This window comes from Lysobacter rhizosphaerae (genome assembly GCF_054779795.1).
This window is the reverse complement of sequence record NZ_BAAGXO010000012.1, coordinates 1-54,297: the sequence shown is the minus strand read 5'-3', so window position 1 is coordinate 54,297 and position 54,297 is coordinate 1. Positions and strand designations below refer to the sequence as shown.

The following is a 54,297-nucleotide window of genomic DNA, read 5'->3' as shown; positions in this document are numbered from 1 at the left end:
CTCTTTCAGCGTGGCTGCAGTGACTTGCCTAACGTTCGGTTTCCGACACCGGACACGGCTGACCAGCTCCCCGCATTGCGCCGGGAAATTGCCCGTCAGATCGATGTCCTCAAGTTGATCGTTCAGAGCAACCGCTAATCAATGCCCGCGACGCCTCTGGGCGTCTCGGGCGCTGCTTCCAGGGAGCGAACCAATACTGGAAACGCAGTAGGCGGACAAGGCGTGAGTGTCCGCCGCAGAGAACAACCGCGCCAGCCGCAGCTTGGACGGTCCATCGGGGGACGTCAGCTCCGAGTGATGCGGCACCAAATCCATATCGACCGTCGTGAGGACGGACAAGAGAATAAATATGACCGAGAGCATCGGCACTGCCCGCCTAGACATCGTTGTAGACACGTCGAGCCTTGACGCGGGCGTAAACAAAGCAAAGAAGTCCACGCAGGATATGGCGAAGGCGTCTCAGGACGCATCGCAGAAGATGGACGCTGGCACCAAGCGGCAAGTAGCCGCGTTGGAGCGCCAGATCGCCACGCTCGGCAAGTCACGCTCGGAAGTCATCCGCTGGCGCATCGAGCAGCAGACCTCCGGTCGTGTTGCCTCTGAACTGACGGCCAAACTGGACGCGCAGTCCAAGAAGCTCTCAGCCGTAAGCGCCACGATGAGCAAGGTCGGCGGGGCTGCCAAGGCTGCGGTGCTGGGCTGGGCCTCGCTTCTGGCCGCATCGGTCAGCGTGGGCGCGGCGTTTGCTGGCATCAAGAACAGCATCGACTTCGCCGACAAGCTTAACGACATCAACCAGCGGCTTGGCATCTCTGCCGAGGCTCTGAGTGGCTGGGCCTATGCGGCGCAGCAGACGGGCACGGACATTGATGGGCTCGGCATCGGCCTCAAGAAGCTCGCCAAGAACATGGCAGAGGCGCTTGATCCGAAGTCATCGCAGGCAAACTTGTTCACGGCTCTTGGCGTCAGCATCAAGGATGCCAAGGGCGATCTCCGCAGCCTGGAGGACGTGCTTCCGGAGATCGCATCCGGCTTTAAGAACATCCAGAACGAAACCCTGAAGGCGGCTGTAGCGCAGGAAGTCTTTGGCAAGTCCGGCACGGACCTGATCGAGTTCCTGAACCAAGGCGCAGACGGTCTTGGCGCGATGCGCGACCGTGCGCGGGATCTCGGGATTGAACTGTCGCAGGGCACGCTGTCCGGGGCCGACCAGTTTAACGACAAGGTTGGCGACCTGAAGGTCGTCACGCAGGCGCTGTTCACGCAGCTTGCAAACGAGCTTTTGCCGACCCTTACCAAGTTGGTTGACAAGCTGACTGAGGTTGCGGACGAGGGCAACAAGTCGGGCGGCATCATCAAGTGGATTGGTAACCAAGCCGAGGCGGCGGCCAACGATTTCGACTTTATGTCCAAGTCGCTTGATGCGCTTGGCGACGTGTTCGGCGGCCTGAAGGACAGCGCGGTCGGCTACTACCACGCGCTACTCGCGATCAAAAACCTGGATCTCGGAGAGGGGAAGCAGGCGTTTGCCGAGATGCAGGTGGGCAGCGCCCGGAGTCGCGACGGACTGACGCGCGACGTTCGCAACGTGGGGAACGCCACTCCTGCCGTAACGATTCCGGGGATGGACTTCGGCTTCAAGTTCCCCGGCCAGAAGCCATCATTCAGTGCGGTCCCCGTGGGCGGGGTGGGCGCAATCGAGCCCAGCAGGGAAGCGGCGGTTAACCGCGCGCTTGGTGGCAGCGGTGCAAAGAAGACGCATTCCGGTCGAGTCGAGGACCCGGTAGCCAAGGCGTTGGATGACGCACGCAAGCTCGCTCAAGCCGAGGAGCAAGTACAGGCACGCCTAGATGCCATCGATGAGACACGATTCAGGGCGATAGAAGGTTGGGCAGACCTGACGGCGCAGCTCAATGGGCCGCTTGCCGAAGCCGAGCTTGACCATGGTAAGCGGATGGCCGACATACAGCGTCTAGGAGCGCTCTCGGGCGCGACTGCCGAACAGATCGCCGCCGCCAAGGCCAAGGAAGCCGCGGCCTACCAGCAGACGACAGATGCGATCCGTGAGCAGATGGATGCGCTGGAGAACCCGAAGCTAGTCGAGACCTTAGATGGCTTGCGGCAGGTTGGCTATGACTTCCTGGTGGACCTGCCCAAGCAGGGTAGGGATGCCTGGAAGAACATGCTGGATGACCTGGAGCGAATGGCCACTCAGTGGGCGGCGAAGGGCGTAATCGAGCAACTGTTCGGCAAGCCCGGAACAACGGGGGCAGACAGTAGTGGGGGTGACTGGATTGGGAAGGCGCTTGGCCTGTTCGCGGGCGGCTGGGCCCATGGCGGCGCGTTCGCTGGCGGCTCACCCGTTAGCTACTTCGCCAAGGGTGATGTGTTCGACCGTCCGATGGCGTTTGGCATGGCTGGCGGCCGACTCGGAGTCATGGGCGAGGCTGGCCCCGAGGCCATCATGCCGCTGACTCGCGGCAGAGACGGCAAGCTAGGTGTCCGGGTCGAAGGTGGACGACAACATGTTGGCCCTCCGCAGATCATGCAGAACGTGACCATTCAAGGCCGTGTCGATCAGCGCACGCTCTACCAAATCGAACGCGAGTCGGCCAAGGGTGCGGCGCGTGCCATGCGACGGGGTTAGCCCCGGGGCGAAACTCTGCAAGGGTTGGCAAACAAAAACGGCCCGCTGGAGGCGGGCCGTTTTCAATTACTTTGGTTCGTTTATTTGGGCTGGAGATTGGTACCGCAATCGCCATTGGCGCTGCACTGACTTCCCGTCACAGGAATTGGGGTTCCTCCTACCGCAGGGATATACCCGACCTCGGAGGTGCCGTCGGAATACGTCAAGCGTAATCTGCTGCCTCCTCCCAACGTAGTGGATCCATGCAGGGTTCGATAGGCCCCGGCCGCTTCGAACAGGGCGGCTTGGCGAAGCTCAACTTCCTCATACACTGAGCTGTTTCGAATGTTGTTCAGCTGGCTGTACGGCAATTCTCGTCCATCGACGGACACAGGGCCCGCCGCAATCGCCGTAGTGCTCAACAGCACTCCCAGTAGCAGCCACTTGCGGCTGAGTTTTACGTCACTCATTTCTTCGCTCCTTGAACCAGTGAATTGACCAGCTGCTCCAGTTTTTCAGCATCGGCAGGAGGCAGCATCTCCTGCACATAAAACGACTTGACGTCACGGAGTTCGCAGTTGATGCCCCCTCCTACACACATGCGCAGCACTGCGGCGCTATCGGGTCCGCAGGGGCGTCCCAAGCGGCAGGCAGCCACATTCCACGCTGCCTCGGCTAACAGGCTTCCGGCCGGAATTGGCGAAAGGTTCTCTTGGTACTCGACTCCAGCGGGCCCCATAAGCGAAGCCATGGCAGCAAAGGCGTCGGGATCCCTAGACGCCATCACCTCATCGACCGTCAACTTGACCTCATCGGTGGAGGCGTTACCCACCATTGCGCCCTGCGCAAACTTCTCGACCTCTGCAGCAAGATCGCCCTGCCGCATCGCCAACGCCCTGTACTCGGCGACGGCTTCGGGCCCAATGTTCGCTCCCGCGAACCCATGGCACCGGTTCATGACTATGCGCGCGGCGCTGAGGCGCTTGGCAGCTGTCTTGGGTTGGAGCTTCGCAAGCGTCTGAGCATCCGACTCGAATCCGGCCGGGTTCTTGGCATAAAGCCAGCAGTCTTCATAGATCTTCGCGATTTCCCGCGAGGCCTGTCCTTCCCCGGATCTGGACCGGGCCTCTAGGCTGCTGGCAACTGCAAATAGGTCTGGCTGTTGGGCGGCCTTGGTCGCTGTCTGAGGTCGTTCGCCAAAGGAACTCTGCGCGCCTCCGCCACTTTTCGCGGTCTCGGCGGCTGTGGCCTCGACGTCTAAAGGCGGTGCGTCGGCTCGACGTTCTACCGCAAAATACGCAATGCTGGCGGCAGCGATTGCCGCGACCAGTAGTCCGAACGTGACGCGGGCGTTGACCATCCCAGCCTCCCTGCTTCCCTGCATGTCTGCGCAAACTTATGTCATCCCCTTGAGGTAGCGCAAGCGTCTCTCGGGCTCTGGGCAATCGGAAAGGCCTCTGTCTAGCGGTAGGACTTTTCCTACCTACTTCCAGGCAATGGCCACATCACTTCAGCTTCCCGGTAGCTTGGCTGCTCAAAACGGCCCAGCGGGGCAGGTCGGGCGGCACGCAGTTTTCCGACGCTGAAAAAAGACCGATTGCTAACAAGCCCGATCAATGGGGGCGCCTTAGTGCGGCCCTATGCTGGATGCAATGCGGGAACAGAAACGGCCGCCTCGGAAGCGGCCGTTTGTCTTGGTGGCGTGGGCTAGTCTACTTCTGCCTCTTCGACCTGTTCCACATGGCGTTCCGTACCTGTCTGCCGCTGCTCTTGAAGATCGGTGCGCTCTTTGCGCTCTGTGTCCACCTTAACCTGTTGGCGAGGGGTGCGTTCCGCATCTTCGGCGTGCTGCGATGGAGTCTGCCGGTAGCACATGGTGTCGTCCCTCTTCGAGATCCGGCCTGTTGCCGGAACCAAAACCATACGCTTACCGCAAGAAGGTCAACGTGAGAAATTCGTGGAATTGCCACAACGCCACGGCCAAAGCGGGGTCGTCCCGCCAATTGTGGATCCCCGTGTTTTCGGTCACAGCCGGTCGGAGAGCCGAAGGCGGTAGAGATTTGAGTCCCCCTGGGGAGGGGGCAAAAGTCTGGGGCTTTCGCCCTATGGCCGCTCGTCCCGCAGCGCTGTGCAAAACCGCAACAATTATTGATTTGTGGAATTGTTTAGGGAGGAACAATTCGGGTTAGCAGCGTCTAAAACAGAGCCGGATAGAAAAACAATCAATGGCAATCAAACAGCTACTTGGACAGGGGCGCTCGCGCCAGCGCCGGGGGCCTATCGCTTCAATGCGCGCAGATGGAGCAGCCGTTGGGGGCACCCTCAGTGACCGCTACCGACCCAAGGGCGGACGCTTGGGACGTCCCGCTTGGTCCGGCTATACGCCAGCTTGTTAGCCGGATGCCGCGTCGCTAATCTGCTGCCTGATCAAGGGGTTGCGCGGGGTGGTTCATTGCGCTGCCACAGATGTATAACCGGACCTCGCGGTCCGTCTAATCAGTAGTTAGGCCGCTATGACGCACTCCAAGGCACTAGCTCTCGCAGCATTACTCTCCTGTGCCGGATGGCCCGCCACGGCGGCGGATACCTTGGAGGCCACTTGGCTGCGTCTTATCAAGGCGGGCTTCGACAAATCCTGCGCAGTTGAGGTACTTAGCGTTGGCTCTGTAGTTGCTGGCAACAACGGCTTAAGGAGCGAGCAGTGGTTTGTCCAAACCTGCCGTGGCAAGTTCGAGTACCGGGTTGCTTACTACCCGCCGTCTGCGTTCCCAGATCGCACCAACCCGTATGAGGTCACGCAGGTCGCTCCGGTAAGTGGTGCGCGGCCTAACAATTCATTCAAGCCGAAGCCGCTTCGCGGCTCGGATAGACGATCCGGCGTTAGCGGGTAAGGCCCTTCGGACCAGTAGGAACAATCGGCCGATGACGCCAAGCGATCGGCGTCGCCCACGCCGTCAGCCACTGCCGCGCCTGCTGCTCGCTGCCCGCTGTCGCGCCCTGCTTGGGCCGACCGGGTGCGCGTGCAACGGTGCGCCAGCGCCCGTCAGGAAGCCGCACAGCGCGTCCTAGTGGCTGTGTGAATCCATCTATCGTCAGCTCGTAACCGAAGGATTCAGCGGGACGCCAAATCAGGCCAGCGTGTGGCTGATGGTTGCCGGGTGGGCGCATGGTGTGATTGTGCGTCCATGCGTCTCTGCGGATGCGACCGCTCAGCGGTAGGATGGATATCCGCTCCCGATGGGCTTGCCGCTATGTGTTACTCGGCTCAAGTTGAAGCGGACTATCACGAATACGTGCGCCTTTTTGGCGCAAACATCAGCATCCGTGATTTTGTCCGGATCTACTGGGAACGGCGCGAGGGCGCCAAGGTGAAGATTCCCAAGGCCATGGACGCGGCATTTGCGAGGCCCCAGAGCGAGGAAGAGGGGCAGATACTGGAAATGGTCCGTGCATTCGATGCAGAGCAGGCGGGCAAGCTTGAGCAGGAACTGTTCAAACAGAAAAAGCGCCTCGCAGATGCCGAGCGAACCCTGCAAACCAAGACCACGAAGGCTGCCACTGAAAGTAAGCGGATTGCTACGGATAAGATCTCGTGGTCACTGGGCAAGTTGGCCGACCTGAAGCGGACAGAGTTGATCGGCGAGGACTCGCGAATTTTCCCCGGTTGGTATGCGCCCGTCATGGTGATGGAAGACGGGAAACGGGTGATCAAGCCCATGCGCTACCAGTGCCGTCCTGCGGGTAAGCCCGCCATCAATGACATCAAGTTCCCTGGTACCTACAACGCGCGCCGGGACAGTCTGGATAGCTACTGGAAGGGGTTATTCGGCTATAGCCATGGGTTAGTAATCGCGGACGCGTTCTACGAGAACGTCAGCAGGCACGCCATGGAAGGAAGGGAACTGGCACCTGGAGAGAAGGACGAGAACGTGATTCTGGAGTTCCGGCCGCAGACACACCAGCCGATGCTCATCGCCTGTTTGTGGTCTCACTGGCAGGGTGCAGGCGAGCCCGACCTACTGTCATTCGCTGCAATCACTGATGATCCGCCAGCTGAGGTCAGGGCCGCTGGCCATGACCGCTGCATCATTCCGATCAAGCCTGAAAACGTTGACGCCTGGCTAAGGCCAGATCCGGTAAACCTCAAGGCGCTGTACGCAATCCTGGATGATCGCGAACGGCCGTACTACGAGCATCGATTGGCGGCTTGAGAGACTGAATTAAGCCGAGCCGCGAAGCGGCTTCGGCTTGAATGAATTGTTAGGCCGCACCACGGTTGGTGAAGCAGCCGCCAATTGAACGTCCCGAGCTCTAACAGACCAACCCCGGCCCGACATGCATTTGAGCAGAGCCTCTCTTGCCACGGAAGTCTCTGGGCGAGAACGGGTGCCATTGGCCAGAAGCGCGATGCAGGCGTTTAGATCCATCTCTGCGGAAGAGGCATTAACTTGACACTCTTCTTGGGTTGGAAACGAAGCCGCTTTTGTCCAGCAAAGGTAGGTGAGCTTGTCACCTGGAGAGACGAGCAACTGACGCGCCGCCGAACGGTAGCGCCCAGCTACAGTACAGCCGGAAAGCAGAACGAGTACGGCACAGAGTGTGAGCAGTCGCATGCGGCCTAACGCCTGAATTAAGCCGAGCCGCGAAGCGGCTTCGGCTTGAATGAATTGTTAGGTGCGCTTTTGGCGCGACGATATTAGGCTGACGGCCCCGCGCGCAATGAAGAAGAGAGCTAGTACATGGAAGGCCACAGGCATCCAGTCTTGGGCCAGCACGTAAATGAGCGCGTCCAAAGCATAGGCCAAAATGCCCAGATAGAACGCCCACATCTTTCCCTTTGTGGCTTGCAGTCCGACAAAGACAAAAAATCCAATGGCTATGGCATCAATGACTACGCTGATGACCTTCTGATTAGCGAGCACAGCATCCGAAACTACAGTGAAACCCAAGCCCATGACAAAGCTCGTTTCACTGCCAGATTGAGCCAACAACGTGTTAATAAGCGATAGCCCAGCAATCCACCAGAACCAACGCGCGGCTGACTGCACAGCAGGGGAAGGCGGGGTTTCGTGGGGAAGAAACAACTTAGGCTCGGAAATCTCTACAGCAGCAGGCTCATTCATTGGGTCTCGCTTCTTGATTGCTATGGTTGGTGGGATGCCAGGTTCTCAGGCACCTAACGCCTGAATTGAGCCGAGCCGCGAAGCGGCTTCGGCTTGAATGAATTGTTAGGGGGCGACCGTGAGCGCCTATCACTCACTTGGCCCTATCTGCTGCCTCTTTCCACTCAAGGTTGCCGACAATAGTGGATGTGCGTACGTCCAAGTTTGCGCAACCGTCAATTGATCGGATCGCTGCCTTAGTGGCAGGAGCCAATGCCTTTACAAGCCATGGGCTTAGCGTGATGCGTTTAATCGATGCAAGCGGAACCGGGATGTCCAGTGTTAGCTTGGATTTGCTCTTTGACTCGTAAAGTGCTCTAAGTTCGGTTTCCGCAGTGAATACTGCTCGCTTCAAAAATGGAAGATCAGCGACCCTAAATGACTGGCGTTTTGCATCTCTAACCTTGAGATACGTTACGTCTCGACAAGTTATGCCCTTTGTCTGATTTAACGCCGCTAAAAGCTCGTTGCGCGAGAAGCGAATGCAAACCCCTGATGGGCTTCCAGAGAATATGCGCCAGTGGTGGTACGTTTCATTGGATTGCGAGAAGCAAAGAGCCAATACGGTCTTAAGCTGTTTCTTGTTCTTGTACTGCAATAGATAGTGGGAGTCGTTGCTGTCATCCCAAGTCTCAGGGTCCAGCAGTGTGATCTTCCGCTCCCTCAGTATGTGAAACAAGGCTGGGAGATCGGTGTACCGACGCAGATACGAGTCTGATATGTCCATGCGCCTAACGCCTGAATTAAGCCGTCGCAGAAGTGGGCTGTTTGTCTCGTTGGGTAGCTTTAGGTCTGAGGTTGTTTCCGCGCCCTAATAGTCAACCAAATGCCAAGGATTAGTGCGCAAGTCCAACCCACAATTGGCCCAGGACTGAGAACTCGCCCTCCGCCGATGTAGCCCGCATAGATGAGGAACAGAGCAAAGCCCCATATGACAACAGCTCGACCCGCCGACGCATCGGCCTTGGCAAGCCCTAGTGAAAGAACGATTGCTGGAATCGCAAAGGTTCCCAATGCCGCTCCAGTTGCGGTTGCCACGTCACTCATGCGACCTCCTCATACGGCCTGAGCAGGCCGGGTTCGATCCAATCGCCTAGGCCGAACCGCGAAGTGGCCTCGATGAATTGTTAGATTGCGGCTAGCGAAACTACTGGCCGTTTAAAGCTCGATGCTTGGCCGCTTCGAATTCGGCATCCGTCAGTAGCCCGCGCTTCCTCAGATCATCGAGCTTCAGCAACTCGGTGTAGAGGTCAGGCTTTGGCGCCGTCGCTGGGGTAGACGCTGACCCTGAGCTTGAGTTGTTCACAATGGTTACGTCCGCGCGGGGAATTAGAGCGCTCCCCGACGTCCCAGGGCCCCCTTGTTCGACCAATCTGAACTGGTACTCAGCGGCTGGCCAATGACCTGGCCCACCCGCAGGCGTCATTTCCATCGATATTGGAACAGCCACCTTTCCTTTATTTGCCGCAAAGTCGTTCGCGGCTTTTATGGCTTTTGTCTTGGTGGTCTGCGGGTTGCCGAAGATGCCCGCGTAGTTCTTGACTACGACCATGTATGTATCGGTCGAGAGTTGTACAAACTCGGGCTCGCCGCCTCGGGCCACTAATGGCGCAGCCAGCAGCAACACGGCACACAGAAATACGCGGAACATGGACTCCCCCCCGGTGAGGCCATCATCCTAGCAGCACCCGGCTCGCATCCTCGCCAGTTCGGCCTAGCGCCTAGGTCAGCCGTCCATAGTTAACTCAGAGCCACCCTTGAGGCTGCGGGTCAAGAGATGGACAGGACCTTGAGTCGTGCTTCTCTGTGGATGTATCGAAATTCGTACTCAGCCTCGACCAGATCCAAGCGAGTTAGCCTCATCGAAATATGCTGATCGGAATGCGGTTCGGCATCTTCGAGATAGGCGTATGCGAGGCCACCCTTAGGCCAGTGCGCCAGCATGTTCCCGCGAACTTCCACACTGTTTCCAAGTGGGCCGTCCGGGAATATTTGTTGAATGCTCAGCCCTTCAATCCCGTGTGCATCTAGTACATCCGCGCCCCGATTGACGATCTCGAAGAGCGCTCTGCCCAAAGGGAAATGGATTGCCGATAGTACGAATACCGGTTGGTACGTTGCGTCGGCCTGCGCATTCAAGCGCCGTGTCTGGGCTTCGAGCGCGTCTGCCTGGCGGCGCATTTCCGCTTGCTGTTCGGCCTGAGTGAGATTGTTCTGTTGTAGCTCGTTGCGCTGAAGTTCTAGTTCAGCCCGTTGCGCGAGAGCCGCGTAGAGGAGCCAAAGAAAGGCAAGCGGAGAGAAGAGGCCTGCGGCCAAGTCGCCGACTGTGTTTGGCTGGAGCCGATCCACCTCAGGCCAGCGATAACAGATCCAAATAATTGCGATGGCGAGGTATACGACCGTGAGCCCGCCGAAGAGCCGAACATTCGGCCCAGAATTGCTTGTCATCAGTCCTGTCGTCCCTGTGTCCCCATGTGCTTTTAGCTTAAGCGCTTGGGACAAATTTGGGACAGCGCCGCCCAAGCTGCAGATAATTGGTCCTTGTACCTGATGGGACAGGCGTCGTGAGCGAGACTTGGCTAACCCCCGGTGAGGTTGAGCAACTGACAGCGGTTAAGCGCTGGACGGCGCAGTGCCGAGCCTTGGCGCGCATGGGCATTCCATTCCTGCCTAACGCTGTAGGCCGCCCGTTGGTTGAAAGGGCTGTGCTGCTGGGCAAGGTAGTCACAAAACCGGCCCGAGTTGAGCCGAATTGGGGCGCTCTGCGCGTTCGCAGGCAGGCGGAGGACTCCGAGTGAGCCAGCCGCTCTTTCTAACCCCTGGCTCTCGCGGGCAGGTTTCCGAGATGACCGGGGCGCACACGCGAGAACGGCAGATTCGCGTCCTGCAGCAGAACGGGGTGCGGCACATCATCAATGCGGCGGGCTGGCCTGTTGTTCCAATCTCCGCGATCGATGGCTCGTCGGCGGCGTCTAAGGCCGAGCCGTTGCCGTGGCGTTCGAAAGCGCTGGACGCTCCACAATCGCGGCCGAAGCTGCAGCGGGATTGGGAGTCCTTACCAACACCCAGCGCCAACCTGAAAGGCGAGAGGCTGCGGCCTTACAAGCCACGGAAAGCGAGCACGACAGACGCGAAAAAGCCCGCGTCGTGAGCGGGCTTTGGTCGGTGTAATTTGTGTGTAACCGTGTCGGAAAATGCGGCAGAAAAGATGAAACTGGCTGCCATCACTTGCCACGCAAGAATCAAAAAACTGCTTGATTCTGCTGAAATAAATGGTGGCCGGGGAGGGAATCGAACCCCCGACACGGGGATTTTCAATCCCCTGCTCTACCAACTGAGCTACCCGGCCGAGTCACAAGCCGTGTAACGGCCGTGAAAGAAACGCGATGATACGGGGAGGACGGGCGACTGGCAAGCCGGATCGCCGCTGAACGTGGGGTGCGGGGGCGCATCCGCCGATTGCGGGCGGGCGCATCATCAGGGACACGGGCCAAAGTGCCGGCAGGGAGAACGCCATGAAACGTTTGCTTATTTCGCTCGCTGCGGTCGTGCTCGCGGTGCCGGCCTGCGCCTCGGGCGGCACGCCGGACCGCGACAGGCTCGCTCTTTACCAGGCCCATGCGATGCCGCCGGTCGAGAGTTTCCGCTACCTGAACCGCATCGATGGATGGACGCCGCTCGGCGATACCGCCGTGGCGATCTGGACGCATCCCAACGAGGCGTATCTGCTCGAAGTCGATACGCCATGCCCGGATCTCGAATTCGCCCAGGCGATCGGTCTCACCAGCAACTCGGGGACGGTCTACTCGCTCTTCGACAAGGTGATTCCGCGCGCCGGCGGCAGCACGCGCACGATGCCGTGTCCGATCCGCCAGATCCGGCCGCTCGACGTGAAGGCGCTCAAGTCGGCCGAGAAGGACATCCGCAGGCAGCGCGGGGACGCCAGCAGCTGAGGGAACGTCATTCCTCCGGCGGCACGTAACCCGCGGGCTTTTCCGCGTCGCCGCCGAAGAGGAATTTCTGCATCTCGACTTCGAGGAAGGCGCGGTGCTGCGGGTTCATCGGCGAGAGGCGGTTCTCGTTGATCAGCATGGTCTGGTGTGCGAGCCATTTCGCCCACGCCGCCTTGCCGATGTGTGCGAAAACGCGTTTGCCCAGCTCGCCGGGCCACGGCACGAAATCGAGGCCGTCGGTGTCGCGGTGTTCGTATTCGCAATGGACGATGCGGGGCATGTCAGGCTTCCAGTAGCTTGCGGATCGGCGCGGGTATGCCGAGCGAGGAAAGTTCAGCGCGCGCGACCCAGCGCAGATCGTCATTGTCGCCGACGCGTTCGCGCAGGGCGACGTCGCGCAGGCGCAGCGGTTGCAGGCGCAGTTTGTAGTGGCTGAAGGCGTGGTCGATGGAGGGCAGGCGCTCGGCCTGGCTGAAGTCGCCGGGCGATGCCTGCTCGAACCACTGGCGCGATGCCGTCGCGTCCTCCGCCTGCGGCAGCGTCCATAGCGACGCCCAGATGCCGGCCGGTGGGCGGCGCTGCATGAGCACTTCGCCGCTGGCGTTCTCCAGCCACAGCACGCACGCATGTTTCTGCGGCACGGCCTTGCCCGGCTTGGGCGTGGGCAGTTCGCCGATGCGGCCTTCGCGGCGCGCGCTGCAATCGTCCTGCAGCGGACACAGCACGCAGGCCGGATCGCTGCGCGTGCACAACGTGGCACCGAGATCCATCTGCGCCTGCGTGTAGTCGGCCATGCGTCCGTCCGGCAGATGCGACTCCGCCAGTGCCCACAATTGCTTCTCGATTGCCGGGAGGCCGGGATAGCCGTCGATGCCGTGGTAGCGCGTGAGCACGCGCTTCACGTTGCCGTCGAGGATCGCGTGGCGATCCCCCCAGGCCTGCGACAGGATCGCGGCCGCCGTGCTGCGGCCGATGCCGGGCAGGGCGGTCAATGCGTCGATGTCGCGCGGCAGTTCGCCGGCGTGCAGTTCCACGCAGCGTTGCGCCGCGGCCTGCAGGTTTCGGGCGCGGGCGTAGTAGCCGAGCCCGGACCACAGGGCCATCACGTCGTCGCGCGATGCGGCCGCCAGTGCCGGGAGCGTCGGCAGCGCTGCGACGAAACGCTCGAAGTAGGGAATGACGGTCTTCACCTGCGTCTGCTGCAGCATGATTTCCGACAGCCAGACGCGATAGGGCGTGCGCGGATGCTGCCATGGCAGATCATGGCGGCCGTTGATCCCGAACCAGTGCAGCACGCGGGGCGCGAAGGTGTCCGGATCGCCGTCGCGTGCCACGGCCATTGCCGTAGTGGGTTTGCGGGACTTCATGGAAGGCTTTCCCCGGCAGGCGCCGCGGTGTCATCGAATTCGACCTGCACGCCTTCGAGTTTCGCTCCCGAAATTTCCAGTTCGGGTGTTGTCAGTGTGCCGGACAGCGGCGGCAAAGGGGTTCCGTCCTTCTGCTCCATCCACTCGAGCACCTGCGGCAGGCGGAAGCGGCCGTCGAAGCGCGTGGCGTCGCGTCGCACCTGCAACACGGCGATATCCACGAATCCGGGCGACCCGTCGTAGCGCAGGTTCAAGGGCAATCGCGATTTCGATTGCCCGAGCGGCGGCGGCAACGCAGGCCATGCCTGCGGCCATTGCGCGAGCGCGCCGTCGAGTTGCAGGGTGAGCTTGCGGCCCAGGGCGATTGTTCCGCGTGCATCGAGGTCGGGAATAGGATCGTTGGCTTCATCGTTGCCGCCGTGGCGCCGCAGGGCCACGCCCGCGGGCGCGAGCGTCCAGGTGGCCTCGTCGAAATGCAGCGGACCGTGCAGCCCCAGCGCGAAAGGAACCCGCGTCGTCGCCGTTGCAAATGTCGCCGCCATTCCCAACCGCGCCGGCGTGATCCGCAGATCGTCCGCACCCAGGCGCAGCGGGCCGGAAAGCATGAGCGTTGCCGGCAGGTTCCAGTCCTTGCCGCGTTCGATCGTGACCTGCCCGTGGGTGGCGAAGCCGGTCGCACCGGCCCTGATCAATGCCTCGGGACGAATGATCGCCGCCGCCAGATCGGCGCGAATCGATAGCGGCGCGTCCAGGTAGCGTCCGCGCAGCCGTGCACGCAGCGGTTGCCGCGGATCGAGCAGCGGCACGTCGGCCTGGATGCCATCGATGCGCCAGTCGTCGTTGTCGATCTCACCGTCCCGGATGCGCAGTCCGTGGGTCAGGGTGGGCAGCCGCTTTTCCACGGTCGGCGGACGCGTGGCGAGCCAGTGCTGCAGCGCGGGCAGGTCGAGCCGGGGAGCATCGAGTTCGACGCGGCGCGCCACCAGTTCGCTGCCGCCCGCACGCAGCGTCGACCACGGCACTGCGACGTGGATGCGCTTGGCGCGAAGCAGGGTGCGTTCGGCGCCCGGTTCGCGCACGGCGACGTCGCGCAGCACCAGCATCGGCGTTCCGCGCAAACGGTATTCGCTGGCGCCACTGGCGGTGATTTCGAGTCCCAGTGCCGCGCCTGTGCGGTTGGTGACGATCGCCGCAATGCTCCGCGGCCGCGACAGCCAGAGCAGCGCGATGAGCGTCGCAATCGCCAGCAGGGCGATCACGAGCAGGATGCGGCCGCGGCGCGTCATCAGTTGGAGGTGGATGTTCCGAGGGCTTCCGGCAGGAGCGCATCGACGAAGGCGTCGGCATCGAACACGCGCAGGTCTTCCGGTCGTTCGCCGATGCCGGCGAAGCGGATCGGGATGCCGAATTCGCGTGCCAGCGCGAACACGACGCCGCCCTTGGCGGTGCCGTCGAGCTTGGTGACGACCAGACCCGTCACGCCGACCGCGGCGTGGAACTGGCGCAGTTGCGACAGCGCGTTCTGGCCCGTGGTGCCGTCGATCACCATCAGCACTTCATGCGGTGCATTGACGTCGAGCTTCTGGATCACGCGCTTGATCTTGCCCAGTTCGGCCATCAACCCCTGCTGTGTGTGCAGGCGGCCGGCGGTATCGGCGATCAGGACCTCAGTGCCGCGGGCCTGCGCCGCCTGCAATGCATCGAAGGCGACCGATGCCGCATCCGCATTCTGGCCCTGGGCGATGACGGGCACGCCATTGCGGTCGCCCCACGCCTGCAGTTGCGCGACGGCGGCGGCGCGGAAGGTGTCGCCCGCGGCCAGCATCAGCGGGCGGCCTTCATCCTTGAAGCGGCGCGCCAGCTTGCCGATGGTGGTGGTCTTGCCGACGCCGTTGACGCCGACCGTGAGCAGCACGAACGGCTTGATGCTGCGGTCGATCTGCAGCGGCTGCGCCACCGGGCGCAGCATCGCCACCAGGTCGCCGCGCAATGCCGCGAGCAGGGCATTGGCGTCGGTGAATTCGCGCGCCTTCATGCGCTTGCGCAGGTCTCCGACCAGATAGGTCGTGGCCGTGACGCCAACGTCAGCGGTCAGCAGCGCGGTCTCAATCTCGTCGAGAAGATCGTCGTCCAGGCGCGGATTGCGCGAGAACAGCCCGCTGAGGGAGCGTGCGAAGGCGCTGCCGCGCAGGCGGTCGCGCCAGCCCTTGCGGCCGGGGGCGGCCGGCTCGTCGGCGGCTTCGGCGGTCGGGACCGGGACCTGCTCCGGTGCGGGGGCCGGAGCTGGAGCCGGTTCGACTTCCATTGCAGCCGCTATGAATTCCGCCGGGACCGGTTCGGTTGCGAGCGGTCCAGTCGCCGCGGGTGCGTCCGCCGTGACCGCGTCGCTGTCCGGAGGCGGGATCGCAGCCTCGGTCGCACGCGAGTCGTTGGGCGCCGGTGGCACCTCGGGTTTCTTGCGGCGGAAAAAATTGAGCATCGCGAATGGGGGCGGGGAGTGCGCGAGAATGCACACATGATAGCCCCCCCGCTTCGCGTCGCCGGATGAACCGCCCGCATTCCACAGGCCGTGCCGCGCCCGGCAAGGTCCGGATCATCGGCGGTCGCTGGCGCGGCACGCGCCTGGACGTGGCCGATCTGCCCGGCCTGCGTCCAACCAGCGACCGCGTGCGCGAGACCCTGTTCAACTGGCTGCAGCCGGTGCTGCCGGGTGCGCGCGTGCTCGATCTGTTCGCGGGAAGCGGCGCGCTGGGGCTGGAGGCGCTGTCGCGCGGCGCCGCGGCGGCGGTGCTGGTCGAACGCGATGCGAAGCTGGCTGCCGCCCTGCGTGCCACCGTCGCGCGCTTGCAGGGCGGCGAGGCGGCGAGCGTCGTACAGGCCGATGCCATGGCCTGGCTGCATGGACAGCCCGATGGCGGTTTCGACCTCGCCTTCGTCGATCCGCCGTTCGACTCGAATTTCTGGGGCGGGGTGCTGCCCGCGCTGACGCCCAAGCTGTCCGCCACGGGCTGGCTCTACGTCGAATCCGCGCCTGAGGCCGCCGCCGCGCCGCCGCCGGAATGGGCCCTGCATCGCGAGGGGCGCACCCGCGAAGTCCGCTATGCCCTGTATCGGCGGCGGCCCGCGGACGCCACTGTTACACTGGCGCCCGACCCGGCTGGCGCACCGACGCCCACCACGAGCGAACCACCAGCGAATGACCGTGGCCCGTAACCGAATCGCCGTCTATCCCGGCACCTTCGACCCGATCACCAACGGCCACATCGACCTCGTCGATCGGGCCGCGCCGCTGTTCGAGCGGATGATCATTGGTGTTGCCGCCAGTCCCGGCAAAGGCCCGGCACTGCCCTTGGACCTGCGCGTGCGGCTGGCGCAGGAAGCCGTGGCCCATCACCCCAACGTCGAGGTCCGCGGTTTCGCCGGCCTGCTCGCGCACTTCGTGGACGAAGTGGGCGCTGGCGTGCTGATGCGCGGGCTGCGCGCGGTGTCCGACTTCGAGTACGAATTCCAGCTGGCGAGCATGAACCGCCACCTGATCCCCGACGTGGAGACGCTGTTCCTCACGCCGGCGGAGCAATACGGCTTCATTTCCTCATCGCTGGTCCGCGAGATCGCCCGCCTCGGCGGCGACGTCTCCGGCTTCGTGCCGCCAGCGGTGGCCTCCGCGTTGCAGGCGCAATGGCAACGCAACCTCGATGCATGATCCATCCGCAATAAACACACACATAACCACGCACTACTGGGGGAACGCCCGATGAAGATCTCTAACCGCCTGCTGCTCGCCGCCTGCCTTGTCCTGCCCTTCCTGGGCGCGTGCAAGAAGCAGGAAGCCGTGCAGGAAACCGCCAAGGCGGCCGTCGCCATGCCGGCCTCTGCGACCGACGACAACGCCTGGAATGCGTACCTGACCGACGTGGTCACCCGCAACCTCGAAGGCGCGACCAGCACCTACGTGTACACGCTGCCGGCCGAGACCTCCGCCGACTTCCAGGGCTCCTACGATCGCCAGCTGGAAAAGGCGGAAGAGGACATGTCGCGCGGTGGCGTCGAAGGCACACTGCTGGCTTTCGGTGGCCCGAGCTCGGCCAAGAGCGCCGACCTCGCCACCGCTGCCTTCGCCAAGGCGATGCCGAACAGCATGAAGGGCGTCAAGGTGCTCTTCATCGGTGCGCAGGCTGACAGCGATCGCGTCAAGGCGGCGGTCGACCCGTCGGGCGCAACCTTCAAGTTCGTCGAAGCCAAGTGACGATCTGGCCCGCGCCCGCTACGGCGGGCGCGGCCCTGCCAGATCGTCATCCCGGCGCAGGCCGGGATCCATTTTGCTGTTGTTTCTGCTGTTTACAGAGCAAAATCAAAATAGGTTCCAGCTTCCGCTGGAACGACGGAGTTTTTCCGTCGATGAGGAGTAGGACGGTAATCGTCCAGATTTGAAACCATGGCGCTGAAGATCAACGAGCTCTGCGTCAACTGCGATGTCTGCGAACCGGCATGTCCGAACCAGGCCATCTCGCAGGGCGAAACCATCTACGTGATCGATCCGTCGCGTTGCACCGAATGCGTGGGCCACTTCGACGAACCGCAATGCGTGGTCGTCTGTCCGGTCGAGTGCATCGACCCGGATCCCGCCTTCCCCGAATCCAACGAGCAGCTGCTGGCCAAGCTCGCGCGCCTGCAGGCGCCGGGCTGATGCGGCCGCCTCGCCCTCGTTCGTCCAAACCCCGCCTGTGAGAAAGATGCCGATGCCATTGCGCGCGCTACTGCTGTGCCTGGTGTTGTTGTTCGCGTCCTTGGATGCCTGCGCGGCGGGACCCGCGCCTGCGACTAAGCAGCCGCACCCACCGGGCGCCGCCATTGCCAGTGGCCATGTGCTGGCGACGCACGCCGGGCTGGAGATGATCCGCGCCGGTGGCAATGCGTTCGACGCGGCCGTGGCGGTGTCGGCGACGCTGGCCGTGGTCGAGCCGATCAGTTCCGGCATCGGCGGCGGCGGCTTCTTCCTGCTCCACGATGGCAAGACCGGCAAGGACGTCTTCGTCGACGCCCGCGAAACCGCCCCGGCCTCCGCCACGCCCGCGGCGTTCCTCGACGAGAAGGGCGAACTCGATCGCGATCGTGCGACCAACGGCCCGTGGTCGGCGGGCATTCCCGGCCTTCCGGCGGCGCTGGTTCACCTGGCGCAGAAGTACGGACGCCTGCCGCTCAGGGCCACGCTCGCGCCGGCGATCCGGCTCGCGCGCGAGGGCTTCGAGATCTATCCGCGTCTGGAAAAGGGCTACGCCAGCCGCCGCGCGGTGATGGAACGTTATCGCGGCACGCGCGCGGTGTTCCTCGCCGACGGCACGCCGCCGACGACGGGCGAGATCCTCAAACAGCCCGAACTCGCACGCACGATCGAGTTGATCGCCGAGAAGGGCTTCGACGGCTTCTACCGCGGGGACACGGCGAACAAGCTGCTCGCAGCCGTGAAGGAAGAAGGCGGAAAGTGGCGCGCCGATGAACTCACCGGCTATCGCGTCAAGGAACGCGAGCCACTGCATTTCCGCTACCGCGACTGGGACGTCACCACCGCGCCGCCGCCGTCGTCGGGTGGCGTGGCGCTGGCGGAAATGCTGCACATGCTCGAAGGCTGGGACCTGGCGAAGCTGGATTCCGCGCATCGCCACCACGTCGTCGTCGAGGCCATGCGCCGCGCGTACCGTGATCGCACGATCTACCTTGGCGACCCCGACTTCGTGAAGATGCCGGTGCGGCGCCTGACGAGCCCGGACTACGCGGCCGGCCTGCGTGCCGGCATCCATCCCGACAAGGCCACGCCGAGCGCGCTGCTGCCGGGCGAGCCCGCACCGCTCGAAGACGACGAGACCACGCACTTCTCGATCATCGATGCCGATGGCAACCGCGTCTCCGCAACGCAGACGGTGAACCTGTTGTACGGCTCGGGCATGGTCGCGCCCGGTACCGGCGTGTTGCTCAACAATGAGATGGACGACTTCGCGCTGCGCCCGGGCACGCCCAATGCGTTCGGCGTGATGGGATTCGCCGCCAACGCGCCGGAAGCGGGCAAGCGCATGCTCAGCTCGATGACGCCCAGCTTCATCGAGTCCAAGGACCGGCTCGCGGTGATCGGCGCGCCCGGTGGCAGCCGCATCATCACCGAGGTGCTCGTTGGCATCCTCGGCTACGACGCCGGCCTGGACGCGCAGCAAGTCGCCGCCTTGCCGCGCTTCCACCACCAGTGGATGCCGGATGCGATCTCGTCCGAACCGGGTGCGATCGATGCGGCGACCGTGTCGGCGTTGCAGGCAATGGGCCACACGGTGAACGTGGCCGAAACACCGTGGGGCAACCTGCAGACCGTGTCGTGGGACAAGCGCACCAATACGCTGGAAGGCGGTTCCGATCCGCGCAATCCCGTCGGCAGCGCCGAGGTGCTGCCAAGCGGAAGCCGTTGATCCTGCTGGGCGGAACGCTGCGTCCACTTCGCCATAGCGGTATTCGGCGCGATAATCACGCCATGCCTCCATTGGAAAAGCGGCAATGAAGCTCTGGTCCCTGCTCGGCAACAGCCAGAAACTCGACGGCGGCGCGATGTTCGGCAATGCGCCCCGCGCGATGTGGGAGAAGTGGTCGCCGCCCGACGCGCATAACCGCATCGACCTGGCCTGCCGCGCACTGCTGGCCAGCCCGCTCGCCGGAAAGACCGTGTTGTTCGAGGCCGGCATCGGTGCATTCTTCGAGCCGAAGCTGCGCGAGCGCTATGGCGTCGTTGAAGAGCGCCATGTGTTGCTGGACTCGCTGGCCGCCGCGGGCTTCAAGCCGGAAGACATCGACGTGGTCGTGCTCTCGCACCTGCATTTCGACCATGCCGGCGGCGTGCTGGCGGCATGGGAAGAGGGCGTGGCGCCGCGGCTCGTGTTCCCCAATGCGAGCTATGTCGTCGGACGCGAGCATTGGGAGCGCGCACGCAAGCCGCACCCGCGCGACCGCGCGAGCTTCATCGCCGAGTTGCCGGGGCTGCTGGAAGCGACGGGCCGGCTTGAGCTGGTTGATGGCGCGCATTCGAAGACGCTCGGCAACGCCGTGCGCTTCCACTACAGCGATGGCCACACGCCGGGGCTGATGCTGTCGGAAATCGTCGGCCCGGACATGGTCAACGGCGACGCGCATGGTGGCGTGGTGTTCTGCGCCGACCTGATCCCCGGCCGCCCGTGGGTGCATGTGCCGATCACCATGGGCTACGACCGCAATGCCGAGCTGCTGATCGACGAGAAGAAGCAGTTTCTCGAGGACAAGCTGGTGCGCAACGTGCACCTGTTCTTCACCCATGATCCCGGCTGCGCGCTCGCCCAGGTCGTTCGTGACGAGAAGGGCAAGTTCGGTACCGCGCACGAAGTGGCCACGTTGCACGCCAGGGCCCTGGCAGCGTGACGTTTCCGTTCCGCCTCGCCGCGTCGGCGCTGTTGCTGCTGCAGGCAGCGCCCGCCTGGGCGCAGGGCGAACCCGAGAGCTTTCCCGATCCGGGGCAGTCGCTGGTGGACCCCGATTTCAGGGTGGGCACGCGTGAATTCGGTCTCGACCGCCGGGTCGAGATGTACCAGTGGCAGCGCGGCGAGCACGGATACGAACACGCCTGGCACGATGCGCCGATCGAATCCTCCGGCTTCGATGCGGCGCATGCGAATCCGCCCAGGCTGCCGCTCGAGAACCGCCGCTGGTGGGCGGAAAAGCCAACGCTGGATGGCAAGCCGCTGGATCCGGCGGTACTGCGCAGCCTCGGCGAATGGCGGGTGATGCGGCCCAACTTCTCGCGCCTGCCGGCCAACCTGGCCGCGTCCTTCCAGCCGGAGGGCGAAGGCCTGGGGAGCGCGGAAAATCCCCTGGAACCCCAGGTGGGCGACCTGCGGGTGAGTTGGCGCGAACTGGTGTTGCCGCCGCTTGCCGGGAAGGTCGTGTTGCGCGCGGACGTCTGGCGCCTGGTGGCGGATTCCGACGATGGTGAGCACTCGATTCAGCCGCTTGCTCCCGTCGCCTCCGGGCCCGGGCACGCGCAGCGCGTCTGGCCATTCCTTGCCGGCGGACTGGTAGCGATCGCCGGCGCGATCATCATTGCGCTGCGACGCAGGCGGCAGCGCAAGGCCTGAGCGGGACGAATCTCCCTGGCGTCGGCGTTACCCGTGCCGCGTCCCGAAGATCTTGTCGCCCGCGTCGCCCAGGCCCGGCAGGATGTAACCGACCTCGTTGAGGCGCTCGTCGATCGAGGCCGTGTAGACCTCGACATCCGGGTGGCGGGCCTCGAGCGCGCGCAGGCCTTCCGGGGCCGCGACCAGGAACAGGCCCTTGATGCGCCGGCAGCCTGCCGCCTTGAGCATGTCGATGGTCGCGATCAGCGTGCCGCCCGTGGCGAGCATGGGATCCAGGATCAGCGCGGTGCGCTCCTCCATGCGGCTGGTGAGCTTCTCGTAGTAGCCGATCGGTTGCAGCGTGCGCTCGTCGCGTTGCAGGCCGACCACGCCCACCTTGGCCGCGGGAATCAGCTCGAGCACGCCGGGCAGCATGCCCAGGCCGGCGCGCAGGATCGGTACCAGCGTGATCTTCGCGCCCTTGATCCGATGCGTGGCGACGGGGCCGGCCCAGCCGTCGATCACGACTTCCTCGGTTTCAAGGTCGGACGTGGCCTCGTAGGTGAGCAGCGTCGCGACTTCCGAGGCGAGTTCGCGGAATGCCTTGGTGCTGATGCCGGCCTCGCGCATCAGGCCCAGCTTGTGCCGCACCAGCGGATGGCGGACTTCGACGATCTTCATGCGGCGAGCATAAGTGCAAGTTCGACAGAGCGGAACCGCTGCCCGCGCCAGCGGAAGAGGTGCGTTGAATCGCCAGAAAAACAGAAGGCCGGATCTACCGGCCTTCTGGAGCACCATCGGGGGGAATGGGCTCTCAGGCCGCGGCGGCCTGCCGGGCGCGCGGACCTTCCTTCAACGCCCGCGCGACCATGCCGACCATCAGGTCGATCTCTTCGCTGGTGATGTTGAAAGTCGGGGTGAAGCGCAGCGAGTTGACGCCGCCGTGGATCACGCCGAGGCCATGCTCGCGCAACCATTCCTCGGTCGAGTTCGCGCCGTAGCACTTGAACTCGTTCGACAGCTCGCAGGAGAACAGCAGGCCGGTGCCCTGGACCTTGGTGATCATGCCGCCGAGTTCCGACTTCAGCTTCTCGAGCTTGTCGGTCGCTTCCTTGCCCTTGGCGCGGATGTTCTCGCGCAACGCCGGCGTCACCTGCTTGAGTACCGCCACCGCGACGTCGAGCGCGCGCGGATTGGTGGTCATGGTGTTGCCGTACAGGCCCTTCTTGTAGATCTCGCCGGCGCGCTTGCTCACCGCGAGCACCGACAGCGGGTACTGTCCGGCATTGAGCGCCTTGGAATAGGTCTCCATGTCCGGAGCTTCGATGTTCTCGAAGCCGGGGTAGTCGACGATCGACAGCACGCCGTTGGCGCGCAGGCCGGCCTGGATCGAGTCGACCAGCAGCAGCGAGCCATGCGCCCGGGTCAGCTCGCGCGCCGCGTTGTAGAACGCGACCGGCACGCCGCGGCCCGGATCGCCTTCGCCCATCACCGGCTCGAGGAACATCGCCTCGATGAACCAGCCGTTGGCGTCGGCATCGGCAAAGGCCTTCTTCAGCGCGTCGATGTCGTAGGGCTCGACCGCCAGCACGCTGTCCTCGCCCCGGTAGCTGGCCAGGTACTGCGCATAGGTCTTGCGCGAGGAATCCGAATACAGGGCAGGGCGCTCGGTGCGGCCATGGAAGCTGCCCTTCACCACCAGGCGCTTGATCGTGCGGCCGGCATGGCGCGCGCCCGGATCGGTCATGGTCTTGGCATTGGCGTCGACGATGCGCGAGGCCAGCGACACGGATTCCGAACCCGAGTTGAGGCACAGGAACTTGTCGTACGGGCAGGCGCCGCGGCTCACGCCGATGGCGGCGCGGATCGCCTTCTCGAAGCGCAGCTGCGTCAGCGATGGCGTCATGATGTTGGCCATCGCCTGCGGCTTGGCCATCGCGTCGATCACGGCCTTCGGGGTGTGGCCGAAACCGAGCATGCCGTAGCCGCCCGAGTCGTGCAGCACGGCGCCCTTGAGCGTGACGATCCACGGGCCGCGGGCGGCGAGGGCGATGTAGGGGTTCACGCCATCGTCGGCATAGAAGTTGACGTAACCGGCCTGGACGGCGCGCAGCTGCGCTTCCTCGTCCAGGTCGAGCAGGTCGGCGAATTCACCCTTGATGCTTTCGTACTCGGCCACGGCCGCATCGATGGCCTGGACCAGGTCGGGATGCGAAGCGGCGAATTTCACGATGACGGTGTCATCGAGGCCGACGGTGCGGCGCTTGCCACCATGGGCGCGCAGGGGTACGAGCTTTTCGGTCACGGCCATGGGGATTCTCCTGATAATTTGCCTATTATCGGGATAATTTCGTCGATCGGTAGTAATGAATTGGACGAAATAGTTGGTTATTTCGTCGATATGACGAATACAATTGTGCAATATGAAGATAACCGCCACCGACCAGCAGCTGCTCACCGTGCTGCGCGAGAACGCCCGCGCCTCGACCGCCGAGATCGCGCGCCGGTTGAAACTGTCGCGTACCACCGTGCAGAGCCGGATCGAGCGGCTGGAGCGGCAGGGCGTGATCGGCGGCTACACCGTGCGGGTCAACGACGCGGCCGAGCGTGGCCATATCCGCGCCCACATCATGATCACCGTGCTGCCCAAGCAGATGGCGGCCGTGGTCGAGTCGCTCCGTGCTATGCCCGAGGTGCGCGCATTACATTCGGTCAGCGGCTCCTTCGACCTGGTGGCGATGGGCGTGGTCCCGACCGTGTCGGAAATGGACGAGCTGACCGACCGCATCGGAGCGGTGGACGGGGTGGAGCGCACCACCTCGTCGATCATCCTGTCGGCGAAGTTCGAGCGGTAGGTCGGCCGGGCCAGGGGCGGAATGCCCGGAAGCCCTACAATTGCCGGCTCCCCGCCGCTTGCCCGCCCCTTGAAGAAGTCAGATTTCCATTACGACCTGCCCCCGGAGCTGATCGCCCAGGCCCCCCTGGCCGAGCGTTCGGCCAGCCGGCTGCTGGTGGTGCCACCGGGCGGGGCGGCCCCGGACTGGCGTTTCGAGGACCGCGGGTTCCGCGACCTGCCGTCCCTGCTGCAACCGGGCGACCTGCTCGTGTTCAACGACACCCGCGTGATCCCGGCGCGGCTGTTCGGACAGAAGGCCACCGGCGGCCGGGTCGAGATCCTGATCGAACGCCTGCTGGGCGGATCCGACGCGCGCGTGCAACTGGGGGTCAGCAAGTCGCCGAAGGACGGCGCGCGCATCGCGCTCGATGCCGGCGGTGAACTGGAAGTGCTGGGCCGCGACGGCGAGTTCTACCTCGTGCGCTTCCATGTGCCCGAATCGCTGGAGCAATGGCTGCTGCATGCGGGACGGCTGCCGCTGCCGCCCTACATCCAGCGCGAACCCGGCGTGGACGACGACGAGCGCTACCAGACCGTGTTCGCCCGCGAAGTCGGCGCCGTGGCGGCACCGACGGCAGGCCTGCACTTCGACGACGCGCTGCTCGACGCCCTGCGCGCGCGCGGCGTGCAGTTCGGCCACGTCACCCTGCATGTCGGCGCCGGCACGTTCCAGCCGGTGCGCGTCGAGAACCTCGACCAGCACGTGATGCACAGCGAATGGCTCAACGTCGGCGCGGAACTGATCGAACAGATCCGGCGTACGCGCGAAGCCGGCGGTCGCGTGGTCGCGGTCGGCACGACGGTGGTGCGCGCGCTGGAAAGCGCAACACGCCTGGATGAAGCGGGGGAGGGTGAACTGCAGCCGTTTGCCGGAGAGACGCGCCTCTTCATCCTGCCGGGCTACCGTATCCGCTCGGTGGACGCGCTGATCACCAATTTCCACCTGCCGGAAAGCACGCTGCTGATGCTGGTCTCGGCCTTCGCCGGCAAGGCGCGGATCTTCGCCGCCTACGAGCACGCGATCCGCCAGCGCTACCGGTTCTTCTCCTACGGGGACGCGATGTTGTTGTATCCGCGGCCCGAGTAGTTTCGGACGTCGTTGTTGTATCCGCGGCGGAGTAGTTTCGGACGTCATCCCGGCGAAAGCCGGGATCCATTTTGTTGTTGCTTTTGCTCTTTCGAAAGCAGGAAGCGAAGGCGAAAGCGAAAGCAAAATGGATCCCGGCTTGCGCCGGGATGACGAGCAACGGCAACGGCAACGGCAAAGGCCAAAGGCCAAAGGCCAAAAGCCAAAAGCCAAAAGCCAAACGCCAAAGGCCAAAGGCCAAAGGCCAAAGGCCAAAGGCCAAAGGCCAAAGGCCAAAGGCCAAAGGCCAAAGGCCAAAGGCAAGAAAGAGAGCTGAGCAATACATATGAGCCGGATGTCCTTCCAACTGCTGAAAACCGATGGCGCCGCGCGCCGCGGCCGCCTCACCTTTCCGCGCGGCACGGTGGAAACGCCGGCGTTCATGCCGGTGGGCACCTACGGGTCGGTGAAGGGCGTGCTGCCGGAGCAGGTCGGCGAACTCGGTGCCGAGATCATCCTGGGCAACACCTTCCACCTGTTCCTGCGCCCCGGCCTGGACGTGATTGCCGACCATGGCGGCCTGCACGGTTTCGCCCGCTGGAACGGACCGATCCTCACCGATTCCGGCGGCTTCCAGGTGTTCTCGCTGGCGCACCGCCGCAAGATCACCGAGCAGGGCGTGAAGTTCGCCGCGCCGACCGATGGTTCGCAGGTGTTCCTCGGGCCGGAGGAGAGCATGCACATCCAGAAAGTGCTCGGCTCGGACATCGTGATGATCTTCGACGAGTGCCCGCCGGTGCACGTCGACGGCGTGGCGGTCGGGGCCGAGCTGGTGAAGCGGTCGATGGAGCTCTCGCTGCGCTGGGCCGAGCGCAGCAAGCGCGCGCACGAGGGCAACGACGCGGCACTGTTCGGCATCGTCCAGGGCGGCGTCCACCACGACCTGCGCACCCGATCGGCGACGGCGCTCAAGGACATCGGCTTTGACGGCTACGCGATCGGCGGCCTGGCGGTGGGCGAGACGGAGGCCGAGCGCAACCACATGCTCGAACACACCGCGCCGCAATTGCCGGAAGACCACCCGCGCTACCTGATGGGGGTAGGGCGGCCGGAGGACCTGGTGGAAGCGGTTGCGCGCGGCGTCGACATGTTCGATTGCGTGATGCCGACCCGCAACGCCCGCAATGGCCACTTCTTCACCGCCACGGGGGCCGTGCGCATCCGCAATGCGATGTATGAGCGCGACACCCGGCCGATCGAGGAGGGGTGCGACTGCTACACCTGCCGCAGCGGCTTCAGCCGCAGCTACCTGCGCCACCTGGACCGCTGCAACGAGATGCTCGGCCCGGTGCTGGGGACTTTGCACAATCTGCGCCATTACCAGCGCCTGATGGCCGGGATGCGCGAAGCCATCGCCGCGGGAACCTTCACCGCGTTCCGGGAGTCCTTCTATGCCACCCGAGCCATGCCCGTCCCCCGACTCGGGGTCTGACGGCGTGCCATAATCCCCCGTTATTTCGCTTCCGGAAGCACCCCAATGAACCTGCTCGACCTCCTGATCGCTCCCGCCTATGCCCAGGCCGCGGCCCAGCCGCAGGGCTTGGGTGGCTTCGGCCTGCTGATGCCGATCGCGCTGATCGCGATCATGTACTTCCTGATGATCCGCCCGCAGATGAAGCGGCAGAAGGAACACCGCGCCATGCTCGACAAGCTGTCGAAGGGCGACGAAGTGCTGACCAATGGCGGCATCGCCGGCGTGGTCACCGACATCGGTGAGAACTTCATCACGGTCGAGGTAGCCGACAACGTGCGCCTGCGCATCCAGAAGGGCGCCGTTGCCAATGTCCTGCCCAAGGGCACCTTGAAGTCGGCATAAGCCGCCTTCATCACGTTTTGCACGACGGCGGCCGGGGAGCTGCCACGGGACCTTTTAGATGCTGACTTACGCACGCTGGAAATACGTTGCCTTCCTGGTCGTCCTGCTGCTCAGCGCCGTGTATGCGGTGCCGAACATGTTTCCGCAGGACCCGTCGGTACAGGTCACCGCCAATCACGGTGCCCCCGTCGACGAGTCGCTGCGCAAGCGCGTGGCCGACAGCCTGCAGAAGGCCGGCATCGCGACCAAACAGGTCGAGATCGACAAGAAAAAGAACAACCTGCTGGTCCGCCTGACCAATCCGGACCTGCAGGTTAAGGCGGCCGACGCGCTGCGCCCTGAGCTGGGCAGCGACTACATCGTGGCGCTCAACATCGCCTCGACCGTGCCGGACTGGCTGGAAAAGCTCGGTGCGCGGCCGATGTCGCTGGGCCTCGACCTGCAGGGCGGCGTGCACTTCCTGATGCAGGTGGACCAGAAGGCCGCGCTCGAGAAGCGGCTGGACGCGACGGCCGAAGACCTGCGCGTGCTGCTGCGCGAGAATCGCATCGCCTACGTCTCGGTGGACCGCCGTCCCGACAACAGCATCGTGGCCACGCTGCGTGATGCCGGCGCCGCCAGTGCCGCCACGGGCGCGATTGCCAAGAGCCAGCCCACGCTGGTGCAGCAGGCACAGGGCAACCAGATTGCCCTGCAGGTGCAGCCAACCGAGCTGCAACGCTACGCCGCGGATGCGATCGAGCAGAACGTCGCCACCCTGCGCAACCGCGTCAACGCGCTGGGCGTGGCCGAACCGGTGATCCAGCGCCAGGGCAACGACCGCATCGTCGTCGAGCTGCCGGGCGTGCAGGACACCGCCCAGGCCAAGCGCATGATCGGCGCGACGGCCACGCTGGAATACCGCGCGGTCGTCGAAGGCAATGCCATCGACGCGGTCCAGAGCGGCAACGTGCCGCCCGAGGCGCGCGTCTACTACCGCCGCGAACGCGGCCCGGACGGCAAGCCGATACCGATCCTGCTCAACAAGCGCGTGATCGCCTCGGGTGACCAGCTGGTGGGCGCGACCACCGGCTTCGACCAGCGCAGTGGCTCGCCGACCGTGTCGGTGCGCCTCAACAGCGCCGGTGGCCAGCGCATGTTCGACTTCACCAGCGAGAACGTCGGCAAGCCGATGGCCGTGGTCTACATCGAGCGCCTGCCGGAAGTGAAGATCGTCGACGGCAAGGAAGTGCGCAGCACCCGCATCAGCGAAGAAGTGGTGTCGGTCGCGACCATCCAGGGCGTGTTCAGCAACGAATTCCAGACCACTGGCCTGAGCAGCCAGGAAGCGGCGGACCTGTCCAAGCTGCTGAAGTCCGGTTCGCTGGCGGCACCGATGGACTTCGTCGAGGAGCGCATCGTCGGCCCGAGCCTGGGCAAGGAGAACGTCGAGCGCGGCCTGCGCGCGGTGACCTATTCGTTCGTCTTCGCGCTGGTTTTCTTCCTGTTCTATTACCGCATGTTCGGCGTGGTCACCTGCATTGCGCTGCTGCTCAACCTGTTGATGGTGTTCGCGCTGATGTCGTTCTTCGGCGCCACCATGTCGCTGCCGGGCCTGGCGGGTATCGCGCTGACGGTAGGTATGTCGGTCGACGCCAACGTGCTGATCAACGAACGCATACGCGAGGAGTTGCGGCTTGGCCTGCCTCCACAGACGGCGATCGCGACCGGTTACGACCGCGCCTCCGGCACCATCCTCGATGCCAACGTCACCGCGTTCCTGGTCGGCCTGGCCATGGCGGCGTTCGGTACCGGCCCGCTGCGCGGTTTCGGCATCACCACGATGCTGGGTATTGCCACTTCGGCCTATACGGCCGTGTCCGTCTCGCGCGCCATCGCCACGCTGATCTACGGTGGCCGCCGCAGGCTGAAGACGATCTGGATCTGAGGGAGCCGCTTCCATGAAACCTTTCAACTTGTTCCCTTACGACAGCCACATCAACTTCATGCGCGTGCGCATGGTGTCGCTGGCCATCGCGGCCATGCTGATGTTCGTGGCGATCGGGGCCATGGCCGTCAATGGCTTCAACTTCGCCCTCGACTTCACCGGCGGCGTGGGCGTCGAGCTGCGCTTCGCCAAGCCGATCGAGGTCGAGGCGGTCCGTTCGCGCCTGGCCACAGCCGGTTACGAAAACGCCCAGGTGCAGAGCTTCGGCACCGGCACCGACCTGCTGGTCCGCTTGCAGGCGAAGGAAGGCGCCGCCAGCAGCAAGGTGGCGACGAGCGTCGCGCAGGACGTGAAGCAGGCCGCTTCCACGGCCGACAACCCGGCCGAAGTGCGCAGCAGCGCCGAGATCAGCGCGCAGGTCGGCAAGGAGCTGCGCGACAAGGGCATCCTCGCCCTGGTGTTCGTGGTCCTGGGCTTCCTGATCTACATCTCGTTCCGCTTCGAGTGGAAGTTCGCGGTCGCGGCCATCATCGCGACCTTGCATGACGTGGTGATCGTGGTCGGCTGGTTCGCCTTGACCGGGCACGAATTCGACCTGACCGTGCTGGCCGGTGCGCTATCGGTGATGGGCTACTCGGTCAACGACACCATCGTGGTGTTCGACCGCGTGCGCGAGAACTTCCGCTCGATGCGCGCCACGCCGTCGGAAGTGCTGAATGCGTCGGTCAACCAGACGCTGTCGCGTACCGTGATCACCTCGTTCGTGGCCTTCCTGACCGTGCTGGCCCTGTACATCTACGGTGGCAACTCGCTGCGCGGCATGGCGGAGTCGCAGATGATCGGCATCATCATCGGCACGCTGTCCTCGATCTTCGTCGCCTGCCCGCTGCTGATGTGGCTGGGTGCGAGCAAGCAGGACCTGATGCCGAAGGCGCGCGACGAAGCCGCCCTGGCGCGCCGTCCGTAAGGCCGGCAACACGGCAACAAAAAAAGGCCGCGCATTGCGCGGCCTTTTTTTTTGCGGTCCGTTGCCCGAACCGTTCAATCCAGGGCGTTCGCGTATCCCGTCGCCACGATCTTGTTCTGCAGGGCATCGCAGATCTTCAGGTTGCCGGCGACCAGCGGACGACCCATCAGGCCGCGCGTGTCCATCGGGCCCGTCGAACGGCCGCGGTAGTCGACGACCTTTCCGCCGGCCTCGCGCACCATCAATGCGCCGGCGGCGATGTCCCAGGGCTTCACGCCGGATTCGAAGTACGCATCCGCGCGGCCGCAGGCCACGTAGGCTAGGTCCAGCGCCGCGGAACCCGTACGGCGGATGTCCTCGGCATCCTGCAGCAGGGCTTCGATGCACTTGAGGTGGGCGCCGACGCTCTTGCGCTCGCGCGGCGGGAAGCCGGTGATCAGGAAGGCGCCGTTGAGGTCCTTGCGCTCGGCGACACGGATCTTCTTGTCGTTGAGGGTCGCGCCGCTGCCGCGGCTGGCGGTGAACAGATCGTTGCGCAGCGGATCGAAGATCACGCCATGGATCGGCTCGCCGTTCTCGACCAGGGCGATGGATACGCAGAAATGCGGGAAGCCGTGCAGGTAGTTGCTGGTGCCGTCGAGCGGGTCGATGACCCAGGTGAAGCGGCCGGAACCCTGCGCGCCGCCTTCCTCGCCGAGGATGGCGTAATCGGGCGTGGCCCGGCGCAGTTCCTTGATGATGACCGTTTCGGCCTGCCCGTCCACTTCGCTGGCGTAGTCCAGCCGGTCCTTCTCCACGACGTTGAGCGCGTCGAGCTTGTGCATGTTGCGCAACAGCACATTGCCGGCGGCGCGGGCGGCCTTGACCATGAGGGTGACGGCGGGCTTCTGCATGGCGATACGGGCCTCTGATCGGGGCTGGGGACGGGCTGGCGGGTGCGAAAGAGCGGGCCGGTTCGATGACCGGGGCGCGGAGTTTACCATTGCCACGCATGAGCACCGCCCCCGCTACCGAAACCACCGCCTTCGCCGAGCGCATCCGCGTCGTGCTCGTGGGCACCCAACACCCCGGCAATATCGGTTCTGCCGCCCGGGCCATGAAGACCATGGGCCTGTCGCGGCTGGTGCTGGTGGCGCCCGAACGCGCCCCGGACGCCGATTCCTACGCGCTCGCGGCCGGTGCCGACGACGTCCTGGCCGCGGCCGCCATCCACGGGACGCTGGCCGAGGCCATCGCCGACTGCCGCCTCGTGCTGGGCTGCACCGCGCGCAGCCGCCGCATTGCCCTGGAGGAGCTGGAGCCGCGCGCGGCCGGCGCCAGGGCGATCGGGGAAGCGGCGGCAGGGGGTGAGATCGCTCTCGTGTTCGGCCGCGAACGCACGGGCCTGAGCAACGACGAATACGAGCTGTGCCATGCGGCCGTGCACATCCCGGCCAATCCGGAATACAGCTCGCTCAACCTCGCCATGGCGGTGCAGGTACTGAGCTACGAGGTCCGCCTGGCCGCACTGGCGACGGTGCCGGTGGCGCCAGGCTCCGAAGAGCAGGAGCAGCCGGCTTCGCACGCGGAAATGGAAGGCTTCTTCGCCCAGCTCGCCGAAACCCTGGACGCCATCGACTTCCACAAGGGGCGGGCACCGGAATCGGCGATGCGCAAGCTGCGACGGCTGTTCCTGCGCGCGCAGCCGGATACGCGCGAAGTGCGGATCCTCCGCGGCGTGCTGGCGGACGCACAGCGGATGGCCAGGCTGGCCGGCGCGCGCGACTCCTAGCCCAGGGCGAAGCAGGCTGCCGGAGCCGCGGACAGATTCCCCACGCCCGGTTTTTTGCTTTAGTCTGCGGCGTCGTCTCGCTTGCCGGTCCACTGCTTGAGCGCTTGCCTGTCCGCCCACCTGCGACGTATCGCCGCCCTGGCCCTGGCTTTCGCCCTGCTGCTGCCGTTGCCGGCGTTGGCCGGCGATCCCGGCGTGCTGGTGCTCGGCCGGATCAGCGACGACCCCAAGGCCCACTACGAACAACTGAAGTCGCTGCTCGACTACGTGGTGCCGCGCATGAACGATGTCGGCATCCGCGAGGGTCGCATCCTGATGGCCAAGGATGCGCAGCAGATGGCCAGCTACCTGCGCCGCGGCCGGGTCGACTGGGTCACCGAAACCGCCGGCACCGGCATGATGCTGCGACAGCGCGCGGGTGCGAAGGCGCTGCTGCTGACCGAGCGCGATGGCACCAGTCATTACCACACCGTGTTCTTCGCCCGGGCGGACAGCGACGTGAAGTCGCTGGACGACCTGCACGGCCACAGCGTCGCCTTCCAGCGGCCGAGTTCGACCAGCGCCTATTTCCTGCCGGCGACCGAGTTGCTGCACCGCGGCGACTCGCTGGAGCTGTTGCTGTCGCCTACCGACAAGCTCAATTCGAGCGTCGTCGGCTATGTCTTCGCCCGGTCCGAACTCAACATCGCCACCTGGGTGCACAAGCGCCTCGTGGACGTGGGCGTGATGAGCAACGTCGACTGGGAAAATCCGCGCCGCGTGCCCGCCGCATTCCGCCAGGACCTGCGCGTGATCGCCGAGACCGGCGACGTGCCGCGCGCACTCGAACTGGTGCGGAGCGACATGGATCCCAAGGTCGAGGCGCGCCTGCGCAAGGTGCTGCGCGATGCCGCTACGGACCCGGAAGCCCGCGATGCCCTGCAGGGGTTCTTCCAGACGACCCGTTTCCTGCCGGTGGATGCCGAGTCGCAGCGCGCGCTCGACAACCTCGCCGATGGCGTCTCCCGCGTGCGCAGCGAAGTGGAATAAGGCGCAATCGATGATGCAGGCGATCGACGGGGCGTTTCGCGGATGAATCTTCGCTACGGGCTGCAAGCCCGATTCCTCGCACTCATGGCGTTGGCCCTGCTGGTGGTGCTGTCGCTGATGGCCTTGCTGTGGGGCCGGCAGACGCGCATGCAGGGCGAAGTCGAAGCCGTCACCCGCGACGGCATGGAGCGCATTGCCAGCGCCAGCCTGCGCCGCCAGGGCGAGGGCATGGTCACGCAGCTGTCAGAGTCGCTGGCCAATCCGCTCTATTACTTCGACCTCGATGCGATCGGCGTGCTCAGCCGCGCCACGCTCAACCAGCCGGGCATCCGCTACGTGCTGGTGTACGACGATGACGGCAACATCCTCCATGACGGCAGCGAGGAAATTCCGAGCTACGGCAAGCGCATGGACGATGCGATGGCGCCGCAGGCGGTCGCCGCGCCGCAACTGCTGACGCAGTTTGGCGAGGACCTGATGGATGTCGCCTCACCGATCATGATCGGGAACCAGCGCATCGGCGGCGTGCGCGTCGGCTTCGACCTGCGTGGCCTGCGCAACGACCAGGATGCCGCCGTTGGCGAACTGCGGGCGCGGCTGAACGAACTCGGGCACCGCCAGTTGCTATGGGTGGTGGTGCTGAGCGCGGGCCTGCTGGGGCTGGGCGTGCTCATGCTGTGGCTGATCCAGAGGTTCCTGGTGCGTCCGATCCGCCAGCTGGCCGATGCCGCGCATTCGATCGAGCTGGGCCACTTCGAAGCCGCCCGCACGCCGGTCAGCAACCGCAACGATGAAGTGGGCGACCTGCTGCGTGCCTTCAGCCGCATGAATACCTCGGTCGCGCGCCATGATCGCGAAATCCGGCGCATGGCCTACACCGATGCGCTGACCAGCCTGGCCAACCGGCTCGCCTTCCGCGAGACCCTGGACGAGCGCCTGCTGCGGATGCAGGGCGCCGGCCGCCAGCTGGCGCTGCTGTTTGCCGACATCGACGACTTCAAGCGCGTCAACGACACCCTCGGCCACGATGCCGGCGACGAGGTGTTGCTGCAGTTCGCACAGCGGATCCGCGACAGCGTCACGCGCTATGGCGGCGAAGGGGCGGCGCTCGCGCGCTTCGGCGGCGATGAATTCGTGATCCTGGTCGAGCCCGACGCGCACAGCGGGCAGGACGCGCGCGACGTGGCCAGCCGCCTGGCGGAGGCGCTGGTGAGCGAACTGGGGCAGCCGATCACCGTGCACGATCGCCAGGTGTTCCTGGGCACGTCGATCGGCATCACCTTGTTCCCGCAGGACGCGTCGGGCGCCAACGCGCTGATGAAGAACGGCGACATCGCGATGTACCAGGCGAAGGTGGCCGGCAAGAACTGCTACCGCTTCTACAGCCGTGCGATGGACCAGGCGGTGGAGCGCCGCGTGCACCTGGAACACGAACTGCGCGGGGCGTGGGACCGTGGCGAACTGAGCCTGGTCTACCAGCCGGTCTATCGTGTTGCCGACAATGAACTGGTGGGCGCCGAAGCGCTGCTGCGATGGCAGCATCCCGAGCACGGCATGATTGCGCCGTCGGTGTTCATCGAAGTGGCGGAGCAGAGCGGGCTGATCGAGACGCTGGGTCCGCAGGTGCTGCGCGCCGCGTGCCAGGATGCCGTGCACTGGGGCACGCTGCGCGGCGATCGCGAACCGTTGTTCGTTTCGGTCAACCTGTCCCCGCGCCAGCTGCGCAGCGGCGACCTGCCGCAGCTCGTGGCCAAGGTGCTGCGCGAAACCGGACTCGATCCCGCGCATCTGCACCTCGAACTCACCGAAACCGCCGTACTCGGCGATGAATCGCTCGCGAGCGCGATGCTGTCGCAGCTGCGCGACACCGGCGTGCAGGTGTGGCTGGACGACTTCGGTACCGGCTTCTCGGGGCTGAGCCACCTGCGCCGGGTGCCCATCGATGGGGTCAAGATCGACCGTAGTTTCATCGCGGACATCCTCCGCGATCCCGACGACCTCGCCTTGACCACGGCGATCATCGCGATGGCGCACTCGTTAGGCATCATCGTCGTCGCCGAGGGCGTGGAACGCGAAGGGCAATACGAACTGCTGCGCGACCGCGACTGCGACCTGGCGCAGGGGTACCTGCTGGGCCATCCGATGAGGATGGCGGAGTTCCAGAAGCTCCTCTAGCGAGGCCTGCGCCCCGGCCGCACGCGGCGGGGCTCAGAACGCCATGTCGAACCAGTGCTTGGCCGCCGATGCCAGGCTTCCCGACAGCACGCCGAACACGGCGATTGCCGACACGCTCGCGGTCCAGGCGACGGCCAGCAGGCGGCCGTCGCGTTCCAGCAGTCCCAGCGCGAACAGCAGCAACAGCAACGCGAACACCACGTTGGTGAACGGAATGGGCAACGAGAGCAGCAGGCCCAGGACGATCAGGTTGAGCCCGGTGAAGGCGCTCGCCACGGGATGGTCCAGCAGCAGGTGCGCGCGCGGCTTCACCACGCGCTCCAGCCGCGCCAGCCATGGATCGAGCTTGTCGCGGAACCTGACCATGGCGAGGCGGTGCGGGCCGCGACGGCCGATGAAGGCAGGCAACCAGGGTTCGTTGCGCCCGAACAGCAATTGCACGCCAACCAGCATCACCAGTGGCCCGCTGATCACGCCGGCGACGCCGGGAATGAAGGCCGTGGGGATCGAGAGGAACAGCACCATGCCGAACGCGCGCTCCTCCAGGTCGGCGAGCACTTCATCGAGATGGATGGTTTCCGCCGGATCGCCCTCGGCGAAGTGAGCGAGCAATGCACGGGCCCCGGGTTCCTGCGGACCTGCAGGGCGACGGTGCTCAGCCGGCGGCGTCATCGTTGTCGTCGTCCTCGTCGCGGGTTTCGCGTTGGAGCAGCAGCTTGTCGATGCGCGGTCCATCGAGGTCGACGACCTCGATACGCCATCCGCGCCAGCCGAAATACTCGCCGACGTGCGGGATGCGGCCGAAATGCGCGATGACCATGCCGGCCGCCGTGTGGAAGTCGTGTTCGTCCTCGCCCGGCAAGCGGCCCCCGCCGACCAGTTCGCGCAGTTCCTCCAGCGGCAACGCGCCATCGATGAAGTACGAGCCGTCCTCGCGTTCGACCACCGGAGGTTCGTGCGCGTCGTCCTCGGGCGACAGGCCCTCGTAGATGCGTCCCATCACGGCGCCCATCAGGTCGTTGACGGTTACCAGGCCGCTGACGTCGCCGTACTCGTCCACCACCAGCGCGAACGACTGCTGTTCCTCGCGGAAGATGTCCAGCAGCTTCAGCGCATGCGTGGATTCGGACACGAACAAGGCCTCGCGCAGTTCGCCGAACAGATCGGGGTCGGTTTCGCCGAAACGGTCGAGCAGCGTCTTCACCTCGAGCACGCCGAGTACGTCGTTGTCGCTGTCGCGGTAAACCGGATAGCGGGAATACGCGTGTTCCCGCATCGCGGCAAGGTTCTCTTCCCGGCTCGCGCCCGCGTCCAGCCAGACGATGCGCATGCGCGGCGTCATCAGGCTTTCCGCGGTGCGGTCGCCGAGACTGAGCACGCGGTTCATCATCTTGCGCTCGTCGGCATCGATCACGCCCTGCTCGTGGCTCTCGCTCACCAGCATGCGGATCTCCTCTTCCGTCACGCGCTCGTCGTTGCCCGTGCCCAGGCCGATCAGGCGCATGAATGAGCGCGTGCACCACGCGAGCAGCATCACGAAGGGCTTGGCGGCCTTGGCGAAGAATTCCATCGGGTAGGCCACGGCCGCGGCGATCTGCTCCGGGCGCAGCGTGCCGATGCGCTTGGGCACCAGTTCGCCGACCAGGCCGAACAGGAACAGCATCAGCAGGAAGCCGGCGACGAAGCCGATCTTGCCGGCGTAGGGCGCCAGCAGCGGCACGTTGCGCAACGGCGCGGCGAGCTCATCGCCCATGGATTCGCCGCCGAAATATCCGGTCAGCAGGCTGAGCAGGGTGATCCACAGCTGCACCGCGGAGAGGAAGCTCTCGGGGTGCTCGGACAGTTCCAGCGCTTTCGCCGCCCGGCGGCTGCCCTGCGCCATCTGCTTGAGGCGGCTCTTCCGGGATGTCATCACGGCCATCTCCGACATCGCGAAGAAGGCGTTGAACAGGATCAGGGCCAGTACGATCAGGAAATGCAGCATCCGGGCCGGTCCTTGATGGCGGTGTCCGCGGACACGGAATCAATGCGGCGGCAGGGCCAGGTCGCGAAAGGGCTGGCCGTTGCAGGGGGGTGCGATGCTGGGTCGTCGTCCACGGGGATGGCGGGAAAGGGGGGCGGAGGGATGTTAACAGGCGCCCGTCGCGCCCCGGCGAATGCGCCATGCCGGCCCGGGCGGCGGCATGTCCGCATGCAGTCGGAGCGCAATCGGCGCCCGGACATGGCCCAAGCTGTCGCCGAACCGTCATAATCGCGCCCGCCGCAGCTCCCGCCGCACCCAACCAGTTCCGCCGACCGATTGACGAGGCTCCTCATGTTCTCCCTGCAAACCATTTTTGGCCAAGGCATGCAGTTCTATACGCTGCTCGAGGCGGCGGCGAACGCGGCGCACGACAGCACCAAGGCCCTGCACGGGATGCTCAAGGACACCCAGCGGTCCCCGTCGCTGGACGCGTTCAAGCTGGCCCGCCAGCGTGAGCGCGAGGCCTCGGAAAAGATCAGCCAGGAGCTGGTGAACAGCTTCATCACCCCGATCGAGCGCGAGGACATCGAGGCGCTCAGTTCGGCGCTCTACAAGATTCCCAAGCAGGTCGAGAAGTTCGCGGACCGTTATTCGCTGGCGGTCACCCACCTGGAAGGGATCGATTTCGCCCCGCGCGCGGCGATGCTGGAGCAGGCGGCGTCCGTGGTGGTCGAGATGGTCCACGAACTGCGCCACATGAAGATCGAGAAGATGAAGGCGCTCAACGACCGCCTGCGCTCGATCGAGATCGAGGCGGACCGCCTGATGCTCGAGCTGTACCGCGACATCTACTCCGGCAAGCTCGACCACCTGCAGATGTTCCTGCTCAAGGAATTCTTCGAGATCCTCGAAAAAGCCATCGACCGTTGCCGCGAAGCCGGCGTGGTCTCCTACGAAATCGTGCTGAAGAACTCGTAAGCAGCGGCATACGAAGGAGATGCCGTCATGCTGACCCTAGTTCTGGTCGTGGTGCTCGTGGCGCTGGTGTTCGAATACATCAACGGCTTCCACGACACCGCCAACTCCATCGCCACCGTCGTGGCAACCAAGGTGCTCTCGCCGATGCAGGCGGTGGGCCTCGCTGCCGGCATGAACCTGTTCGGCGCGCTGTGGGGCACCGCGGTCGCGAAGACGGTGGCCTCGGGCATCATCGATTCCGGCGTGGTCGATGTCACCTCGCAGCTGATCCTGTGCGCGCTGCTCGGCGGCATCATCTGGAACCTGATCACGTGGGCCCTGGGCCTGCCATCGTCGTCCTCGCATGCGCTGATCGGAGGCCTGTGCGGCGCGGCGCTCGCGGCCGCCTCGAACAACTTCCACGCGATCATCTGGGCGCAGGCCAAGGAGCCGGTGTGGAAGAGCGCCGGCGTGTTGTGGAAGGTGGTGGTACCCATGGTCACCTCGCCGGTGCTGGGTTTCGTCACTGGCTTCCTGGTGATGGGAGTCATCTTCGCGGTCATTTCCGGCATGGCCGCCAGCGGCGGCGTGCTGCGGCGGATGGCGCGGCCACGCTGGGTCAACGGTTTCTTCGGCAAGGCGCAGATCCTCAGCGCCGGTGCCATGGGCTTCGCGCACGGCTCCAACGATGCGCAGAAGACCATGGGCATCATCGCGCTGACGCTGGTCGCCGCGCAGGCGGATGGCTCGCTCGCCAACCTGCCGGGGTGGCTGTCGTTCCTGCATCCCTCGCAGGGTGCCATCGACAACAACGACATCGATACCTGGATCAAGGTCGCCTGTGCGCTGGTGATGGCGTCCGGCACCGCGGCCGGCGGCTGGCGCATCATCAAGACGCTGGGCCACAAGCTGGTGAAGCTGCATCCGATCCACGGCTTCGCGGCGGAAACCAGTGCGGCCTCGGTGATCCTGCTCGCCTCGTCGCTGGGCATCCCGGTGTCGACGACCCACAACATTTCCGCGGCGATCATGGGCGTGGGCACGGCCAAGCGCTTCAATTCGATCAAGTGGACCGTGGTCGAGAAGATGATCTGGGCGTGGATCCTCACCATTCCGGCCGCAGGCGCCTTCGCCTACGCATTCTTCAAGTTGTTCAAGGCAATGGGCTGGGCATGACCCGTCCTGCAGATGCAGAAAGGCCCGCGGATGCGGGCCTTTTCTTTGGAGCGGGATTTCCTGGTGGGAATTCCTGGTGGGAGCCGCGCCGGGATGTCAGAGCAAGTCGCCGCCGGCTGACATCATGCGTTCCATGCGGTCGCCGAGGCCGCCGATCTCCAGCACCAGGCGATCGACTTCCGCGCCATCCAGGCCTTCGTACGGACGGTTCTCGACCAGTTGCAGGTAGGGCACGCCGTCCAGGTTGCCGATGGCGAGGTAACCGACAACGCTCTGCCAGTTGAAGCCCAGCGCGCGCTTGGGGTCCATGCCGGTAGTAGGGGCGATCGCGGTGCTGACGCGCAGGTAGGGACGGCCATCGTCGTCGTCGAGTTCGGACAGGAAGATCGACTGGTGCCGCGTACCCTTCTCGAGAGACAGCTCGATGCAGATCACGTCCTCGCCATGTGCGCTGGCGTTGTAGCCCGCGGTCTGGATATGGCGGCGGAGGGATTCGAAGTTGCGCACGGGAAAGCTCCTTGCAATGGATCCAGACGGACGAGCCGGACTGATGTCGATGGCGTCGGCGGCTATGCTACCGCGATGGGCACGCACGCGACCAAGCCGGATTCAAGCCAGGATGCCGCAAAGCGGATCCTCGACGCGGTCCGCGCGATCCCGAAGGGCCAGGTCGCGGGTTACGGCGAAGTGGCCCGCCGTGCCGGCCTGCCCGGGCGTGCGCGGCTGGTTGCGCGCCTGCTCAGCCAGAACGAGGACCGCCGGCTGCCATGGCATCGGGTACTGCGCTCGGACGGTCGCATCGCGTTCCCGGAAGGTTCGGAAGGCTGGCATGAACAGACCGCGCGGCTGCGCACCGAGGGAATCCTGGTCGAGAACGGCCGCGTGCGCGGGCTGCGCGCAGCAGTGACGCGGGAAGAAGCCCTCGATGCCGAGGTGTGGGGCGCGCCGCCGGTGTCGCGCAAGGCCGCGAAGGCGATCGGGAAAAGCGGCCGCCGGCGCTGAACCGGTCAATGGCGATTCCGCGAGACTGAGTATCCCCCGCGAGCCGAGGCGCAATGCCGCTACCATGTGGCATCCCCCGAGGTGTTACTGATGTTCTCCCGACTCCCCCCTGTCACCAAGGGCCTGTTGATCGCCAACGGCCTGATGTTCCTGCTGCAGTTCCTGTTCGGCGACGAACAGTTTTCCGCGCTCGCGCTATGGCCGCTCGGCATCGACGGCAACCTGCTCTCGCAGGGTTTCCTGCCGTGGCAGCTGCTTACCTACGCCTTCCTGCATGGCAATTTCATGCACCTGGCCTTCAACATGCTCACGCTGGCGATGTTCGGCTCGCAGGTCGAATACGTCTGGGGCCAACGCCGCTTCCTGACGTTCTACCTGGTGTGCGTGGCCGGTGCCGCGCTGTGCCAGCTCGCCGTGGGCTGGTGGATGCTCTCGCACGGCGGCGAGGCGTATCCGACGCTGGGCGCATCCGGTGGCATCTTCGGCCTGCTGCTTGCGTACGGGCTGCTGTTCCCGAACCAGCGCGTGATGCTGTTGTTCCCGCCCATTCCGATGAAGGCCCGTACGCTCGTCATCCTGTATGCCGTAGCCGAACTGCTGTTTGGCCTGAACGGCTGGCAGCCGGGCGTGGCGCATTTCGCACACCTGGGCGGCATGCTGTTCGGCTGGCTGCTGATCAGTTACTGGAGCGGGAAGCCGCCGTTCCGCCGCAAGCGCCGCAGCGTGGGCAAGTTCAAGGTCGTCCGCTAAGCGCCGACTTCACGAATACCTGCACGCTCGCGGCGTGCGCGCACGTGCGCGCAAGACCGGCGCACCGGGCCGTCATTAGCGCGTGCTGGGCGGACCAGCCATTGCGGTTGGCCAGAGCACGGTGCGCTGGTCGGCCTTGACCTGCATGGCCGTTCCCGCCCGACAGCCGAAGGCCTCGCCGAATCCTTCCAGGTTGGACAGCGGTCCGTTCGTGCGCCACTGACCCGGCGCATAGATGCCGCTGGCCGCGCGTTGCGTGGCCGCTTCCCGGGTCAACTGCTGCGGCCATAGGCGCGCCCAACCGGTGAAGAACGCCTGTCGCGACTCCTTGCTGGCGCCCGGCTGCGCGGCGTTGAATGCGAGCCACGCGAGTTCGACACCTGCCTGGTCGGCGATCGCGACATCCCGCACCTGGTTGCCATTGACCCGGGTGCCGACGACGGGAAGCGAATACGCAGCGTATTGCGCGGCAATGCGGTTACCCAGTGCGCTCCAGGCGCCGGATTCCGCCGGCGTCCACCAGTCGCGCACTTCCGCCCTGGCATCGACGAGGCGGCCCTTGCCGTCCACCGCGTGGCTGAGTTCGCGGCCCACCAGCGCGCCGAATGCGCCGTATTGCGTGGCCATGTCGGCGCCGGTATCCAACACCGGTGGCTGCAGGACGGCGGCCGAAACGATCAGGCGGTTCTGGGCGATGTCGTAGGCGAGGGCGGGTTGCTGCGGCAATACATCCCAGCGGCGGTCCGCGTTGCCGCGCCCGATGCGCTTCATTTCCTCGCGGTGGTGCCACGTCGATGCGATGAGCATGTTGCTGCCGAAGCTGCCGCGACCCATCGGCTGCACGCTGTAGTCCAGGTCCCGTCGCGGTGCGCCGACTTCTATCTTCAGGGCCGCGATCTTGGCCTTGGCTTCGGTCTTCGCCTGCTCGCCCAGCCGGGGATCCGTGGCGATCGCGTCATCGAGCGCCTTGCGCACGTTCGTCGCGATTTCCTCTGCGCGCGTGCGCGTGCCCGCTGACAGATAGCGGGCGACATATTCGTGGCCGAGCATCGGTCCGGCGGCGAGGTTGATGGCGTCGAGCACGGCCTGCTGGCGTGGCGGTGGCGTCATCTCGCCCGCGAGCACGCGGTTGCGGAAATCGAAGCTGGCATCGCGCCAGGGCCTAGCCATGTACGGTGCCATGGCATCGCCCACGCGCCAGCGCAGGTAGGTCTTCCATTGCGCGGGCTTGAGCGAAGCCACGAGCTGGTCGAGTTGCGCGAACAATGCCGGGTTGGCGATCGACACCGAGTCGTCCTTCACGCCCTGCGCCTTCAGGAACTCCGCGAGCTGCAACCTGCGGTAGGTCTTGCGAAGGCTGGCCACGTCCACGGGCGCGTAATTCGCGCGCGGCTCGCGCAGATCGACCAGGGGCTTGCTGGCCTGGGCGATGCGCGTCTCCAGGTCGATCACCTCCTGCGCCTCCGCCGCGGCCTTGTCGGCCGGGGTGCCGGTCAGCACGAGAATCTTCTGCACGTAGCCGTTGTACAGGCCGAGCAGTTTGCGAGTCTCGGCATCGGTGCGGGTGTAATACGCCGGATCGGGCAGGCCCAGCCCGCCCTGGCTGAAGTAGCCGATGTGGCGGCTGAGGTCGTTGAGGTCGACATCGGCCCCGAAGTTGAAGGCGACCGGGATGCCGACCTGGTGCAGCGCCGCGATCGAGGCCGGGATGTCGTTTGCCTTCTTGATGGCGTTGATCCGGCCAAGCAGCGGTGCGATCGGATTGGCACCATCGCTTTCCACGGCGGCTTCATCCAACCCGCTTGCCCAGAAATCGCCGAGCAGTTTCTGCACGTTGCCTTGTGGAGCGGTCATCGCCGCGTTGAGCAGGTCGAGCTGCTGCTGCCGTGCCCGTGCCCCGAGTTGTTCCATGGCCGAGACCGAGGCCGTGCCGGTAGGCAGCGCATTCGATTTCAACCATCCGCTGTTCGCGTAGGCGTAGAAGTTGCTGCAGGCATTCGCGCCGGTGGCGGCAGGCGCCTTGGTGGCCGCTTTCTTCTTCGCGGCGCTGGCGTCGAGCGCCATGCCGCTCGCGATCGCGGAGAGGAGCAGTGCACAGGCAAGCGGTCCGGCGTGACGCATGGCGAGCTCCAGGTCCGGGGTGCGGCCGAGTCTAACAAGGGCACCGCGAAAGCCTTGAACACACGTACTACACACGCCGGATACGCACATCCGCCGCGCAAAAAAGAAGGCCCGGACGACGAGGTGCCGGGCCTTCAGCTCGGCCGCCGGAAAAACCGGCGGCCAATGCTTCACGCGAACATCAGATCACCAGATAACGACCTGCTTGTCGGCTGCGCGCACCATCGGCTGGCCCGGCTTGCACGAGAACGCTGCGGCAAAGGCCGGCAGGTTCGACGGCGCACCGATCGCGCGGAAGGCGGCGGGGGCGTGTTCGTCGGTGGTGATGCGCTTCTGCAGCTCCTCCGGGGTGAAGCTGCGGCGCCACACCGTGCCCCAGTTGAGGAAGAAGCGCTGGTCGCGGGTGAGGCCGTCGGTCTTCGGGTCCGGCGTGCCGGCCGTGGCCTTGATCATCGCGTCGTAGGCCGTAGCAAGGCCGCCGAGGTCGGCGATGTTCTCGCCCAGCGTGTGGCTGCCATCGACATGCAGGCCCGGAGCCGCTTCATAGCTGTTGAACTGGGCGACGAGCTTGTCGGTACGGCCAGAGAAGCCCTTGGCATCGGCCGGAGTCCACCAGTTCTCGAAGTTGCCGGTCGGTCCGAAGCGGCTGCCCTGGTCGTCGTAACCGTGGGTCATCTCGTGGCCGATCACCGCGCCGATGCCACCGTAGTTGATTTCATCGGTAGCCTTGGGATCGAAGAACGGCGGCTGCAGGATCGCGGCCGGGAACACGATCTCGTTCTGCTGCGGGTTGTAGTAGGCATTGATCATCTGCGGCGGCATGCCCCACTCGGTGCGATCCACCGGCTTGCCGATCTTGCCCAGGTCCCACTTGTAGTTGAATTCGTTGAGGGCCAGCACGTTGCCGAAGTAGCTGTCACGCGCGGTGTCCAGGCCGGTCCAGTCGCGCCACTTGTCCGGGTAACCGATCTTCGGCGTGAACGAAGCCCACTTCTCGAGCGCCTTCTTCTTGGTCTCGGCGCTCATCCAGTCGAGCTTTTCGATGCGGGCCTTCAGCGCCTCGCGCATGTTCTGCACCAGCGTTTCCATGCGCGCCTTCGACTCGGCCGGGAAAGCGACCTTGACGTACAGCTGGCCCATGGTCTCGCCGGCCTGGCCTTCGATCATTTCCAGCACGCGCTTGCCGCGCTCCTTCAATTCCTTCTGGCCGCTGAGCTTCTGGTTGTAGAACGCGAAGTTCTCCTGCACGAAGGCATCCGACAGGAACGGCGAAGCGGTATCGACGGTGCGGTAGCGCAGGTAGCTCTGCCAGGTCGCCGGCGACACGTCGTCCAGCATCTTGCTGACTTCGGCATGGAACGCCGGGATCGCCAGCGAGAACATCTTCGGCGCTGCCAGGCCCTGCGAGTCGAAGAACTTGCTCCACGGGAAGTTCGGCGAGACCTTGTCGGCATCGGCGAGGCTGACCGGGTGGTAGAACAACTCGGTATCACGCGACAGTTCGGCGCGCGACTTCGACGCCTTGGCCAGGCGCGTCTCGAACGCCACCACGTCCTTGGCCTGCTTGGCGGCATCGGCGGCGGCGACGCCGGACAGTTCGAGCACCTTGGCAACGTGGCCTTCGTAGGCGTCGAGCTTTTCCTTGTTCTTGGCGTCGGTGTAGTAGGTCGAATCCGGCAGGCCCAGGCCACCTTGGAAGGCGATGGCGATGTTCATCGTCGAATCCTTGAAGTCCGGCGACGACCCGAAGGCGAACAGGACGTTCTCGCCCTTGGCCGCGCTGGTGCGCAGGTACTCGGCGACCTTGTCCTTGCTGTCGAGCGTGGCGATCGCATCAAGGCGCGACTTCAGCGGGGCAATGCCCTGCGCGTTGATCTTTTCCGCGTCCATGCCGGTCGCGTAGATGTCGCCGACGATCTTTTCCACGCCCGTGGCGCTGGTGTTCGCCGCGGCCTGCTCGGCGAGCTGGCGCTGCACGGCCTTGGAGCGCTCGTTCAGCATTTCGAAGGCGCCCCACGAGGTGCGGTCGCCCGGGATGGCGTTCGCAGCGAGCCACTTGCCGTTGACGTAACCGCCGAAGTCGACGCACGCATCCTTGCTGGTGTCGAGATCGCCGACGGCGAAGCGGTTCACCGGCGGCAGCTTGCTCTCGTCGAGCTTGAGCGTGGTATCGGTCTTCGCGGTGGCGTCGGCCTTGGCGGCCTCTTCCTTCTTGGCGCAGCCGGCGAGCGCGGCGGTTACGGCGAGGGGCAGGACCAGCAGTTTGACGCTCGAGGATATGGCTTTCACGGATTCTCCGGCCCGAACAGGGCGTGGCAGGGTTACTGGGGCGCGCGCAGGGCGACAGCGGACTCTATCGCCTTTGCAACCGGGGCTTGGGGTGTCGAAGGTCATGGGGGCGGCCGGTATTGGCGCGAATCCTTCCTTCCCCCGTCCGGGAAGCCTGCCGCCGGGGAGGATTCCCGGAGGCATCAGGGCTGCGTGGCGTTATCGGGGCCTGAACCTGTCGAGTCGGCAAACGGTTGCGGCCCGGGCGTATTGCCGGCCGGCAAGCTGCACGACAGGTGCATGACGCCATTGTCATTTGCCACGCACCGGAAGCCGAGCCTGGCGTACAGGCGCCGGGCCGGATTTTCGACGTAGACCCGCAGCCGTAGCTCCGGCAGGCCCCTGTGCATTGCCAGCCCCTTTGCCTGCTCGATGGCCCAGGCGCCTATCCCTTGACCGGTGAGTGGTGCGAGAACCTGCAGGTCCCTGATTTCCAGCGCGCCCTCGACCTGCAGGAGCCTCAGGATCCCGGCCGGACTGCCATCGGCTGAAATCACCAGGTTCTCGAACTGTGCCCAGCTGGCGAGATGGCGTTGGGGATCCCAGGGAATTCCCCTCGCAGCGAGGTACGAGGCCATGTTGGCGCGAGTGAGCGACTCGCAGAAGCCGAAGTCCGCTTCCAGCGCCGGCCTGAGGGAAAGTTCGGGTCGAGGCCCTTGAGGCGCCATCTGCGATCCTGGGAGCGGCTTCGGCTCGAATGAATTGCCAGGTTGCGACCAACTCCAGCGCACAACCTCTTCTCCGTTGGAATCCGTGATCAATGGGCCAGCCACAAACCCCAGGCGTTCAACGACCTTCGAAGATGCGATGTTGTCCGGCCGGACGCAGGCGAAAACTTCATTGGCAATGCCGGTGGAAAACGCCAGATCAATCAACTTGCGGATGGCAGCAGTTGCAACGCCGCGAGATCTCTCGCTTGCCGCCACGCCACAGTGAATCTCCACGCTGCCCTGATCCGGGGCAGTCTTGAACCCGCAACTGCCGACGATCCTGCGGCGTGGAACTGAAACGATGAAGAACGGCACGCACCAGAATGCAGGGGTTCCGCGCTCGAGTTGGGCGGTGGCGCGGTCGACCGTTCTCGACAGTGGTAGTGCGCCATCGGAAAGTTCGAAGGGACTGACATCAACACTCTGTGACAATGCCAGCCGTCGAAGGTTGGGCAAATCGACCGGATGCAGATCGATGTCTTCTTCAACAAGTTGCTGCATTGGCTTTTCGCAACCTGATGCCTGAGTCGAGCCCAAGCCGGGATGCTTCGCCTTTGATTGGCCGGGCCCGGTCACGGCAGCAACTGAATGCCGAACTGACGGACCACCGCAGCAAACAAGCCAAAGCAAAGCACGGTGATTCCGATACTGGCCAGCAGGGTCAGCCAGAAGCCGAGGCGGGGCAACAGCAGCGGGAACGCGAGGAACATGGGTAACGTGGGAAGCACGTACCAGAACGTGTACCAGGCATGGTTGGAGATTTTGGCTTGTGGCTGCTTCTCGACGTAGAGCCAAATGAGCGCAAGGAATGTGACCAGGGGCAGGGCAGCGATGAACCCTCCCAGCTTGTCGCTGCGCTTTGCCGCCTCCGACACGATGACCACGACGGCAGCGGTAAGCAGGTACTTGGTGATAAGCCAGCCCATGGTGATCTCCCAAACCCGCCAGACGCCTTGATCAAGCCGAGCCGCTAACTTCGGGTTGAATGGTGCCAGCCCGGTCCTGTACTACGGAAGCGTGAACTTGCGCGTAGCGCGCAACGGCCAGATTGATGTGAAACGTGCGCCACCGACCAGACGGAATGCCGCTGAGACGCCGCGCAGGATGCCCAATCTTTCCAGGACCTCCCGCACGCGCCGAAAAGAGTGTCTTGGGTCATTCGTCAGGACAAAAAGGTTGATCTCCTTGGGACTGACGTCATATCCGTCCACCTCGGCAGCTTGACCCAGCGCCTCCTTCAACTCGTTCTCGATCGTCGCAAGGAAGGCTTCGTCTTCCAGCGACTTTCGCCAAAATTTGATTACAAGCTGGTAATCCATCGTAGGCCTGATGCCTGAGCTGGGGCGGGCCGCGAAGCGGCTTCGTTGATTGTCAGGGGGCTGCCAGCAACTGCCGAAGCCCAAAGACGAGCATGCCGTGACCCTGGGAGATGTACAAACCGATCTGCGCCACAAGCGAATACGCCACCGCGATCTGTGCGATTGCGAACACGGCGACGGTGAATTGCGACACGCTGAAAACGCCGATCCCAAACTGCGAAATGCAGATCACACCGCAGCCGAATTGCCCGATCGCAATGACGCCTCGTGCCACCACGGGTGTCCGATTGGGGCGGAACTTGAAGGCGATGTGCAGGAGGGGAAGGCCGGCGATGGCCAGTCCGGATTTGTACTCCCAGCCCCACCCATCCCAGGATTGGCGTGCCGGGTACGGAGCACCGCAGTTCGGGCAGGAGAGGGCCTGCTCTGAAATTTGATGCTTGCATTCGCGACAGGCTTTCATGGAGCGCCCCAGGCGCCTAAGCGCGCGAAGCGGCTCAGGCTTGAATGAATTGTCCGGCCCCGGCCCGCGCGCAAACTAGTCGCCGAAACCCCAGATCAGTGTAACCACAAGAATGACCGCGAAAGTCGCGGACGCAAGCATGCCGATGGCTATGATGACGAGGGTCGTGGACTTTGGCGCGGCGAGGCGACTGAACATGGCTACAAGCAGGCCAGCCGCCGTGGCCCCAAGGGCAAGGGGCAGATACCCGGCCGGCTGCCCGGTAAGGTGGGCGCGGATGTACTGGAGCAATGTGGCGCAGGCAATAAGGACGCTGCCTGCGGCAGCTAGCAGTACGTACCAGCGAGCACGTCTTTCCATGGACCCTGACGCCTGAATTAAGCCGAGCCGCGAAGCGCCTTCGGCTTGAGGGAATTGTCAGACCGCAGCTTACTCACTCACCTGCCGGGATGGACCCGTCGAACAGGCGCCATTTCCAGTCATGGCCTCGTTTTACGAGCACGCCCGAGAACCGATAGGGCACCTTTTTTACAGCGCCGGTGTCCTCGGTGACAGTCATCGTGCCGTCCACGAACGCCCAGGCGGTGTTCCCGTTCGCATCGATGTCAGAGTGCGACAGGTCCCAGGAAAAGCGGTTGTGCTTGAAGAGCTGGGCGAGCCAAGCCCGTATCTCCTTCCTGCCCCGGTAGACTTCGCCGCGATCCGATCCGGCCAGGATGACGTTGTCCGAGTCATCAAAGAGCGCCATGAAGCCTTCGAGATCGGCTCGGTTGGCCGTCTCGTTCCACTTGTCGAGGGCAGCATGTATCTCCTTGGAGCCTGCGGCCTCTTTTGCCGAAGCTGTTGGCAATGCAATGCACGCAACGAACAAGAGGACGATCGATAGCAGTTGCTTCACGAGAGTGTCTCCAATGCGATCTGGCGCCTGGGTGAGCCGGGCCGTGAAGCGGCTTCCGCTTGAATCAGGTTTCAGAGTTCATGCGGCGCGGTGCGTCACGAGACGCCGGACAAGCCAAGTCAGAAGTACCAAGACTGAAGGGCATATCCAGCCAAGGGCTGCAGCAATTACAAGGGTGCCATCCTTGGCATGCGACGGGTCATTCGCAGCAGTTTGTTGTACGGCAAAAGCCCACGCCAGGTTGAGAGCCCAGCCCGCCGCAACAGCAATGCCAGCCGCCTGCAGGCCGTTCAAGCGAGAGCGTGACCGCAGTAGCCAGAACAGCACGACTGGCAGCGCCAGCGCCGTTAGCAAAAGAGCGGTGATTGCAAACTTTTCCATGAGTCCAGACCCCTGAATAAGGCCGAGCCGCGAAGCCGCTCCGGCTTGGATGAATTGTCAGGCCGCAGGTCACTGTCCAGCGGGCGGTTCCCAAAGCTCGACTTTGTTGCCCTCGGGGTCGATGACCCAGCCAAACTTGCCCTGTTCTGATTCTTCCGTGCGGTCCAACACGTTGCAGCCTTCATCCCGGAGCGCGGCGAGAAGGGCGTGCAGATCAGCAACGCGAAAGTTGACCATGAAACTGGCTGCAGGCTCCAGATAGGTCGAGTCACCCTTGAACAGACTCCAGATGGTCATGCCTTTCTCGCTTCCGGGGCCGCCCCATTCGAAAATGGCACCACCCCAGTCCGTCACATCCAATCCAAGGTGAGCTCTGTACCAGGCACCAAGGGCTTTGGGATCATTCGATTTGAAGAAAATTCCACCTATCCCCGTTACGCGCTTCATCTCTTCTCCAGTTGGCCAAGAGGCCCTGCGGTCCTCAAGCCGAACCGTGAAGCGGCTTCGGCTTGAACGAATTGTCAGGCCGCAGATAGCGCACTGACCATGACGTAGTAACCGTCAGGATCGAGCAGCGCGAACTCTCTGGTGCCTGTGTTGGGATTGATATTTGGCTCTTCTTCGAGCGCTGTGACAAGGCTGCGCGCCCGCTCCAGCGACTCGTCGAAGTCATCCACGCGAAAGAACAGAAGCAGGCCGTTTCCAGTCCCTCCACGATCCGGGTCGGCCAGGGTGGGATGCTCGTGCGTGCCCCACTGGTGCAGGCAGAGCAGGACCGTCCCGTCCGTATCGAGGATTTGCCCAAAGTAAGCATGGGCAGGTTTCGAGGCGGGTAGCCCCAGGAGGGACTGGTACCAGGTGAAGGCGCGGGCTACGTCTGTTACGCCGATGATTGTCCACAAGCGCTTCATATCCTGCTCCTGCGGTCCAACGCCTGAGCCAAGTCTAGCCGCGAAGCGGCTTCGGCTTGATCGAATTGTCAGGCGCCACTTTGCACGACCTCGCTCATGAGCGCCAATTGGTTGCCATCTGGATCGGTGAACTCCGCCAGCCAGAGCTCTGAACGCGGCGTGCGATTGACCATGTGCGGCTCGGCTTTGAACGAGACGCCGGCTTCTTTTAGCGAAGAGAAGACGGAATGGATATCCTGGATTTGAAAATAGATAGCTGAGCCTCTCTGCGCTTCTTGCCCTGGTGGCATGACGCCAACCAGGAGCCGGACCCCGCCGCAGTTGAAGAATGCCATTTGCGGAGGCGCTGCAAAGAGAAAAGGAATGCCAAGCGTGTCCCGGTAAAAGGCGACTCCCGCGTTAAAGTCACTTATCGGGATCAGCAATTGGGCAATCTTTGCATCTGCGAGATTCATGTCGATCTCCCTGGTCAGATGTTGTGGCGCATAACGTAACGGCTGAATCAAGCCGAGCCGCGAAGCGGCTTCGGCTCCAATGAATTGTCAGGCAGGATCGTTGCCTCGAATGTCCATGGAAACACGCGTCAGGTCATTGTCGAACTGGTGTCCGCCACTGTCGATCGCGCAAGTTATCGCCTGTGGGAATTGTGCGCCGTAAAGTGCAAGGTGGGCGAACGGGACAATCTCGTCATCACGGCAATGGTAGAAGACGAGCCGGGGAATTGCGGCCAGCTTTTCAGCAACGTCGCGCGGCAACTTGAGGTCGTCGAAGTTCCAATGATCCTCATCCCATGACGGAGCAGCAAGCAAGAACAGGCCCGCAATTTCCTTCTCAACCTTCTCCTCTGACAGGTACCTCAGCAGAATGGATCCGCCCACGGAGTGGGCTACCAGGATCACCTTTCCAGGCGCATTCGACAGGTCCGAGGAGATCCTCTGTTTCCATGACGCTACGTTCGGATCGGACTCCCCGGGCATTTGGGGGAAGCGAACATCGTATTTCGAGCCGAGCGTTCGCTTCAACGAGTCTGCGAGCGGCGCGTCTTCGGAGTGTGCGCCCTTGCCTCCGCCCTGAATAAATAGAACGCAAGTCGTCATGCCTTGCCCCGCCTGGAGGTGCGTTGTAGCGATGCAGTGTCTAGCCGCCCAACGCCTGAATCAAGCCGAGCCGCGAAGCGGCTTTTGAATGAATTGCCAGCCCCGTGCCGCATGACTACCGGCCGCCACTCTCATGAACTTGTGCCAAGCGACGGCTCATTGCCAAGTCGGAGCGGGCGGCAGCAGTGCAGTCAGGATCCTTGCGGAGTCAGGCCATAGCGGGCCATGACACCAACCAGCGCAGCTTTGTCCGGTGAGCCGCCGACATTCACTACTGAAGCAACGTCCTTGAAGTACTGCTCACCTATGTCGGGTGATTGCACGATCAGTGCCCTGGCTGCTGTATCGAATGGGTTCGAGAAAGCATGTACGGTGCCCTTGGGCGTGTGCATTGCGTCACCTGGACCAAGGTCACGCGAAGTTGCGCCAACCGTATAGCGGAGTTTGCCTTCAAGCACGTAGACACACTCTTCGTTTCGGGCATGACTGTGCGGCGGGGGTACGTTCGACCCCGAGGGAACCGTCAGCTCAAAGACACCCAGGCTGTTGGTGGCTGACCCATCGAGGATGTATCGAATGCTCAGCTCTCCAATCCGAACTTCTGGAGTGCTCATTTTCGCAACTCTCCGGTGTGAAGGATGAGTATGTGACTGTGTGCCGTCTAACGCCTGAATTGAGCCGAACCGCGAAGCGGCGTGGGCTTGAGTGAATCGTCAGCCGCGCTCGCGCCGGTAGTGCATGGCGACCGCGCCGCTGCGGAGCGGTTTCGCGGAAACCAAATCGAGCCGTCGCGTGCTGGACAGCCCGCTCTGGTACAGGGTCGGGCCGTGGCCGGCGATCCTAGGGTGCACGAGGAACATGTACTCGTCGATCAGATCCAGCCGATCTAGCTCGGCCGCGAGCTTGCCGCTACCAAGGAGCACACCGGCCGGAGTCGCGTCCTTCAGTTTCTGCACCCCCGTGCGAAGGTCGCCGGCGATGTGGTGGGTATTGGTCCACGGAAAATCCTTTCGCGCCGACGACACCACGTACTTCGGCTTTGTCTCAAGCTTGACCGCCCACTCGCGGATCGCAGGCGGTGCCTCCACGTCGCCTCGGGCGACGGCCGGCCAGTAGTTCTCCATCATCTCGTAGGTAACGCGGCCCCACAGCATCGCCCCACCTTCTTCCATGAGACGGGTGAAGAAGGCGTGTGTCTCGTCGTCGGCGATCCCCTCCCGGTGGTCGACGCAACCGTCCAGGGTGACGTTGATGCTGAAGGTCAAAAGTCCCATGGCTGCGAGTTCCTCGTAGCGGCCAACGCCTGAATTAAGCCGAGCCGCGAAGCGGCTTCGGCTTGAATGAATTGCTAGACCCCGCCCAACGATGGCCGGGCCTCGCCCAAAGGGAGCTCCTCGCCAGGTCTGATGAAAACTGACCCGCCTCTCTCTTTCGACCGTGACGGACAGGCATCAGCGGTGTGGGCATCCGGGCCAACAGCACGGCCTGCGCATGCCTCCTCGCATCTTATCGATACCGACGTCGATGCGACGCTTCCTTGTGGCTTCTCGCTTGGCCGAAGTGACCCAGCAGATCCACTCGTTTCGCGCCAGAGGGGTGATATCGGCCCACAGGCCCACGGCCGCGGCATCGAGTTCGATGGCATTTCGGAAATCTGCGGGCAGCTTATGAATCGTGCCGTCCGCGAGCTTTTGAGCGTTCATAGGTCAATATGCGTCTGTTTGGCCTAACGCCTGAATCAAGCCAAGCCGCGAAGCGGCTTCGGCTTGAATGAATTGTCAGGCGCGAACTTTCATGGCGCCATTGGGTCGGATGCCGAAGCATCGAGGGGCGCATACGTCGAGTATGCGCTTGGCTTTGGCGCGTCTTTGATCATGCTGGAAATGAGACTGTTGAAGTCTTCTGTGTACCAGTGCTTTCGAGACTGCCACCACGCTTGAACTCCTGGGTAGGCCACGATGTCTTGCATCTGCCGCTTCACTGAACTCCAGTGCTGCGGTGGCATGGCACCATCGGCGTAGTGGAAATAGATGCCGTCCCAGTATCGGAATACTCTGAGCAGGTTTGCGCCAAACCGCAGTCGTTCTGCGGGGTTTAGCGACCCAAGATCCTCCAGCCCGTGGAGATAAATGACTCCGAAGTCCGGGCTCTCGCTCATCGTCCGAACGATCTCGATCCACTGCGTGCTGAGCAGGTCAAGTGAAGCCCGCCGATTTGCTCTAGTCTGCTCGCGAACCTGAATTGCCAGGTAAATAAGAGTCGGAATAAGCCCGACTGCTGCTAAGACTTGCCCGATTGCACCGACCGATTCCCAGTTCACAGTAGTTCCCCGTAGTCGCGCCTAACGCTTGAATTAAGCCGAGCCGCGAAGCGGCTTCGGCTTGACGAATTGTTAGGCCCCAACTGTGCCACTGAAAACTGCGATAAGGCAATCTGCTTTTGTTGCCGACGTTCGCCATGCGTCAAGTAATTAGGCGGCTACGCCTCTGCGGGGTCAGCCCTTGAAGTCCTTTTCGGGATTCGATCCGTCGTAGTGCTGGAACACATTCATGAAGCCAGGAACGGTCGCCGCGCGGTTCCAGTCGCGTTGCAGTTCGCAATACAGTTGGGTTTTGCTGATGAGCTTGCCGCCAGCCTGCTCGATCCGACGCAGGGCTGCCTCGTGTGCAACGAGAGAAGTGCCGCCGACGGCATCCACCACCGCATAGACTTCATAGCCTTCCTTGAGTGCGTCGAGTGCCGGAAAGGCAAGGCAGGCTTCAGTCCACAAGGCGGTCATGACGAGCTTCCTGCGGCCGGTGGCCTTGACCGCCTGCCTGAACTCGACATCTTCCCAACTGTTGATTGTGGTGCGGTCATACGTCGGCAGGTGGCCGAGCACTTCCTGCAGTTCGGCGATCGGCGGCTTATTGCGCCCCGTCTGGACATTCACGGTCGAATGGACGATGGGTAGGTTGTAGTTGAGCGCGGCCTTGGCGGTATTGACGATGTTAAAGACCATTTCCTTCTGGTCCATCGAACGGATCGAGGACACCTGGATCGGCTGGTAATCGATGACGATGAGCGCCGAGTTCTCCGGCGTGAGCAAGTGATCCTTGATCGGATCGCGGATCGGTTCACTGGCCATGACGAACTCCTTTGCGGATTCGGCTCGCCACTACACTCCTGCGTTTGCTAGTTCGCCGTGAACAGCAGGGCATGGCGCCTCTTTGGGGCCAACGCCTGAATTAAGCCGAGCCGCGAAGCGGCTTCGGCTTGAATGAATTGTTAGGCGCGCCCGACATGA

The 54,297-nt window shown here is 64.0% G+C and carries 59 protein-coding genes and 1 tRNA gene (1 of these 60 only partly in view); 26 read left to right on the top strand and 34 right to left on the bottom strand.

Annotation, left to right across the window (positions count from 1 at the left end):
• On the top strand, nucleotides 1-138 hold the 3' portion of the coding sequence (locus tag ACYVGE_RS16440; protein WP_460731147.1) for a hypothetical protein. The gene continues 435 nt to the left of window position 1, outside the view; the window shows 138 of its 573 coding nt (coding positions 436-573); the start codon falls outside the window, past its left edge; the stop codon is at nucleotides 136-138.
• Nucleotides 139-349: 211 nt separating this feature from the next.
• On the top strand, nucleotides 350-2,647 hold the full coding sequence (locus tag ACYVGE_RS16435) for a phage tail tape measure protein (RefSeq protein ID WP_460731146.1): 2,298 nt from the start codon (nucleotides 350-352) through the stop codon (nucleotides 2,645-2,647).
• A gap of 80 nt (nucleotides 2,648-2,727) precedes the next feature.
• Here the strand turns inward: ACYVGE_RS16435 and ACYVGE_RS16430 are convergent, their stop codons facing one another.
• Together ACYVGE_RS16430 and ACYVGE_RS16425 are read right to left on the bottom strand one after the other, a co-directional pair.
• The gene (locus ACYVGE_RS16430) at nucleotides 2,728-3,096 is read right to left on the bottom strand and encodes a hypothetical protein (protein ID WP_460731145.1); all 369 of its coding nucleotides are present in this window, start codon (nucleotides 3,094-3,096) and stop codon (nucleotides 2,728-2,730) included.
• Nucleotides 3,093-3,986 carry a hypothetical protein gene (locus tag ACYVGE_RS16425; RefSeq protein ID WP_460731144.1) on the bottom strand — a complete coding sequence of 298 codons (894 nt, stop codon included), beginning with the start codon at nucleotides 3,984-3,986 and terminating at the stop codon, nucleotides 3,093-3,095. The genes ACYVGE_RS16430 and ACYVGE_RS16425 overlap by 4 nt, the downstream gene beginning before the upstream one ends.
• 1,891 nt (nucleotides 3,987-5,877) lie before the next feature.
• On the opposite strand from ACYVGE_RS16425, the gene ACYVGE_RS16420 reads away from it, so the two are divergent.
• Nucleotides 5,878-6,837, top strand: a complete 960-nt coding sequence (locus tag ACYVGE_RS16420) for an SOS response-associated peptidase family protein (protein WP_460731143.1) — start codon at nucleotides 5,878-5,880, stop codon at nucleotides 6,835-6,837.
• A gap of 459 nt (nucleotides 6,838-7,296) precedes the next feature.
• On the opposite strand, the gene ACYVGE_RS16415 is transcribed toward ACYVGE_RS16420, so the two are convergent.
• The 4 genes from ACYVGE_RS16415 to ACYVGE_RS16400 form a co-directional block, all read right to left on the bottom strand.
• Entirely contained in the window at nucleotides 7,297-7,749 is a 453-nt protein-coding gene (locus tag ACYVGE_RS16415) for a hypothetical protein (protein ID WP_460731142.1), read from the bottom strand.
• Nucleotides 7,750-7,882: 133 nt separating this feature from the next.
• Entirely contained in the window at nucleotides 7,883-8,515 is a 633-nt protein-coding gene (locus tag ACYVGE_RS16410; protein ID WP_460731141.1) for a DUF2971 domain-containing protein, read from the bottom strand.
• Between the two features lie 420 nt (nucleotides 8,516-8,935).
• The gene (locus ACYVGE_RS16405) at nucleotides 8,936-9,439 is read right to left on the bottom strand and encodes an SHOCT domain-containing protein (RefSeq protein ID WP_460731140.1); all 504 of its coding nucleotides are present in this window, start codon (nucleotides 9,437-9,439) and stop codon (nucleotides 8,936-8,938) included.
• Between the two features lie 119 nt (nucleotides 9,440-9,558).
• Nucleotides 9,559-10,236: a hypothetical protein gene (locus ACYVGE_RS16400; protein ID WP_460731139.1), complete on the bottom strand. Its 678-nt coding sequence runs from the start codon at nucleotides 10,234-10,236 to the stop codon at nucleotides 9,559-9,561.
• Between the two features lie 116 nt (nucleotides 10,237-10,352).
• Between ACYVGE_RS16400 and ACYVGE_RS16395 the strand changes: the two genes are divergently transcribed.
• Both ACYVGE_RS16395 and ACYVGE_RS16390 read left to right on the top strand, forming a co-directional pair.
• Nucleotides 10,353-10,586 (top strand): DUF4224 domain-containing protein, encoded by a 234-nt coding sequence (locus ACYVGE_RS16395; protein WP_460731138.1) that lies wholly within the window; start codon nucleotides 10,353-10,355, stop codon nucleotides 10,584-10,586.
• 47 nt (nucleotides 10,587-10,633) lie between these two features.
• A complete protein-coding gene (locus ACYVGE_RS16390; RefSeq protein ID WP_460731160.1) occupies nucleotides 10,634-10,939 on the top strand; it encodes a DUF4224 domain-containing protein in 306 nt (101 codons plus the stop codon).
• Nucleotides 10,940-11,061: 122 nt separating this feature from the next.
• On the opposite strand, the gene ACYVGE_RS16385 is transcribed toward ACYVGE_RS16390, so the two are convergent.
• Nucleotides 11,062-11,137 (bottom strand) — tRNA-Phe (locus ACYVGE_RS16385).
• 166 nt (nucleotides 11,138-11,303) lie between these two features.
• Between ACYVGE_RS16385 and ACYVGE_RS16380 the strand changes: the two genes are divergently transcribed.
• Complete coding sequence (locus ACYVGE_RS16380) at nucleotides 11,304-11,741, top strand: DUF6491 family protein (protein WP_460731137.1); 438 nt, start codon at nucleotides 11,304-11,306, stop codon at nucleotides 11,739-11,741.
• A gap of 7 nt (nucleotides 11,742-11,748) precedes the next feature.
• Here the strand turns inward: ACYVGE_RS16380 and ACYVGE_RS16375 are convergent, their stop codons facing one another.
• From ACYVGE_RS16375 to ftsY, 4 genes are read right to left on the bottom strand one after another with little or no spacing between them, the layout of a single operon-like run.
• Nucleotides 11,749-12,021, bottom strand: a complete 273-nt coding sequence (locus ACYVGE_RS16375) for an oxidative damage protection protein (RefSeq protein ID WP_460731136.1) — start codon at nucleotides 12,019-12,021, stop codon at nucleotides 11,749-11,751.
• Between the two features lies 1 nt (nucleotide 12,022).
• On the bottom strand, nucleotides 12,023-13,081 hold the full coding sequence (gene mutY / locus ACYVGE_RS16370; RefSeq protein ID WP_460731159.1) for an A/G-specific adenine glycosylase: 1,059 nt from the start codon (nucleotides 13,079-13,081) through the stop codon (nucleotides 12,023-12,025).
• A 23-nt stretch (nucleotides 13,082-13,104) separates the two neighbouring features.
• Nucleotides 13,105-14,394, bottom strand: coding sequence for an AsmA family protein (locus ACYVGE_RS16365; protein WP_460731135.1), 1,290 nt, complete (start codon nucleotides 14,392-14,394; stop codon nucleotides 13,105-13,107).
• The gene (ftsY, locus tag ACYVGE_RS16360) at nucleotides 14,394-15,587 is read right to left on the bottom strand and encodes a signal recognition particle-docking protein FtsY (protein ID WP_460731134.1); all 1,194 of its coding nucleotides are present in this window, start codon (nucleotides 15,585-15,587) and stop codon (nucleotides 14,394-14,396) included. The genes ACYVGE_RS16365 and ftsY overlap by 1 nt, the downstream gene beginning before the upstream one ends.
• 65 nt (nucleotides 15,588-15,652) lie before the next feature.
• On the opposite strand from ftsY, the gene rsmD reads away from it, so the two are divergent.
• From rsmD to ACYVGE_RS16325, 7 genes are all read left to right on the top strand, one after another.
• Nucleotides 15,653-16,321 (top strand): 16S rRNA (guanine(966)-N(2))-methyltransferase RsmD, encoded by a 669-nt coding sequence (gene rsmD, locus ACYVGE_RS16355; protein WP_460731133.1) that lies wholly within the window; start codon nucleotides 15,653-15,655, stop codon nucleotides 16,319-16,321.
• On the top strand, nucleotides 16,305-16,811 hold the full coding sequence (coaD, locus tag ACYVGE_RS16350; RefSeq protein ID WP_457097877.1) for a pantetheine-phosphate adenylyltransferase: 507 nt from the start codon (nucleotides 16,305-16,307) through the stop codon (nucleotides 16,809-16,811). The genes rsmD and coaD overlap by 17 nt, the downstream gene beginning before the upstream one ends.
• A gap of 51 nt (nucleotides 16,812-16,862) precedes the next feature.
• Nucleotides 16,863-17,354 carry a hypothetical protein gene (locus ACYVGE_RS16345; protein WP_460731132.1) on the top strand — a complete coding sequence of 164 codons (492 nt, stop codon included), beginning with the start codon at nucleotides 16,863-16,865 and terminating at the stop codon, nucleotides 17,352-17,354.
• 189 nt (nucleotides 17,355-17,543) lie between these two features.
• Nucleotides 17,544-17,795, top strand: a complete 252-nt coding sequence (locus ACYVGE_RS16340; protein WP_310053530.1) for a YfhL family 4Fe-4S dicluster ferredoxin — start codon at nucleotides 17,544-17,546, stop codon at nucleotides 17,793-17,795.
• Nucleotides 17,796-17,841: 46 nt separating this feature from the next.
• Nucleotides 17,842-19,560: a gamma-glutamyltransferase gene (ggt, locus tag ACYVGE_RS16335; RefSeq protein ID WP_460731131.1), complete on the top strand. Its 1,719-nt coding sequence runs from the start codon at nucleotides 17,842-17,844 to the stop codon at nucleotides 19,558-19,560.
• Nucleotides 19,561-19,645: 85 nt separating this feature from the next.
• Nucleotides 19,646-20,536: an MBL fold metallo-hydrolase gene (locus ACYVGE_RS16330; protein WP_460731130.1), complete on the top strand. Its 891-nt coding sequence runs from the start codon at nucleotides 19,646-19,648 to the stop codon at nucleotides 20,534-20,536.
• A complete protein-coding gene (locus tag ACYVGE_RS16325; RefSeq protein ID WP_460731129.1) occupies nucleotides 20,533-21,249 on the top strand; it encodes a TMEM43 family protein in 717 nt (238 codons plus the stop codon). Before ACYVGE_RS16330 ends, ACYVGE_RS16325 begins: the two co-directional genes overlap by 4 nt.
• Nucleotides 21,250-21,276: 27 nt before the next feature.
• Here the strand turns inward: ACYVGE_RS16325 and upp are convergent, their stop codons facing one another.
• The gene (upp, locus tag ACYVGE_RS16320; protein ID WP_460731128.1) at nucleotides 21,277-21,909 is read right to left on the bottom strand and encodes a uracil phosphoribosyltransferase; all 633 of its coding nucleotides are present in this window, start codon (nucleotides 21,907-21,909) and stop codon (nucleotides 21,277-21,279) included.
• Nucleotides 21,910-22,042: 133 nt separating this feature from the next.
• On the bottom strand, nucleotides 22,043-23,539 hold the full coding sequence (locus tag ACYVGE_RS16315) for an aminotransferase class III-fold pyridoxal phosphate-dependent enzyme (protein ID WP_460731127.1): 1,497 nt from the start codon (nucleotides 23,537-23,539) through the stop codon (nucleotides 22,043-22,045).
• 112 nt (nucleotides 23,540-23,651) lie between these two features.
• Here ACYVGE_RS16315 and ACYVGE_RS16310 point away from each other — a divergent pair, with 112 nt between their 5' ends.
• The 6 genes from ACYVGE_RS16310 (at nucleotide 23,652) to secF (ending at nucleotide 29,960) form a co-directional block, all read left to right on the top strand.
• Nucleotides 23,652-24,083, top strand: coding sequence for an Lrp/AsnC family transcriptional regulator (locus tag ACYVGE_RS16310; protein WP_310053524.1), 432 nt, complete (start codon nucleotides 23,652-23,654; stop codon nucleotides 24,081-24,083).
• A gap of 69 nt (nucleotides 24,084-24,152) precedes the next feature.
• On the top strand, nucleotides 24,153-25,211 hold the full coding sequence (gene queA, locus ACYVGE_RS16305) for a tRNA preQ1(34) S-adenosylmethionine ribosyltransferase-isomerase QueA (protein ID WP_460731126.1): 1,059 nt from the start codon (nucleotides 24,153-24,155) through the stop codon (nucleotides 25,209-25,211).
• A gap of 325 nt (nucleotides 25,212-25,536) precedes the next feature.
• The gene (gene tgt, locus ACYVGE_RS16300; protein ID WP_460731125.1) at nucleotides 25,537-26,682 is read left to right on the top strand and encodes a tRNA guanosine(34) transglycosylase Tgt; all 1,146 of its coding nucleotides are present in this window, start codon (nucleotides 25,537-25,539) and stop codon (nucleotides 26,680-26,682) included.
• Between the two features lie 45 nt (nucleotides 26,683-26,727).
• Nucleotides 26,728-27,066: a preprotein translocase subunit YajC gene (gene yajC / locus ACYVGE_RS16295; protein WP_310053521.1), complete on the top strand. Its 339-nt coding sequence runs from the start codon at nucleotides 26,728-26,730 to the stop codon at nucleotides 27,064-27,066.
• A 58-nt stretch (nucleotides 27,067-27,124) separates the two neighbouring features.
• Nucleotides 27,125-28,993, top strand: a complete 1,869-nt coding sequence (secD, locus tag ACYVGE_RS16290; protein WP_460731124.1) for a protein translocase subunit SecD — start codon at nucleotides 27,125-27,127, stop codon at nucleotides 28,991-28,993.
• Nucleotides 28,994-29,006: 13 nt separating this feature from the next.
• Entirely contained in the window at nucleotides 29,007-29,960 is a 954-nt protein-coding gene (gene secF / locus ACYVGE_RS16285; RefSeq protein WP_460731123.1) for a protein translocase subunit SecF, read from the top strand.
• 74 nt (nucleotides 29,961-30,034) lie between these two features.
• On the opposite strand, the gene ACYVGE_RS16280 is transcribed toward secF, so the two are convergent.
• On the bottom strand, nucleotides 30,035-30,853 hold the full coding sequence (locus ACYVGE_RS16280; RefSeq protein WP_310053518.1) for an inositol monophosphatase family protein: 819 nt from the start codon (nucleotides 30,851-30,853) through the stop codon (nucleotides 30,035-30,037).
• A gap of 98 nt (nucleotides 30,854-30,951) precedes the next feature.
• Between ACYVGE_RS16280 and ACYVGE_RS16275 the strand changes: the two genes are divergently transcribed.
• The 3 genes from ACYVGE_RS16275 to ACYVGE_RS16265 all read left to right on the top strand — a co-directional run bounded on the left by ACYVGE_RS16275 (nucleotide 30,952) and on the right by ACYVGE_RS16265 (nucleotide 34,935).
• The gene (locus ACYVGE_RS16275) at nucleotides 30,952-31,731 is read left to right on the top strand and encodes an RNA methyltransferase (protein ID WP_460731122.1); all 780 of its coding nucleotides are present in this window, start codon (nucleotides 30,952-30,954) and stop codon (nucleotides 31,729-31,731) included.
• Between the two features lie 96 nt (nucleotides 31,732-31,827).
• Nucleotides 31,828-32,760, top strand: a complete 933-nt coding sequence (locus ACYVGE_RS16270; RefSeq protein WP_460731121.1) for a phosphate/phosphite/phosphonate ABC transporter substrate-binding protein — start codon at nucleotides 31,828-31,830, stop codon at nucleotides 32,758-32,760.
• A 42-nt stretch (nucleotides 32,761-32,802) separates the two neighbouring features.
• Nucleotides 32,803-34,935, top strand: coding sequence for a putative bifunctional diguanylate cyclase/phosphodiesterase (locus tag ACYVGE_RS16265; protein ID WP_460731119.1), 2,133 nt, complete (start codon nucleotides 32,803-32,805; stop codon nucleotides 34,933-34,935).
• 33 nt (nucleotides 34,936-34,968) lie between these two features.
• Here ACYVGE_RS16265 and ACYVGE_RS16260 read toward each other — a convergent pair whose 3' ends face one another.
• Complete coding sequence (locus ACYVGE_RS16260; protein WP_460731118.1) at nucleotides 34,969-35,607, bottom strand: exopolysaccharide biosynthesis protein; 639 nt, start codon at nucleotides 35,605-35,607, stop codon at nucleotides 34,969-34,971.
• Complete coding sequence (locus tag ACYVGE_RS16255) at nucleotides 35,591-36,919, bottom strand: hemolysin family protein (protein WP_460731117.1); 1,329 nt, start codon at nucleotides 36,917-36,919, stop codon at nucleotides 35,591-35,593. Before ACYVGE_RS16255 ends, ACYVGE_RS16260 begins: the two co-directional genes overlap by 17 nt.
• Nucleotides 36,920-37,249: 330 nt before the next feature.
• Between ACYVGE_RS16255 and ACYVGE_RS16250 the strand changes: the two genes are divergently transcribed.
• The gene (locus ACYVGE_RS16250) at nucleotides 37,250-37,876 is read left to right on the top strand and encodes a DUF47 domain-containing protein (protein ID WP_310053513.1); all 627 of its coding nucleotides are present in this window, start codon (nucleotides 37,250-37,252) and stop codon (nucleotides 37,874-37,876) included.
• 27 nt (nucleotides 37,877-37,903) lie between these two features.
• A complete protein-coding gene (locus tag ACYVGE_RS16245) occupies nucleotides 37,904-39,031 on the top strand; it encodes an inorganic phosphate transporter (RefSeq protein ID WP_460731116.1) in 1,128 nt (375 codons plus the stop codon).
• 96 nt (nucleotides 39,032-39,127) lie between these two features.
• Here ACYVGE_RS16245 and ACYVGE_RS16240 read toward each other — a convergent pair whose 3' ends face one another.
• Entirely contained in the window at nucleotides 39,128-39,538 is a 411-nt protein-coding gene (locus tag ACYVGE_RS16240; RefSeq protein WP_460731115.1) for a hypothetical protein, read from the bottom strand.
• A gap of 75 nt (nucleotides 39,539-39,613) precedes the next feature.
• Here ACYVGE_RS16240 and ACYVGE_RS16235 point away from each other — a divergent pair, with 75 nt between their 5' ends.
• Nucleotides 39,614-40,033, top strand: coding sequence for an MGMT family protein (locus tag ACYVGE_RS16235; protein WP_460731114.1), 420 nt, complete (start codon nucleotides 39,614-39,616; stop codon nucleotides 40,031-40,033).
• 90 nt (nucleotides 40,034-40,123) lie between these two features.
• A complete protein-coding gene (locus ACYVGE_RS16230; protein ID WP_460731113.1) occupies nucleotides 40,124-40,783 on the top strand; it encodes a rhomboid family intramembrane serine protease in 660 nt (219 codons plus the stop codon).
• A gap of 75 nt (nucleotides 40,784-40,858) precedes the next feature.
• On the opposite strand, the gene ACYVGE_RS16225 is transcribed toward ACYVGE_RS16230, so the two are convergent.
• From ACYVGE_RS16225 to ACYVGE_RS16145, 17 genes are all read right to left on the bottom strand, one after another.
• Nucleotides 40,859-42,904: a M13 family metallopeptidase gene (locus ACYVGE_RS16225; protein ID WP_460731112.1), complete on the bottom strand. Its 2,046-nt coding sequence runs from the start codon at nucleotides 42,902-42,904 to the stop codon at nucleotides 40,859-40,861.
• Between the two features lie 186 nt (nucleotides 42,905-43,090).
• On the bottom strand, nucleotides 43,091-45,298 hold the full coding sequence (locus ACYVGE_RS16220; protein ID WP_460731111.1) for a M13 family metallopeptidase: 2,208 nt from the start codon (nucleotides 45,296-45,298) through the stop codon (nucleotides 43,091-43,093).
• Between the two features lie 77 nt (nucleotides 45,299-45,375).
• Nucleotides 45,376-46,443 (bottom strand): GNAT family N-acetyltransferase, encoded by a 1,068-nt coding sequence (locus tag ACYVGE_RS16215; RefSeq protein ID WP_460731110.1) that lies wholly within the window; start codon nucleotides 46,441-46,443, stop codon nucleotides 45,376-45,378.
• 71 nt (nucleotides 46,444-46,514) lie between these two features.
• Entirely contained in the window at nucleotides 46,515-46,868 is a 354-nt protein-coding gene (locus ACYVGE_RS16210; RefSeq protein ID WP_310053505.1) for a DUF3147 family protein, read from the bottom strand.
• An 81-nt stretch (nucleotides 46,869-46,949) separates the two neighbouring features.
• The gene (locus tag ACYVGE_RS16205; protein WP_460731109.1) at nucleotides 46,950-47,261 is read right to left on the bottom strand and encodes a hypothetical protein; all 312 of its coding nucleotides are present in this window, start codon (nucleotides 47,259-47,261) and stop codon (nucleotides 46,950-46,952) included.
• A gap of 52 nt (nucleotides 47,262-47,313) precedes the next feature.
• Nucleotides 47,314-47,724, bottom strand: coding sequence for a hypothetical protein (locus tag ACYVGE_RS16200; RefSeq protein WP_460731108.1), 411 nt, complete (start codon nucleotides 47,722-47,724; stop codon nucleotides 47,314-47,316).
• 433 nt (nucleotides 47,725-48,157) lie between these two features.
• Nucleotides 48,158-48,622, bottom strand: coding sequence for a nuclear transport factor 2 family protein (locus ACYVGE_RS16195; protein ID WP_460731107.1), 465 nt, complete (start codon nucleotides 48,620-48,622; stop codon nucleotides 48,158-48,160).
• A gap of 78 nt (nucleotides 48,623-48,700) precedes the next feature.
• A complete protein-coding gene (locus ACYVGE_RS16190) occupies nucleotides 48,701-49,003 on the bottom strand; it encodes a hypothetical protein (protein WP_460731106.1) in 303 nt (100 codons plus the stop codon).
• Between the two features lie 69 nt (nucleotides 49,004-49,072).
• Entirely contained in the window at nucleotides 49,073-49,450 is a 378-nt protein-coding gene (locus tag ACYVGE_RS16185) for a VOC family protein (RefSeq protein WP_457098123.1), read from the bottom strand.
• Nucleotides 49,451-49,524: 74 nt separating this feature from the next.
• Nucleotides 49,525-49,914, bottom strand: a complete 390-nt coding sequence (locus ACYVGE_RS16180) for a VOC family protein (protein WP_460731105.1) — start codon at nucleotides 49,912-49,914, stop codon at nucleotides 49,525-49,527.
• Nucleotides 49,915-49,982: 68 nt separating this feature from the next.
• Complete coding sequence (locus ACYVGE_RS16175) at nucleotides 49,983-50,369, bottom strand: VOC family protein (protein ID WP_460731104.1); 387 nt, start codon at nucleotides 50,367-50,369, stop codon at nucleotides 49,983-49,985.
• A gap of 87 nt (nucleotides 50,370-50,456) precedes the next feature.
• The gene (locus ACYVGE_RS16170) at nucleotides 50,457-51,011 is read right to left on the bottom strand and encodes an alpha/beta hydrolase (RefSeq protein WP_460731103.1); all 555 of its coding nucleotides are present in this window, start codon (nucleotides 51,009-51,011) and stop codon (nucleotides 50,457-50,459) included.
• A 191-nt stretch (nucleotides 51,012-51,202) separates the two neighbouring features.
• Nucleotides 51,203-51,625 (bottom strand): cupin domain-containing protein, encoded by a 423-nt coding sequence (locus ACYVGE_RS16165; protein WP_460731102.1) that lies wholly within the window; start codon nucleotides 51,623-51,625, stop codon nucleotides 51,203-51,205.
• 99 nt (nucleotides 51,626-51,724) lie between these two features.
• Entirely contained in the window at nucleotides 51,725-52,285 is a 561-nt protein-coding gene (locus ACYVGE_RS16160; RefSeq protein ID WP_460731101.1) for a dihydrofolate reductase family protein, read from the bottom strand.
• Nucleotides 52,286-52,462: 177 nt separating this feature from the next.
• Nucleotides 52,463-52,714, bottom strand: coding sequence for a YdeI/OmpD-associated family protein (locus ACYVGE_RS16155; RefSeq protein WP_460731100.1), 252 nt, complete (start codon nucleotides 52,712-52,714; stop codon nucleotides 52,463-52,465).
• A gap of 89 nt (nucleotides 52,715-52,803) precedes the next feature.
• Entirely contained in the window at nucleotides 52,804-53,331 is a 528-nt protein-coding gene (locus tag ACYVGE_RS16150) for a hypothetical protein (RefSeq protein WP_460731099.1), read from the bottom strand.
• A 174-nt stretch (nucleotides 53,332-53,505) separates the two neighbouring features.
• Nucleotides 53,506-54,138: a hydrolase gene (locus ACYVGE_RS16145; protein WP_460731098.1), complete on the bottom strand. Its 633-nt coding sequence runs from the start codon at nucleotides 54,136-54,138 to the stop codon at nucleotides 53,506-53,508.
• Nucleotides 54,139-54,297 lie beyond the last annotated feature (159 nt).

Bases quoted from the DNA above. Each gene is read 5' to 3' on its own strand.
- ACYVGE_RS16435 (WP_460731146.1), top strand. From the start codon at position 350: ATGACCGAGAGCATCGGCACTGCCCGCCTAGACATCGTTGTAGACACG.
- ACYVGE_RS16430 (WP_460731145.1), bottom strand. From the start codon at position 3,096: ATGAGTGACGTAAAACTCAGCCGCAAGTGGCTGCTACTGGGAGTGCTG.
- ACYVGE_RS16425 (WP_460731144.1), bottom strand. From the start codon at position 3,986: ATGGTCAACGCCCGCGTCACGTTCGGACTACTGGTCGCGGCAATCGCT.
- ACYVGE_RS16420 (WP_460731143.1), top strand. From the start codon at position 5,878: ATGTGTTACTCGGCTCAAGTTGAAGCGGACTATCACGAATACGTGCGC.
- ACYVGE_RS16415 (WP_460731142.1), bottom strand. From the start codon at position 7,749: ATGAATGAGCCTGCTGCTGTAGAGATTTCCGAGCCTAAGTTGTTTCTT.
- ACYVGE_RS16410 (WP_460731141.1), bottom strand. From the start codon at position 8,515: ATGGACATATCAGACTCGTATCTGCGTCGGTACACCGATCTCCCAGCC.
- ACYVGE_RS16405 (WP_460731140.1), bottom strand. From the start codon at position 9,439: ATGTTCCGCGTATTTCTGTGTGCCGTGTTGCTGCTGGCTGCGCCATTA.
- ACYVGE_RS16400 (WP_460731139.1), bottom strand. From the start codon at position 10,236: ATGACAAGCAATTCTGGGCCGAATGTTCGGCTCTTCGGCGGGCTCACG.
- ACYVGE_RS16390 (WP_460731160.1), top strand. From the start codon at position 10,634: ATGACCGGGGCGCACACGCGAGAACGGCAGATTCGCGTCCTGCAGCAG.
- ACYVGE_RS16380 (WP_460731137.1), top strand. From the start codon at position 11,304: ATGAAACGTTTGCTTATTTCGCTCGCTGCGGTCGTGCTCGCGGTGCCG.
- ACYVGE_RS16375 (WP_460731136.1), bottom strand. From the start codon at position 12,021: ATGCCCCGCATCGTCCATTGCGAATACGAACACCGCGACACCGACGGC.
- mutY (WP_460731159.1), bottom strand. From the start codon at position 13,081: ATGGCCGTGGCACGCGACGGCGATCCGGACACCTTCGCGCCCCGCGTG.
- ACYVGE_RS16365 (WP_460731135.1), bottom strand. From the start codon at position 14,394: ATGACGCGCCGCGGCCGCATCCTGCTCGTGATCGCCCTGCTGGCGATT.
- ftsY (WP_460731134.1), bottom strand. From the start codon at position 15,587: ATGCTCAATTTTTTCCGCCGCAAGAAACCCGAGGTGCCACCGGCGCCC.
- rsmD (WP_460731133.1), top strand. From the start codon at position 15,653: ATGAACCGCCCGCATTCCACAGGCCGTGCCGCGCCCGGCAAGGTCCGG.
- coaD (WP_457097877.1), top strand. From the start codon at position 16,305: ATGACCGTGGCCCGTAACCGAATCGCCGTCTATCCCGGCACCTTCGAC.
- ACYVGE_RS16345 (WP_460731132.1), top strand. From the start codon at position 16,863: ATGAAGATCTCTAACCGCCTGCTGCTCGCCGCCTGCCTTGTCCTGCCC.
- ACYVGE_RS16340 (WP_310053530.1), top strand. From the start codon at position 17,544: ATGGCGCTGAAGATCAACGAGCTCTGCGTCAACTGCGATGTCTGCGAA.
- ggt (WP_460731131.1), top strand. From the start codon at position 17,842: ATGCCGATGCCATTGCGCGCGCTACTGCTGTGCCTGGTGTTGTTGTTC.
- ACYVGE_RS16330 (WP_460731130.1), top strand. From the start codon at position 19,646: ATGAAGCTCTGGTCCCTGCTCGGCAACAGCCAGAAACTCGACGGCGGC.
- upp (WP_460731128.1), bottom strand. From the start codon at position 21,909: ATGAAGATCGTCGAAGTCCGCCATCCGCTGGTGCGGCACAAGCTGGGC.
- ACYVGE_RS16315 (WP_460731127.1), bottom strand. From the start codon at position 23,539: ATGGCCGTGACCGAAAAGCTCGTACCCCTGCGCGCCCATGGTGGCAAG.
- ACYVGE_RS16310 (WP_310053524.1), top strand. From the start codon at position 23,652: ATGAAGATAACCGCCACCGACCAGCAGCTGCTCACCGTGCTGCGCGAG.
- tgt (WP_460731125.1), top strand. From the start codon at position 25,537: ATGAGCCGGATGTCCTTCCAACTGCTGAAAACCGATGGCGCCGCGCGC.
- yajC (WP_310053521.1), top strand. From the start codon at position 26,728: ATGAACCTGCTCGACCTCCTGATCGCTCCCGCCTATGCCCAGGCCGCG.
- secD (WP_460731124.1), top strand. From the start codon at position 27,125: ATGCTGACTTACGCACGCTGGAAATACGTTGCCTTCCTGGTCGTCCTG.
- secF (WP_460731123.1), top strand. From the start codon at position 29,007: ATGAAACCTTTCAACTTGTTCCCTTACGACAGCCACATCAACTTCATG.
- ACYVGE_RS16280 (WP_310053518.1), bottom strand. From the start codon at position 30,853: ATGCAGAAGCCCGCCGTCACCCTCATGGTCAAGGCCGCCCGCGCCGCC.
- ACYVGE_RS16275 (WP_460731122.1), top strand. From the start codon at position 30,952: ATGAGCACCGCCCCCGCTACCGAAACCACCGCCTTCGCCGAGCGCATC.
- ACYVGE_RS16265 (WP_460731119.1), top strand. From the start codon at position 32,803: ATGAATCTTCGCTACGGGCTGCAAGCCCGATTCCTCGCACTCATGGCG.
- ACYVGE_RS16260 (WP_460731118.1), bottom strand. From the start codon at position 35,607: ATGACGCCGCCGGCTGAGCACCGTCGCCCTGCAGGTCCGCAGGAACCC.
- ACYVGE_RS16255 (WP_460731117.1), bottom strand. From the start codon at position 36,919: ATGCTGCATTTCCTGATCGTACTGGCCCTGATCCTGTTCAACGCCTTC.
- ACYVGE_RS16250 (WP_310053513.1), top strand. From the start codon at position 37,250: ATGTTCTCCCTGCAAACCATTTTTGGCCAAGGCATGCAGTTCTATACG.
- ACYVGE_RS16245 (WP_460731116.1), top strand. From the start codon at position 37,904: ATGCTGACCCTAGTTCTGGTCGTGGTGCTCGTGGCGCTGGTGTTCGAA.
- ACYVGE_RS16235 (WP_460731114.1), top strand. From the start codon at position 39,614: ATGGGCACGCACGCGACCAAGCCGGATTCAAGCCAGGATGCCGCAAAG.
- ACYVGE_RS16230 (WP_460731113.1), top strand. From the start codon at position 40,124: ATGTTCTCCCGACTCCCCCCTGTCACCAAGGGCCTGTTGATCGCCAAC.
- ACYVGE_RS16225 (WP_460731112.1), bottom strand. From the start codon at position 42,904: ATGCGTCACGCCGGACCGCTTGCCTGTGCACTGCTCCTCTCCGCGATC.
- ACYVGE_RS16220 (WP_460731111.1), bottom strand. From the start codon at position 45,298: ATGACCTTCGACACCCCAAGCCCCGGTTGCAAAGGCGATAGAGTCCGC.
- ACYVGE_RS16215 (WP_460731110.1), bottom strand. From the start codon at position 46,443: ATGCAGCAACTTGTTGAAGAAGACATCGATCTGCATCCGGTCGATTTG.
- ACYVGE_RS16210 (WP_310053505.1), bottom strand. From the start codon at position 46,868: ATGGGCTGGCTTATCACCAAGTACCTGCTTACCGCTGCCGTCGTGGTC.
- ACYVGE_RS16205 (WP_460731109.1), bottom strand. From the start codon at position 47,261: ATGGATTACCAGCTTGTAATCAAATTTTGGCGAAAGTCGCTGGAAGAC.
- ACYVGE_RS16200 (WP_460731108.1), bottom strand. From the start codon at position 47,724: ATGAAAGCCTGTCGCGAATGCAAGCATCAAATTTCAGAGCAGGCCCTC.
- ACYVGE_RS16190 (WP_460731106.1), bottom strand. From the start codon at position 49,003: ATGGAAAAGTTTGCAATCACCGCTCTTTTGCTAACGGCGCTGGCGCTG.
- ACYVGE_RS16185 (WP_457098123.1), bottom strand. From the start codon at position 49,450: ATGAAGCGCGTAACGGGGATAGGTGGAATTTTCTTCAAATCGAATGAT.
- ACYVGE_RS16180 (WP_460731105.1), bottom strand. From the start codon at position 49,914: ATGAAGCGCTTGTGGACAATCATCGGCGTAACAGACGTAGCCCGCGCC.
- ACYVGE_RS16175 (WP_460731104.1), bottom strand. From the start codon at position 50,369: ATGAATCTCGCAGATGCAAAGATTGCCCAATTGCTGATCCCGATAAGT.
- ACYVGE_RS16170 (WP_460731103.1), bottom strand. From the start codon at position 51,011: ATGACGACTTGCGTTCTATTTATTCAGGGCGGAGGCAAGGGCGCACAC.
- ACYVGE_RS16165 (WP_460731102.1), bottom strand. From the start codon at position 51,625: ATGAGCACTCCAGAAGTTCGGATTGGAGAGCTGAGCATTCGATACATC.
- ACYVGE_RS16160 (WP_460731101.1), bottom strand. From the start codon at position 52,285: ATGGGACTTTTGACCTTCAGCATCAACGTCACCCTGGACGGTTGCGTC.
- ACYVGE_RS16155 (WP_460731100.1), bottom strand. From the start codon at position 52,714: ATGAACGCTCAAAAGCTCGCGGACGGCACGATTCATAAGCTGCCCGCA.
- ACYVGE_RS16145 (WP_460731098.1), bottom strand. From the start codon at position 54,138: ATGGCCAGTGAACCGATCCGCGATCCGATCAAGGATCACTTGCTCACG.